At 50.9% G+C, this 57,671-nt stretch carries 46 protein-coding genes (2 of these 46 only partly in view); 16 read left to right on the top strand and 30 right to left on the bottom strand.

Translation table 11 applies throughout. The annotated features are described in order from the left end of the window. From nuoL to tsaE, 14 genes are all read right to left on the bottom strand, one after another. Positions 1-318: the 5' portion of an NADH-quinone oxidoreductase subunit L gene (gene nuoL / locus ACFMKP_RS12865; protein WP_382292395.1), read on the bottom strand. The gene continues 1,893 nt to the left of window position 1, outside the view; 318 of the gene's 2,211 nt are visible here — the first part of the coding sequence; it begins with the start codon at positions 316-318; the stop codon falls past the left edge of the window. Between the two features lie 80 nt (positions 319-398). Next, positions 399-716, bottom strand: a complete 318-nt coding sequence (gene nuoK / locus ACFMKP_RS12870; RefSeq protein WP_054536607.1) for an NADH-quinone oxidoreductase subunit NuoK — start codon at positions 714-716, stop codon at positions 399-401. Positions 717-726: 10 nt separating this feature from the next. Next, positions 727-1,413 (bottom strand): NADH-quinone oxidoreductase subunit J, encoded by a 687-nt coding sequence (locus ACFMKP_RS12875; RefSeq protein WP_382292396.1) that lies wholly within the window; start codon positions 1,411-1,413, stop codon positions 727-729. 59 nt (positions 1,414-1,472) lie between these two features. Then, positions 1,473-2,714: an NADH-quinone oxidoreductase subunit NuoH gene (gene nuoH, locus ACFMKP_RS12880; RefSeq protein ID WP_382292397.1), complete on the bottom strand. Its 1,242-nt coding sequence runs from the start codon at positions 2,712-2,714 to the stop codon at positions 1,473-1,475. A 3-nt stretch (positions 2,715-2,717) separates the two neighbouring features. Continuing rightward, positions 2,718-3,716 carry a 4Fe-4S binding protein gene (locus ACFMKP_RS12885; protein WP_382292398.1) on the bottom strand — a complete coding sequence of 333 codons (999 nt, stop codon included), beginning with the start codon at positions 3,714-3,716 and terminating at the stop codon, positions 2,718-2,720. Continuing rightward, positions 3,713-4,825: an NADH-quinone oxidoreductase subunit D gene (locus tag ACFMKP_RS12890; RefSeq protein ID WP_204753614.1), complete on the bottom strand. Its 1,113-nt coding sequence runs from the start codon at positions 4,823-4,825 to the stop codon at positions 3,713-3,715. Before ACFMKP_RS12890 ends, ACFMKP_RS12885 begins: the two co-directional genes overlap by 4 nt. 3 nt (positions 4,826-4,828) lie before the next feature. Then, on the bottom strand, positions 4,829-5,365 hold the full coding sequence (locus ACFMKP_RS12895; protein WP_382292399.1) for an NADH-quinone oxidoreductase subunit C: 537 nt from the start codon (positions 5,363-5,365) through the stop codon (positions 4,829-4,831). Continuing rightward, complete coding sequence (locus tag ACFMKP_RS12900) at positions 5,349-6,101, bottom strand: NADH-quinone oxidoreductase subunit B (protein WP_204753612.1); 753 nt, start codon at positions 6,099-6,101, stop codon at positions 5,349-5,351. The genes ACFMKP_RS12895 and ACFMKP_RS12900 overlap by 17 nt, the downstream gene beginning before the upstream one ends. An 88-nt stretch (positions 6,102-6,189) precedes the next feature. Then, positions 6,190-6,546 carry an NADH-quinone oxidoreductase subunit A gene (locus ACFMKP_RS12905; RefSeq protein WP_054536600.1) on the bottom strand — a complete coding sequence of 119 codons (357 nt, stop codon included), beginning with the start codon at positions 6,544-6,546 and terminating at the stop codon, positions 6,190-6,192. Between the two features lie 305 nt (positions 6,547-6,851). After that, positions 6,852-7,328 carry an FHA domain-containing protein gene (locus ACFMKP_RS12910; RefSeq protein WP_012192498.1) on the bottom strand — a complete coding sequence of 159 codons (477 nt, stop codon included), beginning with the start codon at positions 7,326-7,328 and terminating at the stop codon, positions 6,852-6,854. Beyond that, positions 7,329-8,057, bottom strand: coding sequence for an FhaA domain-containing protein (locus tag ACFMKP_RS12915; RefSeq protein ID WP_382292400.1), 729 nt, complete (start codon positions 8,055-8,057; stop codon positions 7,329-7,331). It abuts the gene before it with no gap. Positions 8,058-8,084: 27 nt separating this feature from the next. Then, positions 8,085-8,603 (bottom strand): AAA family ATPase, encoded by a 519-nt coding sequence (locus ACFMKP_RS12920; RefSeq protein WP_382292469.1) that lies wholly within the window; start codon positions 8,601-8,603, stop codon positions 8,085-8,087. Positions 8,604-8,608: 5 nt separating this feature from the next. Then, positions 8,609-9,280 carry a tRNA (adenosine(37)-N6)-threonylcarbamoyltransferase complex dimerization subunit type 1 TsaB gene (gene tsaB / locus ACFMKP_RS12925; RefSeq protein ID WP_382292401.1) on the bottom strand — a complete coding sequence of 224 codons (672 nt, stop codon included), beginning with the start codon at positions 9,278-9,280 and terminating at the stop codon, positions 8,609-8,611. Between the two features lie 40 nt (positions 9,281-9,320). Continuing rightward, positions 9,321-9,905 (bottom strand): tRNA (adenosine(37)-N6)-threonylcarbamoyltransferase complex ATPase subunit type 1 TsaE, encoded by a 585-nt coding sequence (gene tsaE / locus ACFMKP_RS12930; protein WP_382292402.1) that lies wholly within the window; start codon positions 9,903-9,905, stop codon positions 9,321-9,323. 184 nt (positions 9,906-10,089) lie between these two features. Here tsaE and clpB point away from each other — a divergent pair, with 184 nt between their 5' ends. Together clpB and ACFMKP_RS12940 are read left to right on the top strand one after the other, a co-directional pair. Beyond that, positions 10,090-12,669 carry an ATP-dependent chaperone ClpB gene (clpB, locus tag ACFMKP_RS12935; RefSeq protein ID WP_204753607.1) on the top strand — a complete coding sequence of 860 codons (2,580 nt, stop codon included), beginning with the start codon at positions 10,090-10,092 and terminating at the stop codon, positions 12,667-12,669. 174 nt (positions 12,670-12,843) lie between these two features. After that, positions 12,844-13,221, top strand: a complete 378-nt coding sequence (locus tag ACFMKP_RS12940) for a nuclease A inhibitor family protein (protein WP_382292403.1) — start codon at positions 12,844-12,846, stop codon at positions 13,219-13,221. Here the strand turns inward: ACFMKP_RS12940 and ACFMKP_RS12945 are convergent. Next, on the bottom strand, positions 13,218-13,946 hold the full coding sequence (locus ACFMKP_RS12945; RefSeq protein ID WP_382292404.1) for a hypothetical protein: 729 nt from the start codon (positions 13,944-13,946) through the stop codon (positions 13,218-13,220). The genes ACFMKP_RS12940 and ACFMKP_RS12945 overlap by 4 nt on opposite strands. A 569-nt stretch (positions 13,947-14,515) precedes the next feature. Between ACFMKP_RS12945 and ACFMKP_RS12950 the strand changes: the two genes are divergently transcribed. Beyond that, complete coding sequence (locus ACFMKP_RS12950; protein WP_382292405.1) at positions 14,516-15,811, top strand: sensor histidine kinase; 1,296 nt, start codon at positions 14,516-14,518, stop codon at positions 15,809-15,811. On the opposite strand, the gene ACFMKP_RS12955 is transcribed toward ACFMKP_RS12950, so the two are convergent. From ACFMKP_RS12955 to ACFMKP_RS12965, 3 genes are all read right to left on the bottom strand, one after another. Further along, on the bottom strand, positions 15,786-16,682 hold the full coding sequence (locus tag ACFMKP_RS12955) for a phosphatase PAP2 family protein (protein ID WP_382292406.1): 897 nt from the start codon (positions 16,680-16,682) through the stop codon (positions 15,786-15,788). The two genes, ACFMKP_RS12950 and ACFMKP_RS12955, sit on opposite strands and share 26 nt — an antisense overlap. A gap of 98 nt (positions 16,683-16,780) precedes the next feature. Then, positions 16,781-18,526, bottom strand: a complete 1,746-nt coding sequence (locus ACFMKP_RS12960) for a DEAD/DEAH box helicase (protein WP_382292407.1) — start codon at positions 18,524-18,526, stop codon at positions 16,781-16,783. A 246-nt stretch (positions 18,527-18,772) separates the two neighbouring features. Further along, positions 18,773-20,167 carry a tetratricopeptide repeat protein gene (locus tag ACFMKP_RS12965; protein WP_382292408.1) on the bottom strand — a complete coding sequence of 465 codons (1,395 nt, stop codon included), beginning with the start codon at positions 20,165-20,167 and terminating at the stop codon, positions 18,773-18,775. 780 nt (positions 20,168-20,947) lie between these two features. Here ACFMKP_RS12965 and uvrB point away from each other — a divergent pair. Next, the gene (gene uvrB / locus ACFMKP_RS12970; RefSeq protein ID WP_382292409.1) at positions 20,948-23,044 is read left to right on the top strand and encodes an excinuclease ABC subunit UvrB; all 2,097 of its coding nucleotides are present in this window, start codon (positions 20,948-20,950) and stop codon (positions 23,042-23,044) included. 33 nt (positions 23,045-23,077) lie between these two features. Here uvrB and ACFMKP_RS12975 read toward each other — a convergent pair whose 3' ends face one another. From ACFMKP_RS12975 to rpsF, 5 genes are all read right to left on the bottom strand, one after another. Next, a complete protein-coding gene (locus ACFMKP_RS12975) occupies positions 23,078-23,992 on the bottom strand; it encodes a PH domain-containing protein (protein ID WP_382292410.1) in 915 nt (304 codons plus the stop codon). Between the two features lie 69 nt (positions 23,993-24,061). After that, positions 24,062-25,480 (bottom strand): SurA N-terminal domain-containing protein, encoded by a 1,419-nt coding sequence (locus ACFMKP_RS12980; RefSeq protein WP_382292411.1) that lies wholly within the window; start codon positions 25,478-25,480, stop codon positions 24,062-24,064. Positions 25,481-25,577: 97 nt separating this feature from the next. Next, positions 25,578-25,838: a 30S ribosomal protein S18 gene (gene rpsR, locus ACFMKP_RS12985; RefSeq protein WP_012192483.1), complete on the bottom strand. Its 261-nt coding sequence runs from the start codon at positions 25,836-25,838 to the stop codon at positions 25,578-25,580. Positions 25,839-25,878: 40 nt separating this feature from the next. Then, positions 25,879-26,376: a single-stranded DNA-binding protein gene (locus ACFMKP_RS12990; RefSeq protein WP_382292412.1), complete on the bottom strand. Its 498-nt coding sequence runs from the start codon at positions 26,374-26,376 to the stop codon at positions 25,879-25,881. A 19-nt stretch (positions 26,377-26,395) separates the two neighbouring features. Next, a complete protein-coding gene (gene rpsF / locus ACFMKP_RS12995) occupies positions 26,396-26,701 on the bottom strand; it encodes a 30S ribosomal protein S6 (protein WP_164689323.1) in 306 nt (101 codons plus the stop codon). Between the two features lie 882 nt (positions 26,702-27,583). Between rpsF and ACFMKP_RS13000 the strand changes: the two genes are divergently transcribed. The 4 genes from ACFMKP_RS13000 to ACFMKP_RS13015 all read left to right on the top strand — a co-directional run bounded on the left by ACFMKP_RS13000 (position 27,584) and on the right by ACFMKP_RS13015 (position 32,872). Then, a complete protein-coding gene (locus tag ACFMKP_RS13000) occupies positions 27,584-29,005 on the top strand; it encodes an aspartate ammonia-lyase (protein ID WP_382292413.1) in 1,422 nt (473 codons plus the stop codon). Between the two features lie 193 nt (positions 29,006-29,198). Then, entirely contained in the window at positions 29,199-30,443 is a 1,245-nt protein-coding gene (locus ACFMKP_RS13005) for a WGR domain-containing protein (protein ID WP_382292414.1), read from the top strand. A 23-nt stretch (positions 30,444-30,466) separates the two neighbouring features. Then, a complete protein-coding gene (locus tag ACFMKP_RS13010) occupies positions 30,467-31,060 on the top strand; it encodes a hypothetical protein (RefSeq protein ID WP_110514857.1) in 594 nt (197 codons plus the stop codon). Positions 31,061-31,546: 486 nt separating this feature from the next. Beyond that, positions 31,547-32,872, top strand: coding sequence for a glycosyltransferase family 87 protein (locus tag ACFMKP_RS13015; protein ID WP_382292415.1), 1,326 nt, complete (start codon positions 31,547-31,549; stop codon positions 32,870-32,872). A gap of 263 nt (positions 32,873-33,135) precedes the next feature. On the opposite strand, the gene alr is transcribed toward ACFMKP_RS13015, so the two are convergent. Then, positions 33,136-35,691 (bottom strand): alanine racemase, encoded by a 2,556-nt coding sequence (gene alr, locus ACFMKP_RS13020; RefSeq protein WP_382292416.1) that lies wholly within the window; start codon positions 35,689-35,691, stop codon positions 33,136-33,138. Positions 35,692-35,897: 206 nt separating this feature from the next. Between alr and ACFMKP_RS13025 the strand changes: the two genes are divergently transcribed. Further along, the gene (locus ACFMKP_RS13025) at positions 35,898-36,110 is read left to right on the top strand and encodes a helix-turn-helix transcriptional regulator (protein ID WP_110515608.1); all 213 of its coding nucleotides are present in this window, start codon (positions 35,898-35,900) and stop codon (positions 36,108-36,110) included. Between the two features lie 170 nt (positions 36,111-36,280). On the opposite strand, the gene ACFMKP_RS13030 is transcribed toward ACFMKP_RS13025, so the two are convergent. Beyond that, a complete protein-coding gene (locus tag ACFMKP_RS13030) occupies positions 36,281-37,057 on the bottom strand; it encodes a DUF3800 domain-containing protein (protein ID WP_382292417.1) in 777 nt (258 codons plus the stop codon). A gap of 122 nt (positions 37,058-37,179) precedes the next feature. Further along, positions 37,180-39,447 (bottom strand): ATP cone domain-containing protein, encoded by a 2,268-nt coding sequence (locus ACFMKP_RS13035; RefSeq protein ID WP_382292418.1) that lies wholly within the window; start codon positions 39,445-39,447, stop codon positions 37,180-37,182. A gap of 633 nt (positions 39,448-40,080) precedes the next feature. Here ACFMKP_RS13035 and ACFMKP_RS13040 point away from each other — a divergent pair. Next, the gene (locus tag ACFMKP_RS13040) at positions 40,081-42,378 is read left to right on the top strand and encodes an ATP-binding protein (RefSeq protein ID WP_382292419.1); all 2,298 of its coding nucleotides are present in this window, start codon (positions 40,081-40,083) and stop codon (positions 42,376-42,378) included. Here the strand turns inward: ACFMKP_RS13040 and ACFMKP_RS13045 are convergent. Together ACFMKP_RS13045 and ACFMKP_RS13050 are read right to left on the bottom strand one after the other, a co-directional pair. Then, positions 42,375-46,817 carry a GAF domain-containing protein gene (locus ACFMKP_RS13045; RefSeq protein WP_382292420.1) on the bottom strand — a complete coding sequence of 1,481 codons (4,443 nt, stop codon included), beginning with the start codon at positions 46,815-46,817 and terminating at the stop codon, positions 42,375-42,377. The two genes, ACFMKP_RS13040 and ACFMKP_RS13045, sit on opposite strands and share 4 nt — an antisense overlap. Before the next feature lie 128 nt (positions 46,818-46,945). Further along, positions 46,946-47,629, bottom strand: coding sequence for a class II aldolase/adducin family protein (locus tag ACFMKP_RS13050; RefSeq protein WP_382292421.1), 684 nt, complete (start codon positions 47,627-47,629; stop codon positions 46,946-46,948). 194 nt (positions 47,630-47,823) lie between these two features. Here ACFMKP_RS13050 and ACFMKP_RS13055 point away from each other — a divergent pair, with 194 nt between their 5' ends. From ACFMKP_RS13055 to coaBC, 6 genes are all read left to right on the top strand, one after another. Beyond that, positions 47,824-48,387: a hypothetical protein gene (locus ACFMKP_RS13055; protein WP_382292422.1), complete on the top strand. Its 564-nt coding sequence runs from the start codon at positions 47,824-47,826 to the stop codon at positions 48,385-48,387. Positions 48,388-48,392: 5 nt separating this feature from the next. Further along, a complete protein-coding gene (locus ACFMKP_RS13060) occupies positions 48,393-49,088 on the top strand; it encodes an STAS domain-containing protein (protein WP_382292423.1) in 696 nt (231 codons plus the stop codon). Between the two features lie 177 nt (positions 49,089-49,265). Further along, complete coding sequence (locus ACFMKP_RS13065) at positions 49,266-50,717, top strand: FAD-binding protein (RefSeq protein WP_382292424.1); 1,452 nt, start codon at positions 49,266-49,268, stop codon at positions 50,715-50,717. Between the two features lie 523 nt (positions 50,718-51,240). Beyond that, positions 51,241-51,402 (top strand): hypothetical protein, encoded by a 162-nt coding sequence (locus tag ACFMKP_RS13070; protein ID WP_160319538.1) that lies wholly within the window; start codon positions 51,241-51,243, stop codon positions 51,400-51,402. A 12-nt stretch (positions 51,403-51,414) separates the two neighbouring features. Then, positions 51,415-53,166, top strand: a complete 1,752-nt coding sequence (locus ACFMKP_RS13075; RefSeq protein WP_382292425.1) for a M61 family metallopeptidase — start codon at positions 51,415-51,417, stop codon at positions 53,164-53,166. Between the two features lie 73 nt (positions 53,167-53,239). After that, positions 53,240-54,442 (top strand): bifunctional phosphopantothenoylcysteine decarboxylase/phosphopantothenate--cysteine ligase CoaBC, encoded by a 1,203-nt coding sequence (coaBC, locus tag ACFMKP_RS13080; protein WP_382292426.1) that lies wholly within the window; start codon positions 53,240-53,242, stop codon positions 54,440-54,442. A gap of 92 nt (positions 54,443-54,534) precedes the next feature. Here the strand turns inward: coaBC and ACFMKP_RS13085 are convergent, their stop codons facing one another. Both ACFMKP_RS13085 and ACFMKP_RS13090 read right to left on the bottom strand, forming a co-directional pair. Continuing rightward, positions 54,535-56,247 (bottom strand): proline--tRNA ligase, encoded by a 1,713-nt coding sequence (locus ACFMKP_RS13085; protein ID WP_382292427.1) that lies wholly within the window; start codon positions 56,245-56,247, stop codon positions 54,535-54,537. Between the two features lie 119 nt (positions 56,248-56,366). Further along, on the bottom strand, positions 56,367-57,671 hold the 3' portion of the coding sequence (locus ACFMKP_RS13090) for a DUF4153 domain-containing protein (RefSeq protein ID WP_382292428.1). The gene runs 186 nt beyond the window's last position; the window shows 1,305 of its 1,491 coding nt (coding positions 187-1,491); its start codon lies beyond the right edge, outside the window — the gene reads right to left on this strand; its stop codon occupies positions 56,367-56,369.

Below are 57,671 nucleotides of genomic sequence, written 5' to 3' on the forward strand. Positions count from 1 at the left end.
GCCATCTGGTGCCCATGCAAACGATTTATGATAGAAATTCCCAAATGTTGGAATTGCGGTTTCCTCATGGCCGCCTTCACTCGCTGGTTCTTGACCAGCTTCAGCAGCAACACTCGTAACCAACGGAGCACTAGGGAATCCTTCGCTGATCGATTGTGCCAAAACACCCCAGGCAATCACCGTAGCCAGCCCAAGCAACACTAACGCCGTGGTATACGACGCTTTGCGCGAGCGCCCAATCGGTGGCACGAGGGTGATCAACACAAATGCTGCCAATGGCAGCAGCGGAATCAACCACGCAAGATCAAAAAACGGCATTGATCAGTCCCCTACTTCGGGACGAATTGCAAAGGGTGGTCAAAGTGGTTCACACTCTCGCCGGCCTTTGCAATCCGTCACTATCCTTTAAGTGTATCTATTTCGTCAGCGTTAATCGTCAGGCGAGCGCGATAGATTGCAATCACCATTGCCAAACCAACCGCCACTTCAGCAGCGGCAACTGCGATGGTAAAAATTGCAAAGATCAAGCCAGCCGTGCCAGTTGGTTGTAGGTAGCGCCAGAAAGCAACTAAGTTAATGTTGACTGAATTCAACATCAACTCAATCCCCATCAGCATCCCCACGATGTTGCGCCGCGAGAGCGCCCCAAACAGGCCGATGCAGAACAATCCGGCAGCGAGGGTAAGCACCCACACTAATGGGACAGAACCAACCATCGTTTTCTCCTTATGCCTGTTCGGAATCGAGCAGAATAACCTTGCCTTCAGCTTCGCGAGGCACAACCGCGCCTTCAGCATCCCGTGGCTCGACAATTCCGCGTTTTTTCAACGCTAGTTCTTCGGCCAAGGTCAGCACCCGGCGGCGACGGGTTCGTTCTTCATAGGCAATGACCACTGCCCCAATCAAAGCCATCAGCAACAAGACTGACACAACTTCGAATGGCAAGAGATATTCGCCCATAAACGAGCGCCCAATTTCGGTCGCGGTCGCAACTTGCAGGCTATTGGCGGCTCCATCAACTGGAGCTGGGCCAACTTGGGCCAGTTTTGCTGCTTCTTCCCAGGTAGCGCCGTGCTTCCAGAGGGTTGGCACAATCACTCCAAATAGCCCCAAAGCAATTAAGAGGGCTACCCACCAGCGCTCAAACACCACGCGCACACCTTCACCAGTAACTTGGCGTGTGAGCATGATAGCAAATAATACGAGGATTGAAACAGCCCCCGCATAGACCAAAATCTGAACAACTGCTAAAAATTCAGCTTCCATCAGCAAATAGAGCGCTGCCACCCCGATAAACGAGGCAATCAGCCATAATGCTGAGTGGATGATGTTTCTCACTGTCACGACCATAATGCCCGAACCGAGCGTCAGCAGTGCGATGACAATAAAAACACCTATCGCAATCGGGTTCATCAAGCTAGTCCTTCCGTATGAAGGATGGAGCAATCGCCCCATCCTTCACGCTTGCGCTTTTACGATAATCCAAGAGCAAGTTCTTCGTCGGTTGTGTATAAGTGTTTCTGAACGTTGCGGTTGGTCAGGCGCATAATCAGCGCCACAGCTCCCGCGTTGATCAACAAGGTCAGCCCGACCGCAATTGCCAAACGACCCCAGTTGGTCGCGTCAGCAGTGCTTGGCGCGCCAAACCATTGGGTCAATTGTGGCCATTGTTGGTCCCAGCGCAGCAATGCTACCCAGAACGAGGCGCTCAGAATGTTGACCAAAACCAAGGGCAGCAAGAACTTCCAAGCAAAGCTCATCAGTTGGTCAACCCGCAAGCGTGGTACAGTCGCACGGATCAACACCATCACAAAGAACAGCGCGAAGGACTTGAGCAGGAAGTAGACGAGTGAGAGCAAGCCGCCAGCAATGCCACCAAGCGCATCAACGCCCGGCCCATTGCCGCCACCAAGGTATAAGGTTGCGGTGACAAAACATACGGCCAAGTTGCTCATGTAGTTTGAAAGATAGAAGACCGCAAACTTCATGCCGCTATATTCGGTCATATAGCCTGCAATAATTTCCGAGTCTGCTTCGGGAATGTCGAAGGGTGTCCGTTCGCCTTCGGCCAAACTAGCCGTGAAGAACAAGGCAAAACCCAACAAGCCCACTGGCGAGAAGACATACCAGCCCAAGCCAGCAAAATCGTTTTGGGCTTCGACAATCTTTTGCAGCGACATCGAGCCGGTCATCAAAACCACCGGGATAATTGCCATAACTTGGGGAATTTCATAGCTGATCAATTGCGCAACCCCGCGCATCCCACCAAGTAAGGCAAATTTATTGTTGGAACCCCAACCGGCCATCATCATGCCAATGCTGTGCAAACCGCCAGTAGCGATCACAAACAACACCGCTGCGTTCAAATCGACGGGGAACATGCGTCCCCACGGAATGACCGCAAATGATAGCACGGTGGCTCCCAGCATCACAACTGGAGCCAAAAAGTGCACAATTTTATCAGCATCGCGTGGAGTTGCATCTTCCTTGGTCATCGTTTTGATGGCTTCGGAAATTGGCTGCAACAACCCTTGCGGGCCGACGCGGTTGGGGCCACGGCGGTCTTGCATATACGAAATCGAGCGGCGTTCATACCAGGTCAGGAACATCATGCCAACTGAACCGCCCACGAGAATGAGGGTTACTTTAATGATGCTGGCAATCAGAACACTCAGCCATGATGCAAAGCCTAGTTGTGTTAGTGCATCAGCCATCGATTATTCTCCTCGTTGGGCACGTTTCGCAGCGCGAATTGCCTCAAGTTTGGCACGTTTGTCTTCTGACATGTTTTGGCCAATCGCCGCGACTGGGCCAGTTGGCGCAGCGCTTGCTGCTGCTGGCACATCGGCCACGGTTTCAACCACTGGCGCAGCTTGAGCGACTGGCGCAGCATCTGCCGCACCGCCACCACGTTTGGCTGCATTGGCGGCCCGAATTGCCAGCAACTTGGCGGTTTTGTCTTCCGACATGTTTTTGCCAATTGCGGCCACAGGACCACGTGGCTTGGCTGCGCCTGCTGCTGGTGCTGCACCTGCTGCTGGTGTTGCAGCGGCGGCGACTGGTGCCCCACCCTTGATCTTTTGACCATGGTCGCGACCAATATCGCCTGGGCGACGTTTGATATTGTTTTGCAACTTCTTCATTGCTTGTTCTTTGACATCTGACCACATGGTTGGCGCAATCGTTTCGTAATAGGAAACGGGGCGCAACAAGCGGTTGTAGTCTACGTCAAGCTCTGGGTGGTTGGCAGTTGATAATTCAAAATCGTGATCCATTTTGATTGCATCAAATGGACAGACTTCAGCACAGTAGCCACACGACATACAGGTGTCGTATTCCAAGACAAATTTGGCGGCTGCTGGCACTGGCTTGCCGGTAGCAGGATCTTTAGCTTGGGTAATGTGAATCACCTGAGGAGGGCAGATCCGCTCGCATTGGAAACACGAAGTACACAATTCATGGCCAGTTGCATCATCGTAGAGCAAAATTGGCATATTCCGATAGGCTTCTGGCATTGCCAAGCGCTCTTCGGGATACTGCACGTTGAATTGGCCTTCGGTATCGGCGCGGTCGCTGTTGGGCTTGCCAAACAAGGCTTTACGGAATTTGCGAAACACAATTCCCAAGCCTTTGGTCATGCCCTGACCAGCCCGAAAATCCGCGTCATTGCGTTCAACAACAAACACGTCTTCAGTTGCTAAATGGCTCAACGTCATCGGTCCACCTCGCCCATCACGATATCGATACTACCCAAGATAACCACAACGTCGGCAATCGTGTAGCCCTTGCACATATCGGCCAAAGCCGAGAGGTTGATGAATGATGGGGCGCGGACTTTATAGCGATAGGCGCTGCCCGTGCCATCACTCACCACATAGAAACCTAGCTCGCCCTTGGGTGATTCGACCCGGGCATAGGCTTCGCCAGCAGGAGCTTTGAGGCTTTGTTGCTTCACTTTAGGATTGATAAAGCCGCCAGTTGCATCGGGCAATTGTTCGAGCGCTTGCTCCAAAATTTTGTACGATTCGCGCATTTCGGCGATCCGCACCAAGAAGCGGTCGTAAACATCGCCCACCGTGCCAACTGGCACTTTGAACTTGAAGCGATCATAGACGGCGTATGGCTCGGCTTTGCGAATATCATAGGCAACGCCTGAACCACGTAGCACTGGGCCAGTCACGCTATAGGCCAGCGCCAAATCTTTGGGCAACACGCCGATATTGCGCGCACGCGCCAAAAGAATTTCACTATTGAGCAGCAAGCCTTCGAAATCGTCGAAGTAGTGTGGCAGACCCTGCATCAACTTCTTCAATTCGGTGATGAACCAATCGTCGATGTCGCGTACCACGCCACCAAAGCGGCAATAGTTACACATCATGCGAGCACCCGACACATATTCAAACATGTCGAGAATCTTTTCACGTTCGCGCATACCCCAGAGCAATGCAGTTTGCCACGCGCCCATGTCGCCGAGCATAAAGCCCATTGCGGTAGCGTGGTTCAAAATTCGCGAAAGCTCATCCATAATCACGCGAATATATTGGGCACGTTCAGGCACTTCAACGCCGGCAAGCGTCTCAATCGTCCGGGCGTAGGCATGGTTGTTGACCATCGAGTTGAAGTAATCGAGGCGGTCGGTGAAGGGCATATTTTGCAAATAAGTATTTACTTCACCAAGCTGCTCGTGATTACGGTGCAAATAGCCAAACACTGGTTTAAGGTCAACCAAGGTTTCGCCATCGACGGTAACAAGCATGCGGAACACACCGTGAGTTGAAGGGTGCTGAGGACCAATATTAATTTGCAGTTCTTCAGTCTTTAGCATTGACTATTCTCCCGTGACGTGGGTATATTTATCGCCAGTCTTGGGGAAGTCTTTCCGCATTGGAAAGCCCTTAAACTCATCCCACATATAAATCCGTGCCAGATTTGGATGGCCAGGAAACACCACGCCATACATATCGTAGGCTTCGCGTTCTTGCAAATCGGCACCAGGCCATGTAGGCGTTAGCGATGGAACAATGCACTCTTCTGGGCTACGACCAATCCGCACGCGCACCCGTAGGTCGGGGCCTGCCTCAGCAGCGTTATAGAATTGATACACCAATTCAATGATGCCATGCTTGAGGTAATCAACCGCTGTGATGTTGGAAAGCAAATCATAGCCAAATTTATCACGGACGAAATGGGCAACCTCGATAATCGCCTCAGCCTTAACCACTGCGTCGAAATCGAGCAGCACGGTTTGGCCTTCGCCATGGGCTTCTGCTTGGTCGGTTGCTTGGGTATCCCAACGGCCATCGAGCACATTGGGCAATTCGGTTTGCAGGATCGAGCGCAGTTCGCCTCTAGCCAGCAATGCCATGGCCTACCTCCTCGATCGTTACCGTGCCTGAACGTAACATTGGCTTGGGCTGATTGCCTTCCAAGGCCTTGGTTGAGGCATCGCGTTCGCCTTTGCCACCCAACGCGGGGCTAACGAACGGTGCCATTCTGGGCGTGCCACCAACCGGGTCGGCAGTGCCAGGGATGCCCGCAACTTCCAAGCCTTCAGCGCCAAAGACCGGAATTGGAAACTCGTTAACCACGCCTTCGTCATCGCCATACCAGCGCACTTGTTGCAGCGCTTGGACATCGATTTGAGCTTGCAAAGTCATCAACGAGTGCAATAAAGCTTCTGGGCGTGGTGGGCAGCCTGGAATATAGACATCAACAGGCACATATAAATCAACCCCACGCACCACGTTATAGCCATCGCGGAAGGGGCCACCAGAGGTCGCACACGCTCCCATCGAAATCACATAGCGCGGTTCGGGCATTTGGTTAAACAAACGAACAACCTGTGGCACCATTTTTTTGGTCACAGTTCCAGCAACGATCATCACGTCAGCTTGGCGGGGTGAGGCGCGAAAGAGTTCCGAGCCAAAGCGCGAAATATCATAGCGCGAAGCTGCTGCAGCAATCATCTCAATCGCGCAGCAAGCTAACCCGAACTGCATCGGCCACACCGAAGAGCGGCGACCCCAGTTGTACAGCTTATTGATGGTCGTAAACAGCACCCCCTGCTGCTCAAGATCCATTTGCGTTTGTAGATCAGACATACGCCCTCCGGGCAAATTGGTGAATTGAAGTAGGCCAAGGCCTAGCGCAGCCGCGCCGCCTCCGCGCCGTCACGCCCCTATTCGTCGTTTAGATCCACTCAAGTGCGCCTTTTTTCCAGGCATACACCAAACCGATGGTCAGAATTGCTAAAAAAACCACCATTTCAAAGAGGGCGAATAAGCCCAGTTGCCCATAAGCCACTGCCCATGGATACAAAAAGACTGTTTCGATATCGAAGATCACAAAGGCCAAAGCATACAAGTAGTATTGAACTTTGAACTGGACCCAGATGTCGCCAATCGCCTCCAAACCACACTCGTAGGTCGAAAGTTTAACCTGTGTTGGGCGGTTTGGCCGTAAAAAGGACGACAGCACCAGAGGCAAAAGCGGAAAGGTAATCGCGGCAACCGCGAAGATTCCGATAAACGCATAGTTTGTAAGCATAGGTCGGTCTCCTAGTGATGCCCGTTACAAACACACAAAGAGCGAGACGGGTAGCCCCAGTACTCGCTGTACACAATTGCACTAACACCGTGCAGCCATTGCGAAGTATATCACAGGCAGATTAAACTGACAAATAACTTTCACCCCTCAAGAGGTCGTTTTTAGCCCTTTATAATCAGCTATTTTTGAAAAATTAAATTATGTCAAGTTCTCATCTGAGGCGTTAGCAAGCAGCCAGCAATGGGGATTTTCGGGCTAAAAAAGAGGCAGCAGCATCAAGCCAAGTTCAATGCTGCTGAAGACACTTAACGGGAGAGTTTAAGCTCAATCCGCCCAATCCGAATGATGTCGCCATAGACAATTGGGGTCGGGTCGGCTACTTCAATGTCGTTGATAAAGGTGCCGTTGGTCGAACGCTGGTCTTCCAGCCACCAACTATCGCCGCGCCATTCCAACAGCGCATGTTCCGAGGATAAAAATGAGTCGTTCAGGGCCACGTCGCTATCAGGCCGCCGCCCAATCATGTTGACTGCGCCAAGCTCAAAGGCATAGCCACGCTGCAAGCCAGTATCGCCGCTCGACATGACAATTAACTTGCCATACAAATTTTGCGCTGCGCCCGCCAGCACGCCCGCACCACCAGTTCCTGTGCCAACTACCTGCAATTCGCGCCGAATAACCCGTACTACCTGATATAAAAAGAAGTACAAGAAAAAGATCACGCTAATTCGTAACAGCAAGATCACAAAATCAAGCGTAGCACTGGTGATGCTCTGACCCATTTAGGCCTCCTCAAAACGCAATTCCAAACCACCAAGCGACACAATGTCGCCGTTGCGCAGTTCCCGTTCTTGCACCGGATCACCATTGACAAACGTACCATTGGTCGAACGCACATCGCTAATCCAGAAGCGCCGCGCCCGATAGCGCAGCTGAGCATGCTCACGCGAAACCCGACTATCTTCAAGAATCAGATCGTTGTTCAAGCCGCGACCCAAATTTGTCACCGATTTTTTAATCGGAATCCGGTGTTCGCCTTGGTCAGTATACAAGATTAAGTTGGCTTTCGGCGGGGTTGGTTGGCCGCTAATCGCTGCGCCGGTTGGCCCAATCATCTGGGTGCTGCCGCCAAGATGGGCGGGCGCTTCGCTGATTTGGCCATCGATCATAATCGAGCGTTGCTTGACCGCTGGATCAGCCACCAACTCCACATTCGGATGATGCACCATCGTAAAACCACGCTCACGAGCTAGCTCGGCTAAATAGCGGGCCATTTCATGCTGCAAATTGGTTTTAACCGGCTCAAATGCTTTGTAATCGTCAGGGTGCAAGTGTGCTTTATAGGCATTCGGCACCAAAATCCGATCCATACTAATCGTTTGTTGGCTTTCCATCGCCCGTTCAAGGCGCTTGCCAATTTCGGCTGGTTGAATTGGGCTGCGAAACAAGCGCGCCACGTTGCCTTCAACCATACCTTCCATAAATTGTTCAAAGCGTGATAATGCACTCATCGATAATCCTCCGTGCGCAGGAGACTGCTACGCTGACATCTGCGAGAGATCAAGGAGCAATTGCTCAATCGCCGCATCACCACGTAGATGAAAAACCAATTTATTTGTTCTGGCTTCCGCCAAACGCGCCAGCGTCCTTGGCCGCCGAACCCGTGGATACGTCCAAACAAAATCGAAGGCAACCCAATCAAGTTTTTCTGGGCAATCTGCCGCCAAATCAGGGCGCGAACGCCCATGATAGATAATTCGGCGTTTGATTACCCGCCACAAGCAACGCAAGCGTGGCTGATCGATAAAAATCACGGTGTCAGCATACGGCCAGCGTTCATCAAGCGTGCCTGTGTAATTGCCATCCATAATCCATTGTGACGCTTGCACCAATTCGCGTTGTTGCGCTCGGAACGCTTCGCGATCTGGCTCAACCCAGCCTGGCCGCCAAAAATAGCTATCAAGGTGGATGACTGGTAGGTTCAAAACAGCGCCCAGCCGCTTGGCCAGCGTACTTTTGCCTGAACCCATCGAGCCAAAGATCAAGATGCGCTGCATGCTTTTCACTTGGTCGGCTCCTTGACCGCTGCTCCCAAATACGAAGGTTCTAAACTGGTCAAATCGTCGCGTTCGCCTGCTTGCAGCCGGTTCCAAGCCAGCTCGGCAACAAAGCCAGCCCGCCGCAAACCAACTGCTGGCGATGGAATCACCACGCCTGCGCCACGAGCTTCGTTGATAGCCAGGGCCAAGCGTGGGTCGACATCGCCGCAGACCAACGCCAATTCAGGAATCGCCACCAACAGTTCATCGCGCGAAACATTGCGCTCTTGGCCAATGCGCGTCCAAGCGCGGCGCAAGCGAAATTCAGCCATGGCATAGCGATCGCGGCCAAGCTTGATCACCGCCACCACGCTGCGCCCAATCCGTTGATGCGGATAGGCCAAGGTTTCAAGGCTGCTAATGCCGAGCAAGGGCAAATCGTGGGCCAAGGCTAAACCTTTGGCGCTGCTCATACCAACCCGAATGCCGCTCCACGAGCCAGGCCCGACCGAAACAGCAACCCCAGTTAATTCAGCAGGAGTCAGATCCAGGTTGCTGAGCAACTGTTGCGCCATTGGCAAGAGCTGGGTTGAATGACCACGCCCAGCAAACCAATTGGCTTCTGCACGCAATCCATTGGCATCATAAATCGCTACGCCAGCGGTGTCGGTGGCGGTATCAAAGGCAAGTAACATAACGCAATCTCAATCTAGCAACACAGGCAATAAGCCTGCTCTATTTACCACGCAAACGCTGAATTAATTGTTTATAGCGCTCGCCATGCGGTTTGAGCCGCATCATACGCTTGGTTTCGGCCAAGTGATCGATCCGAATTTCCAAATATTCGCTGGGCAACGAATCAGCCACCCGTTCAGCCCATTCGATCACACAAATGGCGCTATCGTCCCATAATTCTTCCAAACCAATCGAATCGAAATCTTTGGCATTGCCCTCAAGTCGATACAGATCGATATGGTGAATCCGGGTGCGGCCATGGGTTTTATCAGCAGTATAGTTATTGACTAAAACAAAAGTTGGGCTGGTAACGTCTGCTTCAGGGATACCAAACGCGCTGGCAATGCCTTTGGTCAAGTGGGTTTTGCCCACACCAAACGTCCCAAACAACAGCACTAAATCGCCAGCATTTAAGGCTGCGCCGATTTGCTGACCAATCCGCACCGTGTGGGCTGGCCCATGGCTCACCACATCGATGCTATCAGGCTCTAAAATGGCAGGAATACGTGCTTTCATAGGCTCAATTGTAGCATATGCTGGCTGAAAACGGGCATCATGCCAATTGCCATGCTGGCGCTGTTGCATGCCACTGCTCAAGCCAATTTATCCCAGCTGAGCATAGCGCAAAAATACCAACCATATACTGATATTTTGCTGAAACCAAACAACGATTATGTTCAGACAATCTTCTAATAGTGGCCTACTATATTTTTAACATCGCTCTGCTATGCTTAGCGCAGTTACAACTGAATAGGGAGGTTTCGCACTCATGAATTTGAATATTTACACCGAAAAATCACGCGCGGCTATCTTTGATGCCCAAAGCATCGCATCTCGCAACGGCCAAAGCGAAATCACACCAGAACATGTGCTCGTGGCCTTGCTCGAACAAGCTGATGGCGTGGTTCCGCAAATTATTACGAAAATGGATCGCGATCCGCAAGCCTTGGTTGCGGCGCTTAATGATGAAATTCGGCGTTTGCCACGCGTTAGTGGCACCCAAATGCAGCCTGGCATTGGCCAACGCTTAGATCAAGTTTCGCAGACAGCCGAAAATGAAGCCAAAGGTATGGGCGATGAGTATGTTTCGACCGAGCACCTGTTGCTTGGGTTGGCTGGCGAACGCGCCAAAGGCCCAGCTCAGCGTTTGCTCACATCATTTGGTATTACCAAAGATGCAATTCTCAAAACCTTAACTGCCATTCGCGGCAATCAACGGGTTACCGACCAAAACCCTGAAGGCAAATATCAGGCGCTCGAAAAATATGGCCGCGACTTAACAACCTTGGCTCAGCGTGGCAAGCTTGACCCAGTAATCGGACGCGATGAAGAAATTCGGCGCACGATTCAGGTGCTATCACGCCGCACCAAAAATAATCCAGTGCTCATTGGCGAGCCAGGCGTTGGCAAAACCGCTATCGTCGAAGGCCTTGCTGCGCGGATTGTGCGCGGCGATGTGCCCGAAGCATTGCGCAACAAACGCTTGATTGCACTCGATTTGGGCGCGTTAGTTGCTGGAGCAAAATTTCGCGGCGAGTTTGAAGAACGGCTCAAAGCAGTGCTCAGCGAAGTTACCAACGCCGAAGGCCGCGTGATTTTGTTTATCGATGAGTTGCATACCGTGGTTGGTGCAGGCGCAGCCGAAGGCTCAATGGATGCTTCGAATATGCTCAAGCCAGCCTTGGCCCGTGGCGAGTTGCACACCATCGGCGCTACGACGCTTGATGAATATCGCAAATATATTGAAAAAGATCCAGCCTTGGAGCGCCGCTTCCAGCCAGTGTTGGTCGGCGAACCAACCGTCGAAGATACAATCTCGATTTTGCGTGGTTTGAAAGAGCGCTACGAAACGCATCACAACGTGCGGATTACCGATGCAGCGATTGTGGCCGCCGCAACCTTATCCAACCGCTATATTGCTGATCGTTTCTTGCCCGACAAAGCAATTGACTTAATCGACGAAGCGGCAGCTAAGTTGCGCATGGAAATTACCAGCGATCCGGTTGAACTTGACGAGATCAAGCGCAAACGCATGCAATGGGAAATTGAACGCGAAGCTTTGAAACGCGAAAAAGACCCAGCTTCCAAGGAGCGCTTGGAGCGGCTCGAACGCGATTTGGCCAACTTGCGCGAACAACAAGCAGTGCTGGATACCAAGCTTTCGAGCGAGCGCGGCGCAATTAACGCCATCGCTCAATTAAAAGAAAAAATCGACCAAACTAAGGTCCAAATTGAGCAAGCCCAACGCCAATACGATTACAATCGCGCCGCCGAGTTGCAATATGGTACGCTCAACACCTTAGAGCAACAATTGGGCGAAGCTGAAGCCAAAGTTCGCGATATGCAAGAACATGGCATGCTGCTCAACGAAGAAGTATCCGAAGAAGATATTGCCCAAGTTGTCGCTAAATGGACGGGCATTCCGGTTTCCAAGCTTTTGGAAGGCGAGCTGCAAAAGCTGGTCAAGATGGAAGAACGGTTGCATGCCCGCATTATCGGCCAGCACGAAGCGGTCAAAGCAGTTTCCGATGCGGTGCGCCGTTCGCGGGCAGGTTTGCAAGATCCCAATCGGCCACTTGGCTCGTTCTTGTTCCTTGGGCCAACTGGGGTTGGTAAAACCGAATTAGCCCGAGCCTTGGCTGAATTTTTGTTCGATGACGAAGCAGCTATGGTCCGAATTGACATGTCGGAATACATGGAACGTCACGCCGTGGCCCGCCTGATCGGTGCACCTCCAGGCTATGTTGGCTATGAAGAAGGCGGCCAATTGACCGAGGCCGTGCGCCGTCGCCCATATAGCGTGGTGCTGTTCGATGAAATTGAAAAAGCGCATCCCGACGTGTTCAACACGCTCTTGCAATTGCTCGATGATGGTCGCTTAACCGATGGCCAAGGCCGCTTGGTCGATTTCACCAATTCGGTGGTGATTATGACCTCGAACATTGGCAGTAGTCGCATTCAAAGCTTGGTTGATGATGAAGAAGCCATGCGCGAAGCAGTGATGGAAGAACTGCGCGACGAATTACGCCCAGAATTCCTCAACCGGATTGATGATTTGATTATCTTCAAGCCATTGACCCAAGCGGAAATCAAGCATATTGTTGATATTCAGGTTGATCGGCTGAGCAAGCGTTTGAGCGAACGTAAGCTCAAATTGGTCTTGAGTGAAGCGGCTCGTCAGCACCTAGCTCAAGTTGGCTATGATCCAGTCTTTGGGGCACGGCCACTCAAACGGGCTGTTCAAAGCGAGCTGCTTAACCCGCTCGCCTTGGAAGTGCTCAAAGGTCGCTTTCCAGCAGGCACAACCGTCAGCGTCGATGTTGATGCAGGCAAATTGATTTTCAACTAACTCAATTAATCGATTCGGCTAAGCCCCCATCAAGCTCATGATGGGGGCTTTTGTTGGCGCGAAAAATGCCCTATACTAGCCGCATTCAGCCAATTGTCGCTGGAGCAGTCTATGCCCTTTCGTCGTCCGCGTCGAGGGCGAATTGGCCCTCTTCGACGTAAACAAGGAGTTCCTGTGGCCGAAACAAGTCTAGATAACATTACTGCCGCAGCCGATGGCTTGCAGATGATGAGCGAAACCGATGCGCCCTTCACGTCCTATACCTGGGATGCGGCGACCCCATTCAGCCCCGAAGCACTCGCTAATGGTCAGCCGATCCAAACCGTTAGCCTTGAGCAATTCTTTAAAAATGCTACTACTCCCCAAGACGGGGATGGTGAGGCTGAAAAAGCCACAGTCAGCCAATTTCAGAAGTTGGTCGAAGTGCTCAAGGCCGAATTAACCGACATTCAGGTCTATCGGGTGGGCGAAATTAATATCGATGCCTATATTTTGGGCAAGGATAGCGCAGGTAAGCTGGTTGGCTTAAAAACCCAGTTGGTTGAAACTTAGGCTAAAAACCACTGCACCAAAAATGGTTTACAACGTCGCCGCAGCCGATCGCGCAAATTGTACAGTTCGTTGGCTTGTAACCCAAGCTGTTTGGCCAAGGCAGTGATGTTGTTATCCTCGCACAACAAGGCATACCAATACTGCTGGGCAATCAGATACAGCGGATCATCGACCATCGCGTGAACTTCAGCAGCCATATGCCGTTGAAGTTCACAGCGCTCCACGTGTTCATGCGGTAAAAGGTCTGGTGAAGCAATTGTATCGCCCAACTCACGTTGACAGTCTCGGCCATTAGTTTGGCTCAGGTAGTAGGTTTGATCTTGCGGTTTTGGCGTATACACATTGGGGCTTTCGTGAATTCTGCGGCCACCAGATCCACCCAGTTTTTTGGCGTTTTTGGCCCGCCACCAGTGAATAATTGCCCGCTCGGCAATGGTGTGGATATAGCTACGTAAGCGGGCTTCAAAACGAAACTGTGGCAACGAACGCTTCACATTCTCGTAGGCTACCAAATCGGGCGAATGCTCGCATAATTGTGAGCCATTGCCCAACGAGAAGCGTTTGCAGCGATACCAGCTGAGGATTTCATCCATAATTGAAACCCAAATTAACTCGTGATGGGGATGTTGTGAATCGCATGCCGCAGCAACCGTGGCATAATCGTGATAGACATTGGTAACAATATCAGGATATTTGGCTGGATTTGAGGCGGGGTTGCGTTGCAAAATTTCACAACTGCGCTGGCAAAGAAGCTGACATCCTGCCCCATCTAATTGCCAACCATGGTGTCGATTCAATTGGCTTACTATATCTCCAATAGCATCAGTGTACATACTCATATACTGCTCCCGTCTTAGTCATTAAGACTAACGGATTCAATAACTAGAAACAGCTGTACTGCATAACAAAAGGTAGTGCAAGGATGCATTGCAGAACAAGGCGGTAGAGCGTGAAGAATCCTGCGGCGATACTGCATAGTTGGGATAATCTAGCTCCTTATTTCAATGATTTTAATAAGCCAAAAGACAATTGGTGAACAAAATGACGGTAACAATTGATAACAGTTGTTATGAATAAAGCTATTAAATCATGATCTCTTTAGTTGCCACAAGTAGCCATAAGGACTTATTTTGGATAGGACTAAGTGCTAGGTATTGAGTAGTCACAACAAGCTTTCTAGGCACTTCAAAAGGAACTAGAACAAGATAGGCTTAATAAACTATTAAAAAGTGTTAGAGTTAATCATTAATAAAACCTTTAGCCGCACTCACCCTGATTGTAAGAAAGCAACGCTATGCCCAAGCAAGCACCCCTCAGCTGGAAAGCCCGTGGATGGCGCTGGATTAAGCAGTGGTGGCAGGATATTGTCCATGGCGCTGATCCATTTGCGACCTTAACGGCAATTTTGGCCTTGTTTACTGGGCTAATTGGCATTATAGGCGCGTTCAATCTGGATTATGGCGGCGCACCAACAGGCGTTATCTTGCTCGATTTTGGGGTGGCGCTCTGTTTGGGTGGCTTGGCGTGGTGGATGTTTCGCCAACCGAGCGCAATGTGGCCGCGCTGGATTGTGGTGAGCGTGCTAACCTTGGCCTGTTTTTATGTGCTGGCTACAATTCCTTCAGATGCGGCAGTGGTCGTTTTGACTATGTTGCCGATTTTGATGGCAATGTTAGCCACTCGGCGTTGGTGGCCAATCGCCTTTTATCCGCTCTCCGTGACGATTGTGGCCTCGCTGCACACTGGCGGATGGCAGGTGTTTACGCCAGCAATTATTGCATTTAATATTTTGGAGTTTTTGATGCTTTGGGGCGTAACCTCGCAAGCTGTGCAATTTGCCAAAGCGCGGGTCAAAACCGAAGCGCAACTCAGCAAAGAGCAACAAGTTCGCCAATTTATGCGCTTCTTTCAGCACGAATTACGCTCGTATAGCAATAGCCTTGATGTGTTGCTGCCAATGCTCAATCAACAGCTTAACGAACGCCCAGCGCCTGAGCAATCGGCGATTCAACCGCAAGAATTGGTGAGCGTGCTTCAAAGCACTGCCGATTCGATTCGCCAACTAACAACAGAATTGCTGGTGCTGACGCGCGAAGGCCAATTGCTGCCCCAACAACGCATGCCGATTCAACTTTTGCCCTTGCTGCAAAGCGAACAGGCCGAAAGCCAAGCAGAAATGCAGCGCCATGGTCTCAATTCAACAATTCAGATCGCTTGCCCTGCTGAGTGCATTGTGATTGGCGATGCGCTTTTTTTGCGCTTAGCAGTGCATACCATTTTACAAAATGCTATTGAGGCCTTGTTGCGCTACCCAGGCGAAGGCCAAATTTTTATTCAGGTCGAGCAATCTGCGCAACAAACCACGATCGATATTTATGACACAGGCAAGGGCTTTCCTGCCGATTTACTCGAACATCTGAAACAGGCCCAATCGTTAAATCAGGCCTTGGGTTGGACAACCAAAATCGGCGGCAGCGGCTTGGGCATGCCCTTGATTCGCCATGTCGCGATGCTCCACGGTGGCACTGCGCACTTTATGAATCGGCCTGAAGGCGGGGCACAGATTACGCTGCAACTGCCACAGGTTTAGCCAATGTCAGCCGGAAAACCAATGGCGCGCCAAAGGTTGTCCACATCCCAATAATCAAATAGCGCAAGCCATCGGCCAACAGCGTTTCGGGCAACAGGCTTTTGAGCACAGCCCGCAGCACAAACACGACACTAATTCCAATAATGATTTTGATTAATTGTCGCCACCAAACGCTGCGCACTTGAAATTGCGCATAGCGCTGTTGCAAACCCAACGTGCCCAACGAGCCAGCCAAAAAGCCCAGTATTTTGACCCGATCAGCGCCAGAATCGAAGAATAAGCCCAATAAACAAATCGCAGCCAAGCCCAAGGCCAAGCGTTCTTGGGTTTTGCTTGGCAAAGCACTAATCAGCGGCGTGAGATAGATACTGGCAACCACAATCAAGCTGCCAAAAAACCACCCACCAAGCACATCAATTGGCCAATGCACGCCCAGATAGAGCCGTGAAAAGCTCACCAGCACAATCATTAAGCCTGCTAAAGCCCAAACCCAACGCTGGCGCAGCCACAAACCAACAAACGACCAAAAAACCAAGGTATGTTGAGCATGGCCACTGGGAAACGACGGAATCCATGAGCCATCGGGATTAAGCGCGGTTGCTTTGGCAGCTTCGCTTAGCGGGAAGCGCTCAGGATAGGCGGCGGCTGGTCGAACCGTATCAAATAAATCTTTGAGCCAAGCATTGGTATAAAACGAACCAAGCAGCATCAGCAGCAAGCGCACACCCAAGTTGATGCCAACACACCAAAAGATAATCGGCCCCAACAACAGATAAAAATCCTCGCCACCAATGTTAGTTACCCATAAAAACAGCTGATCCAGCACTGGAGTACGCCATTGCTGCAAGCGTTCGAGCAGATCAAGTTGCATTACCAACCTCACTAGCATAATTAGCGCAATTATACGTTAACTAAAACCGGCTCCTTGGCAGCAACCAAGGAGCCGGAGCACTGGACGGATAAACGATTTTAGCGGCGTGGGCGAGCCAAAGTTGGGGTGATTTTCACGCCCCGAATTTGGGTGCGACCAAGTGCAGCCAACACGCGGTTGGCGGCATCGTCTGGCACATCGACAAAAGTGAAGTTATCGAAAATATCGATTGCGCCGATTGCGCGGCCTGGCAAGCCAGATTCGTTGGCAATTGCACCCACAATATCAGCAGGGCGCACGCCTTGTTCGCGGCCAATGTCCACAAACAAGCGGGTCATGCCTTCTTCGCGGAACGAGCGGCCACCGCTGTTGCGATCGCCATTGCGTGGGCCACGGGCTGCACGATCGCCACCGCGATCGCCAGGCCGGTCATTGCCACGTTCGCGGCGGTCGCCACGGCGGCCATTGTCGCGGCTATCGCGGCGGTCGCCACGGCGGGCATCGAAGGTTGATTCATCTTCGACCATTTCCAAAGGATCTTCGGCAGTCAAATCTGGTTCGCCGAGCATCATTTTGAAGGCGGCTGCGGCCAAATCGGTTGGCGAATATTGTTCGGCCAATTCTTCGGCCAAAACCAAGTATTGCTCCAAACCACCATGTTCGTTGTGTTGCTCGATCAACTCGCGCAAGTTATCCTTGAAGGCTTCGCGGCGGCGAGCCACCACGTCGGCAATCGTTGGCAAGCGCAAGCGTTGAATTGGCGAGCCAGTCATACGCTCGATCGTGCGCAATTGGCGGCGTTCGCGCGGCGTTACCAAGGTCACGGCAACCCCTGAACGGCCAGCCCGACCAGTCCGGCCAATGCGGTGCACATAGGCTTCTGGATCAAGCGGAATATCGTAGTTGATCACGTGGCTGACGTGTTCGATGTCCAAACCACGGGCAGCTACGTCGGTTGCAACCAAGATTTCAACTTGTTCTTCGCGGAAGCGTTTCATCACGCGGTCGCGCATTGCTTGGCTCAAATCGCCGTGCAACAATTCAGCGCCATAACCGCGAGCCAACAATTTTTCGCCAAGCTCATCGACCATCGCCTTGGTGCGGCAGAAAATAATCGCCGAGGTTGGCATTTCAAGGTCGAGGATGCGGGTCAAAACTTCAAATTTATCGCGTGCGCCAATTTCGTAATAAACTTGGCGAATTTGTGGCACGGTCAATTGTTCGCGCTCAATCGTCACCATTTGGGGTGATTTCAAGTATTTGCGCGCCAAACGGGCGATTTCATCGGGCATGGTTGCCGAATAGAGTGCAGTTTGGCGATCTTTGGGAGCGCGTTCCAAAATATATTCAATATCGTCAACAAAGCCCATGTTGAGCATTTCGTCTGCTTCGTCGAGCACCACGGTGCGCACGGTTGAAAGATCAAGCGTGCCACGTTCCATGTGATCCATCAAACGGCCAGGCGTGCCAATCACAATATTAACGCCGCGCTTCAAAGCTCGCAATTGGCGATCAATTGGTTGACCACCATAGACTGGCAAGGCGCGAATGTTCAAATATTTGCCATACGCTGAAATAGCATCCGAGACTTGGACGGCTAATTCGCGAGTTGGGGTCAAGATCAAGGCTTGAACACCCATGGCCTTGGTATCAATCCGTTCAATTGTTGGCAACGAAAAAGCTGCTGTTTTGCCGGTGCCTGTTTGAGCTTGGGCGATAATATCGTTGCCACTGAGCATCAAACCAATACTTTGGGCTTGGATTGGGGTTGGTTCTTCATAGCCAAGTTCAGTAATTGCCCGCAACGTCGCTTCGCCGAGCCCAAGTTCCGTAAACGTAGTCATTAAAAAGAATATCCTTTCGGTGAATGTAGGGTTAACAGCCCTTTGCTGTTACCGTCCCGCAGCGTGCGGAGTCGCCCTAACCCCCCGAATTGGCAAGCAAGCGACGCGCACGACACAAAAAACGCGGGGGCTATACCGCCCGCGTTTTCGTTCTCTGCTTAGCGTTAGATCCGATTATAGCATGCTTTTTGGATTATGCCAAAACGTAGATAGCTGCATCTTATTAATTTTTTATCTGATTGAGCTTCATTTTATGTAAAACTCAAGCTGGCCCAGCCATGGGGTTTGAATCGCCTGATCTGCTGCTTGTTCCAGCAATAGTTGGCTATCGGGCTTGGCTTGTTGCCAACGCGCAAGCGCATACAGATAGGCCAATTGTGGCTCGGCTGGCGTTGCCTGATAGAGTGGAGCAATGATTTGCTCGGCTTCTGCAGGCAGCGAACATTGCAAAGCGACACTAGCCACTACCCGCCGCGCTAAATCATCAACCGCACTCTTCAAGGCTTGGCGCGCATACTCCAGGCCACTGCTACAGCGGCGCAACGGCGTGTTGATATAAAAATTAGCAGCTTCTAAGGCCAAGGTACCACTCATTGGCCCCGTGGCAATTGCTTGATCGTAGGCGGCGGCAGTGCCATTAAAATCAGCTTGGCTTAGGCTAAGCGTTGCCGCAACAAGGTAATTTTCGCTGCTGCCTGGCTCCAAATTAACTGCCTGCTGCAAGGCGGCAACGGCCAAATCGGGCTGGCCACTACTGGCGGCAATTGTGGCTTGGGTGCGGGGCAAGGTCGCCACATTGGGCCATTGGGTTTGGGCAGCCTCAATCAACGCCAACGCGGTTGCACTATCGCCAGCGCTCCAATGGAGTAAGGCCCGTTGATTGGCCGCAAAACTCGCCATGGAATCGTTGGCAGGAATTTGGCTCAGCAAGATGTCGGCAGCCTGCCAGAGACCTTGTTCGCTCCATAAACTGGCAACACCAAGCATGCGTTGGGTGGAATCTTGGGGCACAAGTTGCTTCAATCGATCAAAGCGTTGCTGTAATTGCCATGGATTTGCCAATTGCAGGCCGTTGGCTTGGGGCTGAATTTGGGCAACGAGGCTTTGGGCAAGCTGCGGATCATTGGACAATGCCAGTTCAGCGCTCCGTAACCAAGCCCAATTCTGCCATGGCTGCTGCAAAGCTTGGGCTTGATTCAATTGGTTGGTTGCGCTAATGAGATCGCCGCTACGTAAGGCTATTTCCGCCTGTAGCAGGTGGCTCCATGGCATGGCTGCCAAGGTTTTAAGGGTTGATTGAACTGACGCTTGATCGCCGCGTTGCAAGCCAGCCCACCCGTAGAATTGCCAGGCTTGTTGATGTTGTTCGAGGCTCAATGGCTGGCGAAACACGGCGATCAGTTGATCGTGCGCTGCTTGCCACTCGCCACGGGTCAAATAGAGTTCAGCAAGTAGCAGTTGGTTGGGAATGCTCGGTTGGATTTGGTTTAATTGCTGATACAAGCTGGTTGCTTGGTGCCATTTGCCAGCTAAACGTGCTTGAGCCGCTTGGCGCGCCAAACTTGGCGGTTGTTGTCCCAACCATGCTAGCGCAAAAATCATAATTAAACTTGGCCCAAGCCAACGCCAAATCCGTGCCACACCGACCTCCACAACAAGACTTAGCGTTATTATCCACGATTTTGTTTATCAGGGATCAGGGGTCAGTGAACGAGCAACCGCGAAGAGCACGAAGAACGCAAAGGGAGTTTTAATGCAGAGGAACAGAGAGGATAAGGCTATAGGCTATGGGCTTTTGGCTAGCGGACATCGGGGAAAGAGACAACGCAGAAACAATCTACAAAACAAATATTTGGGGGTGCTGGGGGATGAAAACCCCCGGCGTTTCCCTCCAGCGGAGGGACGGAAGGGTGGCGAAACGAATTTAAAGCAATCAGCGATTAATAAAAATGAAACCACGAAGAGCACGAAGAACGCGAAGGGAGTTTTAACGCAGAGGCGTAGAGGATAAGGCTATAGGCTGTGGGCTTTTGGCTGCTGGAACAATTTATTGGTTGGAGCATGGGCAGTGGGTTTGTATCAATACCCGATCCCCAGCCCCTGACAACTGATCCCTCGGCTATGTGCTTTTGGCTGCTGGAACATCGGGGGAATAGACAATACAGAAACAATCTACAAAACAAATATTTGGGGGTGCTGGGGGATGAAAACCCCCGGCGTTTCCCTCCAGCGAAGGGACGGAAGGGTGGCGAATCAAACGTATCAATAAATCATTGACAAAGCCAAAAAACGCCAATCCCGATATACTCGATCAATGCTAAAAAATCGTTATAATAACACAATTGTTCGATAATCAGTCGCAAGAACGACCATAAATAGCAGGAAGCGCAGTATAATTAACGATGTGATTTAGGAGGTCGTATGCCACCATTAAAAGTCCATGCACCCTACGAACCGCGTGGCGATCAACCACAAGCCATCGCCCAATTAGTCAATGGCTTGAACAGCGGGCTTGTCCACCAAACACTCTTGGGGGCAACAGGGACTGGCAAAACCCATACAATTGCACGGGTCATCGAACAGGTTCAACGGCCTACCTTGGTAATGGCCCACAACAAAACCCTTGCCGCTCAATTGTATGCAGAGTTTAAAGAATTTTTTCCTGATAATGCCGTCGGCTACTTCGTTTCGTACTACGATGCCTACACTCCCGAAGCCTACGTGCCATCGAAGGATTTATATATTGAAAAAGAAGCCCAAATCAACGAAGAAATTGATCGCTTGCGCCACGAAGCAACCCAAGCGCTGTTTACCCGCACCGATGTCATTATCGTCGCTTCAGTTTCGGCAATCTATGGGCTTGGCTCACCAACCGATTACGGCCAAGTCGCATTAAAGCTCAAACGAGGCGAGGTTCGTAACCGCGATAAAGTGCTGCGCACGCTGATCGATCTGCAATTTGAGCGCAACGATATTGATTTTCACCGTGGCACCTTCCGCGTGCGTGGCGATACGCTCGAAATCTTCCCAGCCAATGCAGAAACCGCCTTTCGAATTGAAATGTGGGGCGATGAAATTGAGCGCATGGTCGAGGTTGATCCATTAACTGGCGAGATTTTGACCCAAAAAGAGCAAATCGAAGTTTTTCCGGCCAAGCACTTTATTCCCAATGCAGAAAAAATGCAGGCCGCCTTGAATGATATTCGGCTTGAGCTAGAACATCAAGTTGCGCATCTCGAAGGCGAAGGCAAAATTCTTGAAGCTGCGCGGCTCAAGCAACGCACGCTCTACGATTTGGAAATTATGGAAGAATTGGGCTATTGCTCGGGGATTGAAAACTACAGCCGGCATATGGATCGACGCGGCGAAGGTCAAACCCCGTGGACATTGCTTGATTACTTTCCCGACGACTTTCTCTTGGTCGTCGACGAATCGCACATTTCGGTGCCACAAATTCGCGGTATGTTCAATGGCGACCGTTCGCGCAAGCAAACCTTGGTCGATTTCGGCTTTCGCTTGCCCTCGGCACTCGATAATCGTCCATTGATGTTTGATGAATTTTCCAAGCATGTGCATCAAGCAATTTATGTTTCAGCTACGCCTGGCGTGTATGAATATCAACATCATGAACAAGTGGTTGAGCAAATTATTCGGCCAACTGGCTTGCTTGATCCGATGGTTGAAGTGCGCCGCACCCGTGGCCAAATCGATGATTTGCTTGGTGAGATCAAACAGCGGGTTGATACTGGCTCGCGGGTGTTGGTAACAACCCTGACCAAGCGCATGGCCGAAGATCTGACCGATTATCTCAAAGAAATGGGCGTGCGCACCCAATATTTGCACTCCGATGTAGATACAATTGAGCGGATCGATATTCTGCGTGATTTGCGCTTGGGTGTGTACGATGTGTTGGTTGGCATCAACCTGCTGCGCGAAGGTTTGGACTTGCCCGAGGTTTCTTTGGTGGCGATTCTTGATGCAGATAAAGCTGGCTTTTTGCGCTCAGAATCATCGTTGGTACAAATTATTGGGCGGGCAGCCCGTCACATCGATGGCACAGTGCTGATGTACGCCGATAATATTACGCCAGCGATGGATTATGCAATTAGTGAAACCCGCCGCCGTCGCCAAATTCAAGAGCGCTACAATCAACAACATGGCATCGAGCCAAAAGGGATTGTCAAAGCGGTACGCGATTTGACCCAAGGCATGAAGAAGGTTGCTGAAAAATCAGCCGAATACAAAACCAGCGAAAATCCCGATAGCATGACCAAAGAAGAGCTGTTCAAACTGATCAGCGAGCTGGAAAAGCAGATGAAACAAGCTGCCAAAGACCTAGAATTTGAAAAAGCGGCCTTGTTGCGCGACCAACTTACCCAAATGCGCCAAACATTGGCCCTGATCGATAACACGGCCTTGCTGGAAAGCGTGAGCCACAAACCACGTGGCGCAGCGCCAGTTGCGGCAGAAGATTCGGGCAAACGCAAAGTTAAAGGTCGCTCGCGCGGCAAACTTTAATCATTCAAAGCACTGCGCGGCTGGTTAAAGCAGCTAGCCGCGCACTACCACCCACACTGCAACCCCCAAAAAGAGTTGAATTACCGCGCTGCCAATCAATAAAGCAAATGCTCCAGCGCGTGAAGAACGATAGACCAACGCACCAAATCCCGCATTGATCAGCCATGCCAACAAGCCGACGAGTGGCAAGGCCAATAATTGTTCGCGAGCCTCAACCCCGCTCACCGCGCCAGTTGCGTCGATGCGAATTGGCACTTCTAAAGGCAATTGGTTATAGCGCCATGCAATTAAGCCCCAAACCGCAAAATTGAGCAACAGCCCAACAACTAATGTCCAGCGGACTGCGTTATTCAGCCAAAAATCGTAGGCGATGCGACTTGAGCGCACCACACCTTCGCTTTGAACCTGCACAACCCCCAAGTTGAGCCGACTTTCAAGCTCTTGGATAAAGCTCTCGCGTTGGGCTGGGGTAATCACATAGCTGCCGCCAGTTGTGCGCAAGAGCAGGGCTTGGGCAGCGGGCTGAGTGCTGAAGAAATTCAACACCTGCTCATCGGCAGCTTGACCAACCCCGGTTGTATAGGCAAAACGAGTCAAAAGGCCAGGCTTTTGTTGCACACTAACACTTGGCTCAACCGCCGTAATCAAGTTCATCGGCACAACGGCGGTATTGCCAAGCCAGTGAATCGTTAAGGCATTGCGGTCGACCCGATAATGCAAGGTTAAAGCGCTACCAACCCGATAGAGCATAATTAAGCTAATTAAAAAGCCCGAAACTGCACTCGCAAACCAAGCAAAGGTTGTTAAATCGATGCGCCATGACGTTGCAGCACCGCTGATATCGGCGAGTAGTTGCGTGGTTGCCCAAATTGTTGCCGCAATTACCAGCAGCGTAATAACTAGCGCAACCCAGACCCGCAAAGTTCGTTTGGCCCACCATCGATTCATGGGAACTCCTCAGATTAAACAACAAGTGGCGGGTCGGCATTGACCCGCCACTATTCTACCTGTTTTTGCTTATGGTGTTGGCGTTACGACAGGAGTTGAGGTCGTTGCGCTGGCAGGGGTTGCCGTTGGCGCAGCCGAATCGGTAGTTGGCGTAGCTTCGCTTGCTGGCGTTGCCGTTGCCGCCGGATCGGTCGTTGGTTGCGGAATTGTGGTTGGAATTGGCTCAATTGTTGGTGGAACGGTGGTTGCGGTTGGTTCTGGGAACTGCTGCACATTCGATGTAGCTCGTTTCTCCTCGACCCACTTCGTCACCGCTTCATCACGCTTGGTTGCCAAATCGCTTTGGCTTGGGCGCAATTCGCGTTGATGTACCAACACAATGTGCCACCCTTGAGCTGATTGGTATGGCTCACCAATCACCCCAACTTCTTGGGTTGAAATTGGCTCGGTGATCCCCAAGGCTGCATATTGGGTCAATGGTTGCATACCAGTAGTTGGGTTATCGGTTGCATTATCGGTAGTATTCAACACCTGCACATCGGTAAAGACCTCAGCGCTGGTTAATTGAGCAGCAACATCATCGATTTTAGTTTTGGCTTGCGCCCACTTGGTCACGGTCAAGGGGTCGGTTGGATCGGTGATATTGGCGGTTACGAAAATTTGCTGGGCATCAGCATAAATTTCCTTGGTTGCCTGATCTTCGGTTACCAACTTTTCGCCTAGCTTTTTGCGGAGCAATTGCAAGCGTTCTTGATGCAACACAAAATCTTTGAAAGCAGCGCGATCAAATGGCAAGGTAGCCAAGCCATAGCTTGAAGTTTCTTCAATAAATTCGCGCAACGTGCCAAAGTAGGTCGTAATGGCTGAGTCAACCCGCGCGCTTGCTTCGCTCAAGGTTGGAGTTGGCGTTTGGGTTGGGGTCAACGAAGCGGTATCAGTCAAGCCATTCGTTGAGGTAACTGGGGCAACTGGGTTCATCACTTCGTTGGCGGGTGCAAACTTGGCAGCCAAACTTTGTTGCAATTCTTCGTCGCTTACGGTGATACCTTCAGCGGTAGCACTGTTTTCAAGCACCTTATCGTTGATTAACTGATCGAGTACAGCATAATCAAGCGGGGCATTTTTATCTTTCAAGCCAGCAATATAATTGGTCACATCAGTTGCAAACTGCTCGGTGCCTTGCAATTGATATTGGGCATATTGCTGAATTTGCTGCGCCAAGTTAACTGCTTGTTGGGCTTGCATAATTTGGCGATATTGTTGATATTCAGCGTTGCTAACTTCAACCCCAGCGACGCTCGCCACGGTTTTGTTGGGCACAATCACCTTTTGGATGACCAAGCCAATCCCAATTAACAACACAGCCAAGCCAACTGCGGCTGCGGCAATTAGCAATACCTGTGAGCTTTGCTTACGTTCTTGATCCCAGCGCGCTCGTTGCCGTTTGGTCATGGGCTTTGCGGGCTGCACGTTATCGTTCTTTGCCATAATCCTTGCCTACTCCAATGGGGGGTAATCTAAAGTAAAGCAGGCACAGCGCGGATCTCGCGACTGTGCCTGAGCTTCGTTAACCAACGACGCAGAATTAACCGCGGGTATTTTCTGAAACGAATGGCAACAGCGCTAAGTGACGGGCGCGTTTGATTGCAACATTCAATTTGCGTTGATATTTAGCACATGTGCCAGTGCGGCGGCGGGGCAAAATCTTGCCACGATCGGAGACCATGCGTTGCAAGCGTTTGATATCTTTGTAATCTGGCACAATACCTTCAGCCGTGAAGACACACACTTTGCGACGTGGTGTGTATTTGCGGCGACCTGCCGACTTACGGCGTTGATCTGACATGCGAACGGCTCCTTGTATGCTCTAGTAAGTGAATTTCAAATTAGAATGGGATATCGTCATCGCCGATATCTGGCTCGTTGGTGTAGCCACCGCCATAGGTACCGCCACGATTATAATCATTGGCGGAGTTATCGCGTGGCGGGCGGGCATTACCGCCAGCTTGGTAGCCACCGCTGCGCGCTTGGCCTTGGCCCTGTTGCTGGTCGCTGCGATCAAGGATGATCATATCGCTAGCAACCACTTCGGTGCGAAAGCGCTTTTGGCCGCTATCGTCATCCCACGAGCGGGTTTGCAGCCGACCCTCGATATAGACGCGGCTGCCTTTGGTCAGATACTGATTACAGATCTCGGCCAATTTGTTCCAGACCACGACCGAAAACCATTCGGTTTCATCGCGGGTCTCGCCATTGGGGTCTTTCCACTGACGACCAGCGGCGACAGTGAAGTTGGTCACGGGTGTTCCTTGGGGCGTAAAGCGCATTTCAGGATCTTTGCCCAAGCGACCAATAATCATCACTTTATTTAAATCTTTCGCCACGGTTTCCTCCCCGTTGGTTTTAGCGCTTGGTTTCGTCGCGGATCAACAAATAGCGCAAGATTTGTGGAGCCAATTTCAAGTGGCGTTCCACTTCGGTCACGCGATCAGCGTTCAAGGTGAAGTGGGTCAAGAAGTAAAAGCCTTCGGTGTAGTCGTCGATTGGGTAAGCCAATTTGCGACGGCCCCAAGGAGCGCCTTGTTCGGTGCTGGCTACTTCGCCGCCTTGGGCTTTGATGTAGCTTTGGATGGTCTCGATGGTCGTGTTGAGTTCTTCCTCGCCACCCAAATCAGGGCGCAGGACGGTCATCATTTCGTATGCACGCACGATGTTTTCACCTACATGAAACATTAAATGCCACCGTTTCATGGCACGGGGCCGCCAATATCCAATTGAGTTATATGCATGGAGTCAAGGTGTTGCCAAGGCAACAAGCACCCAAGGGTGCGGGGAGGGTTCGCATGGAACCACTCGAAGACTCCTTCCTTCGGGTTTGCCCCGTTTTGGCGTTGGGTTTGGTGGCCGCAAGCCTACGGAGCAGAAAGGCCGCCGCAGTATAGCATAAAAGTTGGTATAGAGCAACGATGAGATAGAGCATAGATGTATTGATACATTGGATTGGCAATCATGTTCCCTCACCCCCCAACCCCCTCTCCCACTGAACGCGGGCGAGGGGGAGCCGTCGTTTTATATCACGCATCGCGACAGAACCGCACGATTAAAGCCCCTCGCTCGCGCACGGGAGAGGGGTTGGGGTGAGGGGATCAGGCAGTGGTTAACGTGATGAACCATTACACATAGAGCATAGAGGTTAGGGATCGGGGGTCGGGGATTGGGGATTAGGCGATGGACTATTAAAAAATCGTCCTTCGCGATCTTCGCGTGCTTCGCGGTTCCCATCCTTCGTGTCCTTCGTGTCCTTCGTGGATCAAAATGTTAACGCAGAGAATGAATTGCTATCGGCTGTGAGCGAACAGAAAAATAATCTGGGCAATCTGTGGCGAAAAATGTGCTTCGCGATCTTCGCGTGCTTCGCGGTTCCCATCCTTCGTGCCCTTCGTGTCCTTCGTGGATTAAAACTCGCTCCCTGATCCCCAACAGCTATGTGGTTAAACCCGCCACTTTTACTTGGCAACTAGCGACCAGCATTGTGAAAAGCATCGCGTATAATAGGCACACTATTGATTCGACCTTTCACGTGGAGGTTTTATGTCGGCTGAGTTTCGTGTGGAGAAAGATTCGCTCGGTGAGGTACAGGTGCCAGCGTGGGCATTGTATGGAGCACAGACTCAACGAGCAGTGCAGAATTTCCCAATCAGCGGCCTGAAACAGTATCCTGCTTTCATTTGGTCAATGGCGACAATCAAAAAAGCTGCCGCCCTTGTCCACCAAGATTTGGGTTTGCTCGATGCCAAAATGGCCGCAGCGATTGTGCAAGCAGCAGATGAAGTGATCGCTGGCAAATTGAACGATCACTTTGTGGTAGACCCATTCCAAGCTGGCGCTGGCACATCGCACAACATGAATATCAACGAAGTGATCTCAAATCGGGCCAACCAAATTTTGGGCTTCGCCATCGACGATCCCAAAAAACCAGTCAACCCCAACGATCACGTTAATATGGCGCAAAGCACCAATGACACCATCCCAACTGCCTTGCGTTTGGGTGCATTGTGGCGCTTAGATGAGTTGGTCAATACGGTTTTGGGCTTGGCCGATGTTTTGGCCGCCAAAGGCCAAGAATTCGACCACGTGGTTAAATCGGGCCGCACCCACTTGCAAGATGCAGTGCCAGTGCGCTTGGGCCAAGAATTCAATGCCTATGCCAAAGCTGTGCGCCTTGATGCCAAACGCATCCAAGTTGCTGGCGATCGCTTGCGCGAACTCGGCATCGGCGGTACGGCCACTGGTTCGGGCTTGAACGCTCACCCAGAGTATCACGCACGCATGGTCACCAAATTGATTGGCCTGACCGGCATTGAATTGCAAACCTCAGACGATTTGTTTGAACGTATGCAAAGCATGGGCGACCAAGCTGATTTCTCAGGCTCAATGCGCGCCTTGTGTGTCAGCCTGATTCGGATTGCCAACGACCTACGCTTGTTGGCCTCTGGCCCAGCTACGGGCTTGGATGAAATTCGCTTGCCAGCGGTGCAGCCAGGTTCATCGATTATGCCTGGTAAGGTCAACCCAGTGTTGGCCGAAATGCTCAACCAAGCCTGTTTCCATGTGATGGGCAATGATCACGCTGTGACCTTGGCTGCCCAAGCTGGCCAATTGGAACTCAACGTGATGATGCCAATCATCGGCTATAACATCTTCCAAATGATGGATGTGCTGATCGGCGCAGTTAAAGCCTTTACCGAAAAGTGTGTCTTGGGCATTCAAGCCAACGAAGAAAAAGCCACTGGCTGGCTGGCCAAGAACGCCATTTTGGTGACGGCACTCAACCCAACGATTGGCTATCTCAAAGGTGCTGAAGTGGCCAAAGAAGCCATGGCCACCAATCGCACCATCCGCGAAGTGGTGGTTGAAAAAGGCTACCTAAGCGCAGAAGAAGCCGACACCTTGCTCGATGTGCGAGCTATGACCGAAGGCGGCATCTTTGGTGGCGGCGGCGCTGGCGGCTAAACCGCAGCCCAAAATCAAATAGCGTTGAACCCTTGCTTGAATTGAGCAAGGGTTTTTTTATTGCTGGCCGCAAACATAAAACTGTGACTTTGTTTGACACAGCAGCTTGCTAAAGTAAGGCCAGCAAAACCAAGTGGCACAATGCACAGGTTTGAGCGTTAGACGATGGTTTGAGTATATGCGAGGTGCAATTGTGGGTACTGCAATCGGTGCTCCCCAAGGCGAACCAACCCAGCGCCGTAAATTCCAGCTGACCAACCTAGATGGCAACAATAACAAATACTATCTGGTTGAAATCTGGCAGCTTGCAGCGAATGATGTTTTTTTTCGCGCCACCTATGGCCGCGTTGGCTCCGCCGCCCAAGTGGATGAGAAAGTTACGAACCGCGAATGGATCGAGCGCAAAATTCGCGAAAAGGTCAAAAAAGGCTATCACGAGGTGGCCTTACACCGCCCAAGCGTTGTGGCAGCAGCACCAGAGCCGGTTGTGACCTTGGCCGAGCCAATTCGCAAGGTGATTGATTATATTTTCGATGAGGCTGGTGAGGGCATTGCTTCGTACTTGGCAGTTGGCCTCGATGCAATTTCTGCTGAGCAAATTGAACATGGTCGCAAGTTGCTCAGCCTCGCCCAATTGCAACATAGCACATGGCAACAAAGCCAAACGCCAGCCAATTTGGCCTTGCTTAGCAGCACAGTTCAACATTTTTATAACACCGTGCCAACCAAATTGCCCAGCAAGATTAAGCGCGAAACCGTGATCGAGAATTTTTGCAACGACTTCGACGAGCAAGAAACGCGCTTGCATCAATTAGAAGCAGCGATTGCCACCATGACCGCCCAACAGCGTAATCCGCAGGTTTCACGCTACGAAACCTTGGGTGCTGAGCTTGATCTACTGGCCCAAAACGATGATCGCTATCGCCAAATTTGCGATTACGTGGATCGCACCAGCGTCCATGGCTACAAAGTGCGGGTCAACAGCATTTTTACGCTCAATATTGGAGCCGAACGCCGTAACTTTGAGCAAAATCAGCTTGGCCGCAGCAATACCCAATTGCTCTTCCACGGCACAGCGGGTCAAAATGTGCGCCACATCTTGCGCAGTGGCTTGGTTTGCCCACGCACGCCATCGAATGGCCGCATGTTTGGCCACGGGATTTATTTTGCCAATAAAGCCACCAAATCAACCAATTATTGCTCGGTGCGGCGGCGCAATCGCCCGCTGTTTCTCTTTTTGGCTGATGTGGCGGTGGGCAAGCCTTTCGTTGCGCCAACTGCCCAAAGCGATTTTCGAGCAGCGCCTAAGGGTTTTGATTCGGTTTGGGGCAAGGCCCAACATACCACTGCTTGGGGCGGCAAATTGCAATACGATGAATTTATTGTCTATCAATCAGCCCAACAAAGTTTGCGCTATTTGGTGCTTTTCGATCGCTAGCTTATTAATTTTTGGAGGCTTATATGCAACTCGGTGATTGGGTTGAATTTGAAATTATTGTCAGCAAACAATCAAAAGGCCCAGGCAGCAGCCCATCAACCCAAAATATGGGTCGGGTACGCCGTGGCATGGTGATTGGCGTGCGCAATGTGTATGATGTGGTTGGTGGCAATCCGCCCCAATTAGCCAACCCCCAGCCTGTTTTGATTGTGGCGGTTTCGTTGCATCGCGCCTATCGCGTTTTCCCCCATGATGCTACGCCAACCAGCCCACCAACGCCACGTCGTAGCCGTCAACGGAGGGTTGCCTCGCCCCCAAACCAGCCTGTGGCGATGGGCAACGATGACGACGATTGGCACGCGGTCGATGATCAACAATTAAGTTTATTGATTGCCGAGCAAATTGGCACATGGATCACCGCAGGCCAAATGTTTACAGCCTATGACATTACGATGGCGCTGCGTACGGCCAACCCACGCTTGATCATCAAGCATGATCGGGTACGGCCACTGGTGCATAGCGTCATGAATTCGGCGGTAGTCAGTGGCTTGTACGAACGCGAAAGTGCCTCATTCAACACCAACCAAGCCACACGCTACTTGCCAATCGAAGCCTAAGCAAAAGGATGAAGGATGAGGGATGAAAGCCAGAACATAGAACAAAGAGCATAGAACATAAAATCTATTTTTAACGCAGAGGCGCAGAATTACGGGATTAAAGCTGAAGCCTGATGCTCTCGCATTCATCTGCGTTCAGTATGCCAATCGAAATCTCGCCGAACCCGAAGCATCCAAAGGCTTTAATGTTTTGGATGTTTCGGGTTTGCTGTGTTAATCGACCCTCCCAAGCGCGTAATGCCCTTGCCAGCAGCGCATGTCAAATCGTCGAAAATAGCGCCAAAGTACTAGACTGAACTAACCACATATGTGATAATATCGGCGATTAAATAGACACATATTATTAACTACCTATATTAAATCATCCATAGTCATTACTGCTCGCGTCCCAGCCAGATAGATCTTCTAATTGATTAGTAGGTCTCTTTTGAATGCCATTTTTACGTTTATTCAAGTTGATTGTTATGTGTGGTGATGGAGAAAGTAATGCTAATAACACGCAACCTGCTTAAAACCATGGGTACTCGGGTATCGCTAATCGTGATGCTACTTGGGATCGGCACATTCTGCTTAGCCGTTTTAGGTTTATTAACTGCCTTCCCTGCCTTTATCAACAGTGTGCACCAATATGATTTTACCTGCTACTATATGGGTGCTTACGTACTTAACCATCATGAACCACTGTATCGCGAGTTATACCCAGCCATTGAGCCACGGATAGATGGATTACCATATTCGCCCTATATTTACCCACCTTTTTTTGCAGCGTTGCTTCGACCACTTGCAACCTTTGCAGTCAGACCAGCTCAAACGCTGTGGTTATGGATTAATCTTGGGCTGTTAATTGTAGGTTGGCGTTGGTTGCTGCGCTTAATCAAGCTTTCCCGCGGCCAAGCATATCTATTATTGGGATTTATTATTTTACTGCCACCCTTATACGAAACCTTGATTTTAGGCCAAGTAAATCTGATTTTATTGGGCTTAGTGCTTGGTTGTTTATTGTTATTGCGGCGACCATCAGCCTCAGCATGGGCCGATATTTTAGCGGGCAGCTTAATTGGAATTGCTGGGGTTATTAAAATTTACCCGCTTGCATTTGGTTTGATTTTTATCATCCATCGACGCTATCGGGCAATTATAGGAGTCATTGCGGGAATTGTAGCCGCAATCGGGCTTGGAATATGGCTTGGAGGAGGCTGGTCAAATACCATCATCTTCTTTAGCGAGATTATGCCAAACTTGCGGCATTTATCAAATATTATTGATCAATCGATCTGGCCATTTAGCAAACGACTCTTCCAAGAACACAACTATATTTATCAATATCACAATCAGGTTGTATATTTAACGCTTAAGCCATTAATCAATGCTCCATTGCTTGCGCCAATCGTCGCAGTTATGCTTGGAAGCGTGATTGCAATCCCATCAATTAAATATTTGCTCGCACGCTGGCGCGGTGATTCAAATGCCGATCTGCTGTGTTTTGACCTGGGCCTGATTATTAGCTTAACGCTCTTATTTTTTCCGGTCGTTCATAATCATTATCTCTTTTTATTAGTTATCCCCATCTGTTGGCTGATTAATCATGCTCGAAGTCTAGTTGCCGAGCAACGCCAATGGCTTTGGCTAGGTTTACTTATGAGCCTCCTACCATTAGTAATTGAACGCTTTTGGCGCTTTTTGCTTGACCAAGCGCCTACGCCAATCTTCCTGAGCTTCGGCTTTATCTCAAATATTATCCTGTGGGCATTATTAATCCATTATCGTCCAATCAAGCCTCTATCAGCTCAAACCGCGCACCAAGAAGCCTAAATACTGAAGGTTAACCGCCGCCTGATCCCCTCACCCCCGCCCCTCTCCCACGTGGCGGGCGAGGGGCTTTAATCCCGTGGTTCTGTCGCACTACGTTGGTAAAGACCGCTGCGCCCCTCGCCCTCGTTCAATGGGCGAGGGGCGGGGGTGAGGGTATGTCCTTGGTTGCCAATCTAATGAACCAATAGCCCATAGCCTTATCTTCGTGCTCTTCGTGTCCTTCGTGTTTATCAACTCCTAGCCCTCGATCCCTGACCCCTCATTTAGCGCTCAGCAAAATGCTCAACTGGCTCACGCGGCACGCGCGGCAAGATCGCCGAAACCACTTCATAGGCATTTGTGCCCAACCACTCAGCCACTTCTTCGGCGCGAATCCGATCAGCACCCTGTTGACCAATCAGCACCACCTGATCGCCACGTTGCACATGATCAAGCTCAGTTACATCGATCATAGCGTAATCCATACAAACCCGACCAACGACTGGCGCTCGTTGGCCATGAATCAGCACTTCGCGCCATGGCTGAGGCGCACGCCGAAAGCCATCGGCATAGCCCACCGGAATCGTCGCAATCTGCGAGGGGCGCTTGGTAACGAAGGTGCAACCATAAGAGATTGGGCTGCCAGCCGCCAATTGGCGCACTTGAGCGACTTCGGTCTGAAACTCCAAAACTGGTTGTAAGCCCAAACGCACATCGCTGCTTGGGTCGATGCCATACAAGCCAATGCCTGCCCGCACCATATCGTAGCGTGCACTAGGACGAACCATCGCTGCGGCACTATTGGCGGCGTGCACTACTGGCGGGCGTAATCCGCGCTCAGTTAATTGATCAAGCACATGCTGAAAGCGCTGTTGTTGCAATTCAAAAAAGCTGGCATCAGCTTCATCGGCATTGGCAAAATGGGTAAAAATACCCACAACTTCAATGCCCGCCAAGCCATTTAGCCATTCGATAAAATGTACAGCGTGCTCGATCGCCAAACCAAGCCGCGCCATGCCAGTATCAATTTTGATATGAACTTGGGCTTTGATCCCCAAGGCTAGGGCTTGCTCGTGCAACGATTGAGCAACATGGCGATCAAACAGGGCCACGCTAATCCGATTAAGCAACACTTCGCGCATTTGCCAGGCTGGCGTATAGCCCAAAATCAAAATCGGCGCAGCAATATCTGCTTGGCGCAAATGCAAGGCTTCGCCCAAAGTTGCCACTGCCAATTCGCTTGCGCCATGCAACAGCACCGTGCGCGCCGAACGAATTGCACCATGTCCGTAGGCATCGGCTTTAAGCACTGCCATCAGCGGCACACCAGCAGCTTTCCGAATTGCTTGCACGTTCGCGGCCAAGGCATCAAGATCAATTCGCACGGTTGTTGGCCGATCAGGCATGCCAATCCGCACATTGCGCCAGACATGTTCTTGCCGCACTAAGACTTGGCGAGGATCGCTTGCTGCGGACAATAATCCAGCCACTACATGTTCCATACGAGCTTCAGCAGCACCCTTGACCAAAACCAAATCGCCTGCACCAAGATCGCTTGGCACTGCGGCAAGCGCTGCCGCCGCACTATGCACGCTAATGGTGTTAATTTGATAACCGTTGGTTAAGCTTAGTTCACGTGCCCGATTGGCCGCGAGCGCAGCTTGATCGCCTTTGGTAATTAACAGATCAACATGCGCGGCAGCGATTTGGCCCACTTGTTGATGAAAATGAGGACTGGCAACGCCCAATTCAGCCATATCGCCCAGAATTGCAATCCGGCGGCGGGCTGGCAACGAGCCAAGGGTTTGCAGCGCAGCATAGACCGATTCAGGGGCTGCATTAAACGTGTCGTCAATAATTGTTGCGCCATTGCGCCCCGCCACTGGGTTGAAACGGCCATGAGCTGGCGCTAAATCGGCCAAGGCGGCTTGCATCTCGGCCAAACTCAAGCCCGCAACATAGCCAACTGCAAGCGCAAACGCCGCTGCCTGCACACTTGGCACGCCACTTGCTGAAAGTTGAATGCGTTCAGGGGCATGTTCAGGTATATGGATAGTAAAATGGGTTGTCTGAACGGTGCTGGTCACATCGCTCCAACGAATTTCACACGCTGCATTCTGCCCAACCCGCAGAAGGCGAGCGTGCGTTTGTTCAGCCATCGCAGCCACAAGGGGATCATCGCCATTCAAGATTGCGTAACCGTGGGCGGGTAACTGTTGAATAATAGCGGCCTTTTCGTGGGCAATCGCGGCTTGCGAGCCAAAGGCCCCAATATGTGCCGAACCAACATTGGTGACAATGCCAATCTCGGGGGGAAACAGCTGACAGAGCTGGCGAATCTCGCCTGGATGATCGGCCCCAAACTCCAAAACTGCCCATTGCTGAGCCTCAAGCTCGGCCATCGTTACCGACAAACCTAAATCGGCATTGAACGAGCGCGGGCTGCGTAGCACTGCGTAACGGCTCGCTAAAACTTGGGCAATCGCCCGTTTGGTCGAAGTTTTGCCCACGCTGCCGGTAATCGCCACTGTGCGCGGCGCATGTTTGGCAAACTGAGCTTTGGCCCAACGCCGCAACAAGGCTAAGGGATCGTCACAGGTCAAGACGCTGATTGATGCAGGAACAACGCTTGGTGCATATTGACAGACCACGCCGCTCGCACCAGCGGCAATTGCATCGCGAATAAATCCATGGCCATCAGCCCGCGCTGTTTGCAGCGCAATAAATAAATCACCAGTTCGGGCGAGACGCGAGTCATAGGCCCAACCTGACCATTGTATTTGGTCGCCAGCCTGCGCTAGGTGTGCTCCGGCGGCGATTAAATCACTTATATCAATCATGAAATTCCTACTCAACATACAACCCAACCTGTGTGGTTGGGCAAGCAAGCAACAGCCGCGTATCCCACATGGCTTCCCTACTTATGGGGATGCATTATAGCCAAAATTGGCGACCTTCGTCCTATCAGGATATGTGCATAGCGCCAAGTAGAACGGTTGTATAATCGCAGTGTGTGTTGGTATTTTATCTCGTGGAGGGATGTTTTATGCAACGGATTCGAGTAGTGCTACGCGAAGTGGCGCAACAAAAGGGTTTCAACATCACATCACTAGCCGACGCAGCCAAAGTCAACCCCGAAACGGTTCGCAAACTGTGGCACGATGAATCGAAGCGCATCGACCGCGAGAACCTTGAGAAAATCGCGAACGCGCTCCAAGTTAGCCCGCTGATGCTTCTCTCAGTCGGCGGTAAAGACTAAGAAACAATGAAGGTCGGGATACCCCGACCTTCATTGTTTCTAGTAGTAGAATATTCAGCCCATTTCATTGACAGCGAGGGGTAGCCATGCTATGATCGCAGTATCTAAAAAAATTGCTCCATTATATGCGAAAGTCGGCTCCATGCCGTGCGCTCGGTAAACGAGCCTAGCTATAATGGAGCAATTTTATTTAACTCAAAACTATTTTTTCGATCATAAAATTTTTCACGTTCTCTTGCTTTTGTATCGTATAAATCGAAAATGAGGCTAATTTTTGAACGAACCATATCAATATAACGAATTTCACGATAGATAAATGCACGCTGCACAGCCCAATTCATATAATCAATGATTGAGAGACATGGTTCAGCACTAGGCGTTTGGGCATAGATCTGGCGTTGATTCTGCATAATTCGATTATTTTTTTGCTCAAACCTTGTAACAGCTTCGTTAATGGCACTATTGAGTGGTTCTTGGCGGGTACTGGAACCGCGCTGAGCAAAATAAATATGATTTTTATGATGCAAATGCAAATTATTCTGAAATAAGACACTAATAAGGTGATGATAGAATTGCGTTTCTTGGGCTTGAAAATTATTCCTAAAAACTTTTTCTACCTTCCGCGCAACTACAAATTGGGCACTAAATTCCATCGTCGCAATTTCTTCAAAAAAACTATCACGAATTTGAGCAACATCATTCTTTGCATGCAGTGCCTTCTTGGTTTTAGCTAATGATGGAATCTGTTGATATTCAGGCTTATTCACAACAAACTGCTGAAATTGTTGAACATGGCTGCGCAAGCGTGCTGGATCATCGGTTTTGATGAAACCAAGCAGCAATATTTTAGAACATCCCTGTTCACCAACAATTAAGTTACCGCGTTTATCGTAAAAAGTCGGATCGCCAGATTCATCCACGAAAAAATAACAATCATTTGCTTTCATTTCGTCAATCCTCGTTAATTTGATCGTTTACCATCATAGCTAAAGTTGCGGGCTGAACAAGCTATAGTTGTAACCCATAGTCATTCAGCCCGCAAAAAATTCAATTCAGTAGAATATTCAGTTTACAGGAAATCGATTTCGCACGCACCTGACATACAGGCCAATTCTTGCGCCGCCGTGGTCAAATCTTCTTCTTCGTAGCGATAGACTTTCGAGAAGTCGATTGGCGGGAATTCTGCCGCGAGTTTTTCGTATTCTTCGCGGCCAATTTCCACATATGGCATTTGGGCATAATTGGCATCAAACGATGGCAAGAAGGCCATCCCACCAATTACCTCGCGATTTTCCCAAATCCACTTCATCACTTCCATCACTTCATCGGGCTTATAGGTAATCGTCACCGATGGATTGTGCTCAGTCCAATTGAGTTTGTTTTGCAACCAATAGTTACATTGCTCAATTGCGCCACGGCTGTTGCGGGTAATCGCATTTTCTGGCGCTTTGACTGGGAAGTGCACAACCCAAGTTGTTGCATCATCACGGGTTTGGCCATTTTCAGGGTCCATCGGCACACCAGCATCGCGCAACACTTTGTAAATTGGCGAGTGAGTGCTAACCCGCACGTTGCGAATGTAATATGGTGCCCAGCGTGAGTGCAAACCTGAAGCACAATCCAGCAGTTGGCTACTGTTGCCGCTTGGCTTAACACAGGTAATCGACACCGATTGATTGATGCCCAGCTTTTCTGCATACTCGCGATTGACTTCAATTGCAATTTCCAGCAAACGGCGTTGCACTTCCGGATCTTGCGCCACTTTGCTATCCATTTGGCCGGTGATGTCCACACCGAGCAAGCGTTCTTCTTGGCAGTTTTCCGACCACTGAGGCCGCAAACCTGGGAAGTGAGTCGCCATCGATTGGATCGTACCGATAATCGTGGCAACTTCGACTTTTTCGCGCAGAGTTTCAAAGGTATCATCGGCGCGAGCAACCGCTGCCGTCAAATTACAAAACTGGTAAGGCCGCAGAATAATTTCGCCACATGGATTCGTGCCATATTCGGCGGGCTTACGACGAGCTGGGCGCATATCGATCGCGCTTTGGCGATTGAAAATGCCCGGTTCGCCGCGACCAGATTTAACCATTGTCAAAACTTGCTCAATAATTTCGAGTTGGGTCAAGCCACGAGCTGGCCAAACTGCTGAGTTGTTGGCGTTCCAGCGTTGGCTATTTTCGCGGTCGAAATCACCATCTTTGGCGGTCAGCATATCGTGATCATCATAATCGAACAGACTGATCATTGCTGTCCTTCTCACGCCACCACTGACCGCTGCATTACCAACCGAGCACATAATGTCGTGGGCATCGATTGAGCGTAGAAACGAGCCTTGGCGCGCCAAAACCCGCGAGCGCGCAAAATCGAGCATTTGACGGAACGGCTCCGGCCCTGAAGCACGGCCACCTTTGATTCGCAACGGTGCGCCAGCAGGCCGCAATTGCGAAAGATCAAAACTGACATCATTGCCATCAAACCAGGTTTGCAAGCCAAAGCGCAGCGCGTCGGCCCAGCCCTCAGCCGAATCTTCAACGACATATTGGGTGGCAGGCGCGCCAGATTGGCGCTTGACCCGTGGGAATTGCTCGATGTATTTGTGTTCGACCGAGAAGCCAACACCACAACCGCTCATCGAAATAATCAACGCTTCGACAAATGAATCGATGCTATCGACTGGCAAATACGAGCAGTTGTAAATTGCAATATTGTTGCGGCGAGCAGCAGGCCCAGCCATCGCCAACAAACGCATCGATGGCATAGCGCGCATTTCGAGAATCGCTTGGCGCACGCGGTTGTAGGTTGCATCATCAAGCTTATTATCGGAAATTTCGCGCAAGAAATTCACCGAGCGATCGACGGTTTCGATCCAAGTTTCGCGGCGGCCCAAATCGTAATCGAAGCGCGAATATTTATCGAAGAATTGGAATTTTTGCAATGGCGAGGGAAAATATTGGTCTGATTCGGCAAAGGCATGGCGAATCGCTTCAGGCACAGGTCGTTGCTCACGCTTTTTGGCATGCTCGGCGCGATAGAGAATATAGCTCTTGGCGGCATCAAACTCGCCAGCAGCCTGCAACATCACCTCAACCGTATCTTGCACAGCTTCGACAGTTGGGGTAGTGGTATATTTAGCAGCCAAAATATTGACCACCCGTTGGGCCAATTCGCCAACGGTGATATGTGGTTGACGGCCTAAACCAGCAAAACAGCGAGTTAAGGCTCGTTCAATGCGGGCTACATCAAAAGCCACTTCACGACCATCACGCTTGATAATCGTGGTTGGCGGCGCTACTTGGCGGTCATCGAGCGGGGTCAAGGTGACCTGTTCCGTCATAACCAAGTCCTTTCAAACATCCAAAAAATGAGAACAAAAAACTAAGCGTGCAATCAATCGGCGATTACAAGCGCAATTACAAGATTTTTTCGATTGGGTGCGTGTGCATTTAACGCAGAGGCGCAGAGCAATCCATTAATAGTGGCTGCATTAATTCGCAACCATGAATACCTAGCGATTGAGCCTTCCCATTAAAAAACAGCAAGCAAAATATGAATACTCTTGCTTACTGTAGAAACTCAAAAAAAGATGCGTTACGCAATGTAACGCATGGGTAAAGCTCAATTGTAAAGGGTGCTTCGTTGAAATCCTAGAAGGTTCTGAATCCAATATATAGTATGTCTTTTTAGCTGTCAACACTACATCTAGTAATTTTTATGGAAAGTGGCCCAAAAAAACGAGTTGCAATCGTTGGCCATTTAGCAGATTCTAACGGTGCAAAACTTGCTTATCCACAAGCTATAAACAGCAGGCTAACGCATTTTAATGAAGATTAGAAAATCCTAAATTGGTCAAAATCACCCCTAAACGTTAAACCAAAGGCGTGATTTAAACGATCATCATGCAACTGTAATGTACGTTCTATCGGGTTTGGCTCTATAATGAGCTAGCGACTTTAGACAAGGTATTTTTATGGCGCACGCAAGCAAGCCAAAACCAACCATTGCATGGAGCTTGATCATCGGGCTGCTGCTTGGTCCAGCCTTATTGATTATCCTGCGCCTATTTCCTGCGCTCGATCTACGGGTACAATCGCCAGCTGGCCATTTTTGGATTGTCACGATTGCCCTGCTAATCGGTTTAGTCATGATTGGCTTGATGATTCGGGCCGCCTTGGTGCGTCGCGATGGCCGGGCATTAATGCTTGGCCTAGGCTTTTTGGCCATGTCGCTGATGTTTTTGGTGCATGCGATCGCCACGCCTGGCGTGATGTTTAGCAATACATCGGTCGCAACCCAATGGTCAACGCCCTTGGCGCTCTTCGTGGCCTCGATTATTTTTGCCTTGAGCATGAGCCAACGCCTTGCAGAAGGCCTAATTCGCTCGTGGCAACGCTGGATGCTGCTTGGCTTTGGGCTGTGGATCGCGTATGCGCTCTTGATGATGGCCTATATTCCGAGCACCATCATTGCCACTGCGCCCGCGCCAACCAGCCAGCCAACTCAGCTTAGCGCCAATCCAGAGCCTGTGCCAGTTACCACGCCCCAACCAATCACCGTCGCTAGCCCCCATTCGTTGCATAACGAAATGCGTAGCCTTGCGCCAAACGTTTTTCCGTTTATCGTTTGGCTTACCGTGGCCTTGTTTGGCTGGACAGCTTGGTTTTATGGCAAGCAATGGCGAGCCAACCCAACCTTGCCCTTAGCAACGTTTATCATTGCGGCAATTCTCTTGGCCGAAACTGCCTTGGCTGCCTTATATGGCGAGCTGTGGCAATTATCGTTTTGGAGCTATCACGTGCTGCTGCTAGCAGCAATTGGCACCATTACCTATGGCGTGATTCGCGGCGTGGAGCGCACTGGCTCGTTGACCAGCGCCGTCGAGGGCCTATTGCTCAAAAGCACGCTCCAACGCCAACAAGCAGGCTTTCAGAACGCCATGAGCCAATTGCTGAACGCCTTTGAAGCAGGCGACCGCAGCACCAGCCCAAGTTTGCGTCGCGAACTCAGCCAACAATTTGCCTTGGCCGAAGATCAACTCGACCTTTTGCAGCAGGCAGTCGGCTTGGTAGCCCAAGATCGCGAGCAAAGCCGCCGCTTGCAAGCCTTGGTCGATATTAGTTATACTGTGACGCTCGAATTAGAAGCCGATGCCTTGATCAGCCGCGTGGTTGCCAGTTTGGCCAGTATGCTGCAACCAGCCTTGGCCGCAGTTGGCTTGCTTGATGCAGAGCATTTGCAGATTCAAGCCCAACATTATTTGATCAAAGGCGAGCCATCGCACCAAGCCTTGAGCCTGCCGCTCAGCGCCTTCCCGATGGAATGGCTGACCGTTACCGATTTACCCTATATCAGCGCGCTTACCGGCCCACTCAAGCCCTTAGCAGTCAATCAACAACAAGCCTACTTGATTCCATTACAACACCGCACCCAGTTGATTGGAATTTTGTTCTTGCAACTCAATGCTGATCAACAGATTGATGCTCGTAGCGAAGGCGTGTTGCAATCGGTCGCGGCGCACCTTGCCAACGGCATTATCAATAGCCGTTTATATAGCGCCTTGCAAACCGAGCACCAACAATTGCAACGCAGCGAGCAATTGCGCGAACAAATGAATCAGATGGTTGTCCACGATCTCAAAAATCCGCTGACGGTAATCATCAATTATCTTGATTTGTTGCGTCGCCAAAACTTACCTGAGAGCCAACGCGAGTTGGTCGAGGGGGCACGCCGCTCGTCGCGCACGTTGGTGGGCTTGGTTTCCGATTTATTGGATACAGCGCGCTTGCAAGAAGGCCACATGAGCATCAACCGCGAACATGTGCCAATCGCCCCGCTCTTGAATAATGTGGCCAACGAGTTGCGTTCGTGGGCTGAACAAGAAGCCAAAGTTATTTCAATTCAGGCCGAGCCAGAGCTTTACGCCACAATCGATGGCGATTTGATGCGGCGGGTGTTGAGCAATCTGCTTTCAAACGCAATCAAACATACGCCAATGCAGACTGAAATTAAATTAATTGCCTATCAAACAGCTGGAACCATTAATTTCCAAGTGATTGATAATGGGCCTGGCATTCCTGAGGCCTTGCAAGACTCGCTGTTTGATCGTTTTACGACGCTAAGCGAGCAGCAATATGCTCGCCAACGTAGCACCGGCTTAGGCTTGTATTTCTGCAAATTGGCGGTCGAAGCTCACGAGGGGACAATTGGAGTGGTCAGTAATTCAGAATCAGGCACGACGTTTACAATCACCATGCCCGACCATAATTAAGCGCCAGCAACTTTAAGCGCCACCAGCGTAATATCGTCGTGTTGGGGATGATCGCCGATAAATTGGTTGATTTCGTTAATCACCAAATCAACCCATTCAGCGCTGGTTAGGCTATGCTCGTGTTGGCGCAACAAGGCCTCGAAGCGCTCAAAGCCCCACATATCACCTGTGTTATTCTTCGATTCAACCACGCCATCGGTATAGAACAACACCATATCGTTTGGCTCAAGCTGATAGCTGGCGGTTTCGTAGGGCGTGTTGGCCAGAATGCCGAGGGGAAAGTGCGGGCCGGGCGCGGTTGCATAGACCAAATCACCATTCGCGCGCCGAATAATCGGATCAAGCTGGCCTGCATTCGCCAACGCCAACTTTTTATCGCCTATATCAAAGGTCGCATAGGCCAAGGCCACAAAGGTATGGCGAGGAATATCCATCGTGACCCAGCGATTGGTTTCTTGCATGACGATTTGCGGCGTTTCGTGATCCCACGCTTCCGAGCGCACAATCGAACGCGCCACCGCCATCAACATCGCGCCTGGAATGCTCTTGCCCGAAGCATCGCCGACCATCAAGGCCCAACGGCCATCGCGCAACTCGGTCACCTCATAGAAATCGCCGCCAGTTTCGCGGGCTGGCAAACAGACGGCTGCCAACTCCACACCGTGGGCCACCGGCAAGCTCCGCGGAAACAAGTTGCTCTGAATTTGGCGCGCAATCTCTAATTCTTGCTCAACCCGCGTCACCGATTCTTGATACAAGCGCGCATGCTCAAGCGCAGTTGCTGCTTGGTTAGCAAAGGTCATGGCTAATTCGGTATCGCCTTGGGTAAAAGCATTGGGCTGCAACGAATTAATATTCAGCACGCCCAACACAACCCCTTTGCTAATCAAGGGCACGCCAATCCACGAGCGCACGACGCTGGGCATCGGCGAGCGCGTCCATTGCGGATCGCTAACCGTATCGGGAACCACCAACGGCTTACCGCTCAACATCACCCGGCCAGCACCACTGGTCAGATCAAGCGGGAAGGTCAGTTCGCGCCATTCAACCGCCAATTGCTCATCTTGGGCTTGGCGCGCAACAATCCGTAGCAAATTATTCGATGGCAACATCACCGAAGTCGAATCGAAGGTAATAACTTTGCGTAATTCACGCAAAATCAAATCGAGCACTTCATCGGGATTGAACGTGGTGTTGAGCACGCGGGCAATTTCGCGCATGGTTTCGGCGGTGCGGTGGGCAGTTTGTTCAGCAGCATACAAACGGGCGTTGCGCACACTCAAGGCCAGCTGGCGGCCAACATTAAACAGAAATTGCTCGTCGCTTGGCCCAAAGGCCGCTGGTCGCGTTGCCCGCACTGCTAGCACGCCCAAAGGCTGGGCCGAAGCAATCAGCGGCACGCTTAGCCACGAGTGCATAAAACCAGAATTAGTTGGAATCGGCGGCTCAACCAAATCGGGATGCAAGGCCCAATCGCGATAAATATCGTTCATGCGCAGCGGCTTAACATGCAGATACGTCCAGCGCGTTAGCGAGCCATCGGGCAAAGGATGACCGATCACTGCGGTTTGAACTTCGTGGCCTTCTTCGAGCACCACCGCCGTTTCAACCCGATCGGCGCTGCCAATCACCACTTGGAAGGCATCGGCATTGAGGAAACTGCGCAACACCAAATCCAACGAACGCAGCATTTCATACAAATCGAGGGTCGAGGTGACCAATTGCGTGATTCGTTGTTGGGCATCAAGCTCAGCCAATTGGCGCTCGCGTTGAGCAAACGAACGCGCATTTTGAATTGCCAAGCCCAATTGATGGGCCACTTGCAACATAAATTGCTCGTCGCTCTCGCTAAAATGGCTAGCGGTCAGCGATTGGGTGGTGATTGCACCCAAGACCTCGCCACGATGGTTAATCAATGGCGTGCCAAGCCACGACAAGGCCACCTCATTGTTTACCTGTACCGTTTTCAATTCAGGGTAGAGTTGCGGAATATCGGTAACAGTATTGTTGAAGCGTAGCGCTTTGGCATTGCGCAAAATCCAGGCGGTTGGCGTGTTTGGCGGGAGCGATGTACCAACCATCGAGCCATAATCAAGCAACTCACCACGCTCAACCACACACAAATCTTCAATTACATAGGTTTTAGGATTATTTAATAAGATATAAAAGCCATCGATGTTGAGAAACGAAGTCAATAATGGGTTCAGCCCACGGAACATCTCGTGAATATCCATGGTGCGGTTGAGCAATTCACCAACCAATTTAAGTGTATTCAGCTCGTTTAATTGGCGTTCGCGTTGGGCAAACAGGCGGGCATTTTGAATTGCCAAGGTCAGCTGTTGGCCAAGCTGCGCCATAAATTGCTCATCGCGGGTGCTAAACACATTGGCCTGAAAACTCTGGATCGCAATCAAGCCAATCACATTCGTGGTTTGGTCGTTGAGCGGCACGCCGAGCCACGCCTTGGTGCGCTCGGAGGAAATTCGCACATTATTATCTTCAGGCGTAACAGCGGTTGAGGTTTCCTGCGAAATATCGCCAAAGCGCAGCGGCTTGCGGGTATGCAACACTTCCCAGGTTGGCGTGTGCTCTGGCGGAATCAGCCCAATCATCCAACGAAAATCGCCCTCGCCCTCACGATTCAAGGCATAGACCGCCTCGACCATGTGAGTTTTTGGCTGATTCAGCATCACAAAAAAGCCATCGATATGCAAAAACTCAGTTAATACTGCATCGATCGCCCGCAGCATTGCCTCAATTTCCAGCGTCGAGCCAAGCAAACTGCTGATTCGTTGCAAGGCGTTGAGTTCGGCCAATTGGCGTTCGCGCTGCTGATAGAGCTGCACATTCAGCACATGCAAACTGACTTGGCTGGCTACCGATTGCAGAAAAAAGCGGTCGCGGTCGCTGAAAGCATAGGGTTGATAATTTTGAATTGCAATCACGCCCAAAGGCCGACGATTGGCATCGAGCATTGGCACGCCCAGCCAGCTTTCCGACGGCGAGCCTTTGATCGTGCGCCGAATAATCGTCGGATAATGGCGAATATCCCGCGAAACATGGCGCAAAAACAATGGTTCGCATTTGCTCAGCACCCAATCGGTAAACGAGCCTTTACGCGGCATCGCCTCTTCGCTCAGATAGGTCGCTTCGTTATCGTCCTCAATCGCAATGCTATCAGTCAATAATTGGCGTTCGGGATCATAAATCGCCATATAAAACACATCGACTGGCAAAAACGAGCGAATCGCATCATTTAATTGATGCAGCAAGGTCGAGAGATTGAGCGCGCGTACCGTGGCGGCGCTAATTGCGCTCAGCGCCTCTAATTCGGCAATTTGGCGGCGTTGCTGCGCCAGAATATTGCCATGCTCCAAGGCCAAAGCCAATTGATTGCTGACCACTTGCAGCAACTCAACTTCTTCAGTTTTAAAATCCCGTTGCTCAGTTTGGCCAACCAAAAGCACGCCAATCACGGTTTCATGGCGGCGCAATGGGATGGCGAGCGTCGTCGCAAGATGATTGAGTTGCGCCATTTGCCAATATTTAGATTGGCTCTGATGATCGACAATTGCGTTATTGCTGCTAATTGCAATTCCGAAAATCGAATCCAGCGCCACAAACGATTCGGGCAAGCTGCCATTGGGCAAACCACGCTGCACAATTGGCTGTAATTCGTTGGCGTTGAGCGAACAGACCACGCCAGCATCGAGATGCATTAATTCCAGCATAAAATCGAGCGCCAACCCAAACATCTCAGTTAATGGCAGTTGCTGGGTTAGCATCGCCGCAATATCGCTAATCACGAATAAATCGGCGTTACGCAGCTCAATTTGGCGCTCTAACGAGCCAGTTAATTCAGCTTGGCGATGCGAAAGCAGGGCATTTTCCAGCGCCACCGCCATTGAGTTAGCAATCCTCGTCAGCAGATCAAGATCAGCTTCGTCGAATGCACCAACCGTATAGCTTTGCAGCGAAATCACGCCCAGCGCCGAGGTACCAATCACCAAGGGCACGCCCATCCAGCCGCGCGATAGCTTATCGCTGCCAAATTGCAACAGTCGGGGCAGGCCAATCGATTCGCGCTCAATCGTCAGATCGCGAAACAACAACGGCTGGCGTTGGCGAATCAAATAGCCAGTCAGCGGGCCAATCGGGTCGTGTTCGCTAAACTCAATCACCCCTTCATCAACCAACATGGCGATGCGATAAGCGCTATCGTCATATTGGTCGGAAAGGGCGATAAAACAGGCATCAAATTGCCAAACTGTCTGCAATTCTTGGTAGATAGTACGCAACAACTCGAACGAATCCTGTTGCCCACGGCAAGCAAGCCCAATACGATAGAGCGCATCGAGAGCACGTTGAGTTTGATGGCGTTCAGCCTCAAGGGCTTCCACCCGACTTTTGAGCGTGGGTTTACGAGTACGTTGGGTCATAAGCAGAACCGCAGCAGTTTTACCAGCGCAAACATAGCATAAAATAGCATGCAGATCAACCAACTCCAAGAGCAAACATAGTACCAACAGCCTAATCTGCTTGGGGGCACGTGGGCTAGCCCAAGCGGTTAAGCTTCAGGCAACAGCGGCTCAGCCTTGGGGTTACCGCCGCGAGCACGCCGCACTGCCAAGAGATCGGCCACATGTTCAGCAGCTAAGGGTTGCAAGCGACCCATACTGAGGGCAGTGGAGATAATCGTGGCCGCTTGTTCGACTTGCTCCGTCCGATGGAAGGCTTTAGTTAAGCTGCTAGCAACGGTCAGCGAGCCATGATGATCCAACACCAACGCATCGTGATCGCGAATAAAAGGCTTGATCGCCTCGCCCAAGGCTGCCGTGCCAGTTCGGGCATAGGGCACAGTTGGAATCTTGCCCAAGGTCAGAATAATATCTTCTAACAATGGTTGGGTCAGTTCGATGCCAGCAATACTACAGGCAATCGTACGTGGTGGATGCGCGTGGACACAGGCGCGCACATCGGGGCGTTCAGCATACACCGCCAAATGCATCAACAATTCGCTTGAGGGTAAGGGGGTCTGTGGGTCAAGCGGGACACCTTGGCGATCGACGATAATTAAATCGGCTGGTTGGAGCAAGCCCTTGCAATACCCCGTTGGGGTGGTTAAAATCCGTTGTTCATCGAGCAAAACCGAATAATTACCACTATATGAAGGAGTCCAGCCGCGTTCGTAGAGCCAGCGGCCAATTTGCACCATTTCGTCGCGATAGTGCTGTTCTTGATCAAAATTCATCCGAAAAATCCCCTCAAAGGTGGATCAAAGCCTGCTATATCACCTGATATGGCAGCTCAATCCTCACCCGTACTAGCCAAAAAATAGGAAAACATAACTAATAAAAGCCAAAAATTCAGTTCAGGAACTATTGCAAGAACGCGTATAATGGCACTGTTCAGGCTTTGACCTCCATTGCAACTGAAAGGCACCCTATGTATCGTTTTGAACGACATGCACCATTTGACCTGACTGCCTATGCTGACCCTGGTCAAGATCGGAGTGGCCCGCCATTAACGCAAGGTGGTATTTTCTTATTAATTTCGACGATTGCCTCCGAACATTGTACACCGGAGATGCTTGATGTCTTGGACGAGATTGATCCGGATAAATGGTATCATGGGCAACTCCTAGAAACCATGCTCAATAACTTCGAAGATCAAGATCAAGCCTTGGTGATCGATGTTGGCAAGAATATCTATTATTCGATGGAAGCCCAATTTCGCGCGGTTGGCATCGAAAAGCCCGAAGACGTGATCACAACCATTCCGATGATTTGGCTCTACGCAACTCGTGGCAATGGTGGCGAATGGCGCAGCCGAATAACTGGCGACAAAACCGCAATTGTCGAAATGGAACAACCGTATAATTGTATGTTTGAACAAGGGGCCATGAAAGGCGCATTAGAATGCTTCGATGCCCGTGATGTTCAGATTGACCATTCGAAATGTATCCGCAATGGCGCTGCCTTCTGCGAGTTACATCTTTCTTGGAAATAACTTCTATGGACCAACCAGAGCGCCCAGAGCAACCGACAACTCCTGCATCGACCAACCAACCGCGGCTTTCGCGTGAAGATCGGGCGCTGATTCGCACGATTGGGAGTACCTTACGCAAAGTTATTCAAGGCGAGGCCGCTGAACACCTCAACATTGATCGGCTTGACGAACTCGGCATCTTGGCCAATATGGTCAATCGGGTCAGCAAAGAACTAGCCATTTCACGCGAACAAGATCAAAAGCACTTGGCTGAGCTTGAGGCTCGGCTCGAAGAATTGAAGGCGGCCCGCGAAACCGAGGAGCGGCTGCTCTATACAATCGATGAAATTTCAACCCCGATTCTGAATATTTTTAGCAACGTGGTGTTGATGCCCTTAATCGGGGCCATCGATAGCAACCGTGCTCAACGCATGATCTCGCTCTTGTTGGAGCACGTCGTGCGCACCCGATCAACGGTCGTCATTTTAGATATTACGGCAGTTTCATTAATTGATACTCAAGTCGCGAATGTGCTGATTCGAGCAGCGCAATCGTGTAATTTGCTGGGAGCAGGCGTTATTTTATGTGGTATGACCCCTGATGTTGCCCAAGTGGTTGTTAGCCTTGGGATTGATCTTTCTATTTTTCAAACCTCCAGCGATTTACAAGAAGCACTCTCGACAGCCATGCGTACCCTTAAGTACCGTATACAGCCTATGTAAAGCATAGACTATTGGCCTATTGAGCCTAGTACTATTCTCATAATAGAATATTCGCAGTCAGGACAGATGCAAAAGCTGACGCGCAGATTCACACTCCACACCTCATTCCAGCACTTCGTCATAGCTATTAGGTGGTGAATTTGCGGTCAGTTTTTTTTACCGAAAACGAGGGACGTTATGACGCAACTTAGCCGCCGTACATTCTTGAAAAGTCTCGTTGCAGGTGCTGTGGTAGTCGGTTTTGATCGGGCTACCAGTTCGTGGGTCACTTCAGCTCACGCCGCCGAGCAACTCGCGCCAAATTTCCCAACGTTCGATGGTGTGCTCTACACCGATACTGCAACTCGTGCCGAAGCTGCCGAAGATTATGGTCACATCATTCACCGCACGCCAAATGCGGTGTTAAAACCTGGCTCAACCAATGATATTGTGCGGTTGGTACGCTTCGCCAAAAATAACAACATCAAAATCTCAGGCCGTGGTCAAGGGCACTCAACCTATGGTCAACCCCAAATTCAAGGTGGGGTTGTGATTGATATGAGTACCTTAGATACGGTGCATGAAATTGGCCGCGATTATGTCATTGCCGACGCAGGCCTGAAATGGCACCAACTGCTTGATGCGACCTTGGCTCAAGGCCTGACCCCACCAGTCATGACCGACTATATCGAGCTATCAATTGGCGGCACGTTGAGCGTCGGTGGGATTGGCGGGGCCAGTCATCAACATGGCGTGCAAATTGACAACGTGCTTGAATTGACCGTTGTCACTGGCGAAGGCAATTTAGAAACTTGTTCAAAAAACCGCAACAAAGATTTATTCGAATCGGTGCTTGGTGGCTTGGGCCAATTTGCCATTATCGTGCGCGCCAAGCTCAAATTGGTTCGCGCCGAAACCAGCGCGCGCGTCTTCAACCTGTTCTACGATGACATCGAAACCTTCACCGACGATCAAATTCGTTTGATTCGCGATGGTCGCTTTGAATATGTCGAAGGCCAAGTTGTGGCCAAAGCTGGCGGCGGCTGGAACTTTATGCTCGAAGCAGTCAGTTTCTATTCAGCCAATAAGTTGCCCAACAACAATCGTTTACTGCGCAACTTGAACTATACCCAAGGCACGGAAGTTATCAGCGATACCAGCTACTTCGATTTCTTGAATCGCTTGGCTCCAACCGAGGCCTTCTTGCGCCAAATCGGTGCTTGGTTCTTGCCACACCCATGGCTTGATCTCTTCATCAAGAGCCGTCATGTCAACAACTTTGTTGGCAATATCTTGGAAACCTTGACCCTCGAAGATACTGGTCAAGGCCCAATCTTGCTCTATCCCGTAAAAACCAAACATTTCACCAAGCCATTCTTCCGCGTTCCCGATGGCGAAATTGTCTTCTTGTTTGATATTTTGCGCACCGCGCCAAACATCCCTGAAGTGATCAACGCGATGTTGGCCGACAACCGCGAGATGTTTGAAACCAACCGCGATCTCGGTGGCAACCGCTACGCAATTGGCGCAATCGAGTTCAGCCAAAACGATTGGAAACAACATTTTGGCGAAGTTTGGAACGACTTCCGCCGCGCCAAGAACCGCTATGATCCATGCAATATCCTTGGTGGTGGCCAAGGCATCTTCTAAGCAGCGAATTCAATTGATCCAACGCCTATCGAGCATATCGATAGGCGTTTTTGTTTGTTGCGGGCTATGGGCTTTTGGCTTTTGGATTTTGGATTTTGGATTGTCAATCAGGATCATTCCCTCACCCCCAGCCCCTCTCCCACTGAACGCGGGCGAGGGGAGCAGCGGTTTTTACCGACGCAGTGCGCAAGAACCACGGGATTAAAGCCCCTCGCCCGCCACGTGGCGGGCGAGGGGTTGGGGTGAGGGGATCATGCCGTGGTTAACGAAATGAACCAGTACATCTCTGTTCTCTAGTTCTTACGCTTCATCCTTCATCCTTGATTCCAATAGCCTAGAGCCTCCAGCCCATAGCCACATATCCCTCATCCTTCGTCCTTGGTCCTTCATCCCTCATCCTTCGTCCTTGGTCCTTCATCCCTCATCCTTCATCCCTCATCCTTCATCCTTTCGCCTCACCCCTTTGTTGAATAAGTTTTTTAAGCTACACTGATAGCAACTCACTTTTAGAGGAGTGCTGCTCATGCGTCGTGAGGCTTTATTACTTGCACGGATCACATGGTTTGCAGGAGTTTTGGGCTTGGTGATTGCGATTATCACCAAACACGACACCATGCTCACCACCGCTGGTCTCTTGATTGCCGGAAGCACGGTTGGCTATGCCGTTGCTGCTGATAAAGATTAAAGGAGTCTGCCTGTGTCTGTTGTCCTTGATTACACCCTCGCAATTCCTCAACCTGAACGCCATATCATCAACGTCACATTGCGGATTGAGGGTTTAACGGGTTCTGAAACGTCATTGCAATTGCCAGCATGGACACCAGGCTCGTATCTACTCCGTGAATATGCTCGCCATTTGCGCTTTGTTGAGGCACAGGCCGATGGCCAAGCCCTACCAATTAGCAAAACTGATCGCTTAACCTGGCAGATACAAACCAATGGAGCCAGCGCCATCACCGTAACCTACCAAGTTTATGGCTATGAACTAACCGTGCGCACCAATCACATCGATGCAACCCACGCCCACATCGTGCCCGCCGCCACCTTGCTCTATTTGCCTGATTATCAGGATTGCAGCTATCGTGTGCAGCTGGAATTGCCTAGCCATTGGGAAATTGCCACCGGCTTGCCGCAATTGGCCGATGGCCGCTACGCCACCAACGATCTTGATGAATTGATGGATTGCCCATTTGAAGTCGGCGAATTGCGGCGCTATCGCTTTGAGGTGGCCGAAAAAGCTCACGAGGTGGTGGTTTGGGGCCATGGCAACGAGGATATTGAGCAAGTTTTGGCCGATACCAAGCAAATTGTCGAAACTGAACACGCCTTTTGGGGCGAGTTGCCATACGATTATTATTTGTTTATTGTGCTGCTTGCTGGAGCTAATAGCTTCGGCGGCCTAGAGCATCGCAATTCAACCTCGCTGATTGTGCCACGCCATATTTTCAAGCCTAGCAAAACCTATGAACGTGCTCAAGGCCTGATTGCCCATGAATTTTTCCATACGTGGAATGTTAAGCGTTTGCGGGCTGCGCCACTCGGCCCCTTCGATTACACCCGTGAAAATTACACCCGCTTGTTATGGGTCATGGAAGGTGTCACCGAGTACTATACCGATTTGATGTTGGTGCGGGCTGGCTTGATGAAACCACAGCGCTACCTTGAGCGCTTAGCCGACGATATTGCAACCTTGCAAGCCACACCGGGCCGCTTGGTGCATAGCCTCAGCAGTTCATCATTCGACGCATGGATCAAATACTATCGGCCAGATGAAACGACACCCAATAGCACGGTTTCATATTATCTCAAGGGCGCGTTGGCAGCGCTGGTGCTCGATATGCAATTGCGCGAGCGCAGCAACGGTCAGCAATCGCTCGATGATTTAATTCGCTATCTGTATCAAAAATATCCCATCACAGGCCCGGGCATTCCCGAAGCCGATGGTATGCAGCAAGCACTGCAAGCGCTGACTGGCAGCGATTGGAGTGCTTACTTCGCCAATTATATCGATGGATTAAGCGAATTGCCCTATGCAGAAGCCTTCGCCACGGTTGGCATCCAAACCCAATGGAGCTACAAGGATCGCGATGCGCAAGGCAATCCACGGCCCCAACTTGGCATTCGCAGCAAGGCCGTCGATGGTCGAGTGCAAATTACTCATGTGCTCGATGGCGGCGACGCAGATCGGGCTGGTTTGGCGGCAGGCGATGAATTGATTGCGCTTGATGGCTGGCGCATCGACGACGATAGCTTGAACAAACGGCTGGCCGATTATCCGATTGGCGCAACCGTGCAACTCAGTTTCTTCCGCCGCGATGAATTATTGCACTTGCCCGTGAGCTTGAGCAAACCACAGCCCGATCACCTGAGCTTGAGTTTGGTCAGCCAACCAAGCGCAAGCCAACGCCAACAAGCAGCCTCGTGGCTCGGTACTCCTTTGTTCAAATAAGTTTGGCAGATCTTATGGCCATTGTTGCTGTTTAATCGCAGCGCAGTGGCCATTGTTAATTGAGGTATTTGCTATGTCATTGGTTGATCGGCGGATCGTGCTGGGCGTAACTGGCGGGATTGCGGCCTACAAAGTAGTGCAATTGGCGCGTAATCTGAGCTTGGCCGGAGCCTTGGTCGATGTCGTGATGACCGAAGAAGCGACCAAGTTTGTTACGCCCTTGACCTTTGGCGCATTGACCCATCGCCCAGTGTATACCGATATGTGGCAGCTTTCCGAGGGAAGCGATATTGGCCATGTGACGATTGGCGATCGCGCCGATCTCATCATCATTGCCCCAGCCACCGCCAACACGCTTGCTCGCCTCGCCATGGGCATAAGCGATGATATGTTGACTACCACGGTTTTGGCCTCACGTGCGCCGATTTTGCTTGCTCCCGCCATGAATGTCAATATGTGGGCCAATGCCGCTACCCAAGCCAATGTCGCCACCTTGCAAAGCCGTGGCCTACAGATTATCGCGCCAACTGCTGGACGTATGGCCGAGCCAATGGTTGGGGTCGGCAGGCTCGCCGAAATCGACCAGATTGAGGCTGAAATTCGCTTAGCACTTGGTAAAAAATTTGGCGCGTTGGCTGGCAAACGCTTGGTCATTAGCGCTGGCGGAACCCACGAGGCGATCGATCCAGTGCGTTTTATTGGTAATCGCTCATCGGGTGCAATGGGCTTTGGTTTGGCCGCCGCCGCTCGTGATGCTGGCGCAGATGTGCGCTTGATTATCGGCGCAGCCAGCGCCACCCCGCCGCTTGGCACGCAGCACATCTATGCCGAAAGCGCCGCCGCCATGCAAGCTGCAATCGAGCACGAAATTGATCAAGGCTGCGATATGTTAATTATGGCCGCCGCCGTGGCCGATTATCGCCCAGTCAGCGTGGCCGATAATAAAATTAAAAAAACAGAGCAAGGCGATCAATCGCTCACGCTGCAATTAACCCATACCACCGACATTCTGGCCAGCCTCAAAGCGCGTACAGGCTTCGTAAAAATTGGTTTCGCCGCTGAAACCCATGATCTCGAGCAGTATGCCCAAGCCAAGCTGACCCGCAAAGGACTTGATGCAATTGTCGCCAATGATGCGCGCACCGCGCTCGGTGCAAGCGATAACGCCGTCACTGTGTTTAGCCGCGATGGCCAGCGCTGGGATTTTGCGCGCCAAGCCAAAACCGAGTTGGCCCAGCAGTTGATTGCTTTATTTAGTGGTTTTTTGAGAAGATAAGGGTTAGGAGTTATGATCCAAGAAGGACACAAAGAGCACAAAGTAGCGCTAAATAGTGCTTAGTGCTCTTCGTGCTCTTCGTGGATCAAAAATTAACTGAGGCTGGCAAACATTGCTTGGCGCACGCCCAAAACGTGGCTCAGCAGATCGGCCAAAGCAACCATGGTGGTTTCGCCAGTGCTACGAATTTTGACCTCTGCTTGGCCATTTTTCAGGCCACGCGAGCCAATGATGACCTGAATTGGATTGCCAATAAGATCAGCATCGCCAAACTTGTTGCCAGCATTCACATCGCGATCATCCAACAATACCGTCACGCCTTGGGCTTGCAAATCAGTATAGAGCTGATCGGCGACACTCTTGGTTTCGGCGTTGCTTTGATAATCGGTGCCAACCACATGCACTTGATATGGCGCAACGGTGATTGGCAGCATCATGCCGCGGGCATCGTTAAATTTCTCGATCAACGAGGCCAAAATCCGTTGCACGCCGATGCCGTAGCAGCCCATAATTGCTGGCTGCATTTCGCCCTTTTCGTTGGCAAACATACATTTCATTGCTGCTGAATATTTGGTACCAAGCTTGAAGATATTGCCAACTTCAATCGCCCGAGCAATCGTCAATGGCGCACCACAGCGGCTACATGGCTGGCCTTCGAGCACATCGGTTAAATCGACGACCTCGCCAGTAAAATCGCGCTCCCAATTCAAATTGAGATCGTAGTGGCCAGCTTTGCCAGCAGCCCCAACCAAGTTGCGTTCAGTCGTCAAGGCGCTATCAACCAAGATCCGCACCTTGTCGCTGGCCTTCAGGCTGCGTGGTGCAACGCTGGCAAAGCCACTCAAGCCATAGTTGGCAAGTTCGGCTTCGCTGACGTTTTGCAATTCGGCTCCAACCGCATTTTGCAATTTGATATGGTTAATTTCGCGGCCTGCTGGCGCGTAGGTCACAACCAACACCCCGTCGGCGGTTTTATAGAGCTTAATTTGCATGACGCGGCTTGGCGCAACCCCGAAGTGGCCAGCCAAATCTTTGGTGCTAGCTTCGCCTTGGCTCAATGCTTCGAGCGCAGCGGTTGAAGTTGGATTGGCTCCCACAGCCACTTCGCGATTGGCCGAATAGCCACAGCTTGGACACAAGATCAGCGTATCTTCGCCAGCTGGGGTAACTGCCATAAACTCGTGGGCAATCTTGCCGCCCATCATGCCAGGGTCAGATTGCACAATTTCGACTGGCAAGCCACAGCGCTGGTAAATGCGCTTGTAGGCGTTCAACACTTGCTCATAATATTGGTCGAGATCTTCGATTGTGGCGTGGAAGGAATAGGCATCCTTCATCGTAAACTCGCGCAAGCGAATAATCCCGCCACGTGGCCGCGCTTCGTCGCGATATTTGGTCTGAATCTGATAGACCATCACCGGCATTTGGCGATACGATTTGATGTAGCGGCGCATGATGTCGGTGACCACTTCTTCATGGGTCATGTTCAACACCATATCTTTGTTGTTGCGATCTTTGAAGCGCAGCAATTCTTCGGTTACGCCGTCGTAGCGGCCAGTTTCACGCCACAGATCGGCGCTGGTGACGACGGGCATCAACAACTCTTGGCCATCAATTGCATCCATCTCTTCGCGAATAATTTGAGAAATTTTTTGGGTCGAACGCACACACAAGGGCAGCAACGAGTAGATGCCTGCTGATTGTTGCTTGACGTAGCCAGCCCGCACCAACAGCGAGTGACTAATTAATTCGGCATCATTTGGTGCTTCTTTGGTGGTACTCGTTGCCAGTTTCGACATTCGCATACGAATTAGTTCTCCATTTTGGTGCTGCTGGCAACAATTGCCAGAGTGCGCTGATTGCATGGTGCTTCGCGGTTGAGCGAAGCGAGGGCAATTGTACCACTTACCACCAGCACCCACGATCACATTGAGCGATCAATTGGACAACTAATTTGGGTCAAGTTCTGCGCATGTTGGCGCACAAGCTCCCGCGCTTTGTTGCGGCTCAAATTGGTGCTGCGCCAATCAGCATCAGTTTCGTCAGGATTATTCCAGTAGCCTAAAAGTTGGGTCGCAATTTGGCAGCTTTGCTCAGCAGGCAAGCTTGGCAACACATCGATAATGGCGGGCACTGCATCAGCATCATCAGCCAAACTGCCCACATAATAACCATCAAAGCTATCAACGCCGCGATGGCTAGCGTTATAGCGCACAATGTAATTGCTTGGATTCAGCATAAGCAAGCCAATCAGCACAAGCATCGCCGCAACCAACGCGCCATTCGCAAAATATTGGCCGCGCTGACGCAATACAGTTGCCACAAACCACAGCGCCACCAGCACAATCCAAATCATCAGCGCCGTCGCCTGGATGCGCGATTCGGTCAAGCCATAAGCATCGATGTACAAGAGCATGCGCGAAACTGCTGAAGCCAAGACAATCCCAACTTGCACCAACAGCACCAGCGCCAAAACCCGAAACAGCGGTTGCGCTTCAGCTCGTTGTTCGATCAGCCAACTGCCAAGCAGCAGGGTTGGCAAGACCAACAATGCCACCGTTACCAGCTCGAAAAAGCCGCGCCGCGCATAATCGGCATAGGTAATGCCCTCGGCAATTTGCTGCTCGCCACCAAACAGATAGCGAATTTGAATGATTACAAACAAGCCAAACAGCGCATTCAGCAAGCCCAAAATAATCCCAACTTCAACCTTGCCAAGATTGAACAAACTTGGCCGTTCGCTAAACGAAATTTCAGGTTTTGGCGAGGCAAATAAAATCCAGCCACAGCCAAGAATCGCCCACGTGGCAAAAAGCACCATAAACACATGCTCAAACAGCCAATCCAAATTCCAATTAAACAAATCGGCAAAGATATTTTCAAATACTGCGTCAGCAGAGGCAAACAAGCCGCCAAAAATACACAATAACGGCAAGGCCAAGCCCAAGCCAATCAAAATTGGCCGCAATTTGGAACTGGTAACCTTCCCACTCCGCAACGGAATATTCAGCGCTGCGCCAAAGCTGCCAAACGCTGCCCCCAAACCAGCCACAACCCCTGAAACAATCCAACCGCGAATTGAGTCCAATCGCCAATGAGCGCGATAGGGCTGGGTAAAAATCAACATCCACGCCAACACCCAGCACAAGCCCAGCCAAACCAATAGTGCTTCATTATCGCGGACGAAAAAGCCCAAACTAGCCAGATTGGCGATGCCCAGCCAAAGCCA

It is taken from the genome of Herpetosiphon sp. NSE202, assembly GCF_042688385.1.
Lineage (GTDB): Bacteria > Chloroflexota > Chloroflexia > Chloroflexales > Herpetosiphonaceae > Herpetosiphon.

Coding starts and splice junctions, on each gene's coding strand:
- nuoK (WP_054536607.1), bottom strand. CDS start 716: ATGGTTGGTTCTGTCCCATTAGTGTGGGTGCTTACCCTCGCTGCCGGA.
- ACFMKP_RS12875 (WP_382292396.1), bottom strand. CDS start 1,413: ATGAACCCGATTGCGATAGGTGTTTTTATTGTCATCGCACTGCTGACG.
- nuoH (WP_382292397.1), bottom strand. CDS start 2,714: ATGGCTGATGCACTAACACAACTAGGCTTTGCATCATGGCTGAGTGTT.
- ACFMKP_RS12885 (WP_382292398.1), bottom strand. CDS start 3,716: ATGACGTTGAGCCATTTAGCAACTGAAGACGTGTTTGTTGTTGAACGC.
- ACFMKP_RS12890 (WP_204753614.1), bottom strand. CDS start 4,825: ATGCTAAAGACTGAAGAACTGCAAATTAATATTGGTCCTCAGCACCCT.
- ACFMKP_RS12895 (WP_382292399.1), bottom strand. CDS start 5,365: ATGGCATTGCTGGCTAGAGGCGAACTGCGCTCGATCCTGCAAACCGAA.
- ACFMKP_RS12900 (WP_204753612.1), bottom strand. CDS start 6,101: ATGTCTGATCTACAAACGCAAATGGATCTTGAGCAGCAGGGGGTGCTG.
- ACFMKP_RS12905 (WP_054536600.1), bottom strand. CDS start 6,546: ATGCTTACAAACTATGCGTTTATCGGAATCTTCGCGGTTGCCGCGATT.
- ACFMKP_RS12910 (WP_012192498.1), bottom strand. CDS start 7,328: ATGGGTCAGAGCATCACCAGTGCTACGCTTGATTTTGTGATCTTGCTG.
- ACFMKP_RS12915 (WP_382292400.1), bottom strand. CDS start 8,057: ATGAGTGCATTATCACGCTTTGAACAATTTATGGAAGGTATGGTTGAA.
- ACFMKP_RS12920 (WP_382292469.1), bottom strand. CDS start 8,603: ATGCAGCGCATCTTGATCTTTGGCTCGATGGGTTCAGGCAAAAGTACG.
- tsaB (WP_382292401.1), bottom strand. CDS start 9,280: ATGTTACTTGCCTTTGATACCGCCACCGACACCGCTGGCGTAGCGATT.
- tsaE (WP_382292402.1), bottom strand. CDS start 9,905: ATGCAACAGCGCCAGCATGGCAATTGGCATGATGCCCGTTTTCAGCCA.
- clpB (WP_204753607.1), top strand. CDS start 10,090: ATGAATTTGAATATTTACACCGAAAAATCACGCGCGGCTATCTTTGAT.
- ACFMKP_RS12950 (WP_382292405.1), top strand. CDS start 14,516: ATGCCCAAGCAAGCACCCCTCAGCTGGAAAGCCCGTGGATGGCGCTGG.
- ACFMKP_RS12955 (WP_382292406.1), bottom strand. CDS start 16,682: ATGCAACTTGATCTGCTCGAACGCTTGCAGCAATGGCGTACTCCAGTG.
- ACFMKP_RS12960 (WP_382292407.1), bottom strand. CDS start 18,526: ATGACTACGTTTACGGAACTTGGGCTCGGCGAAGCGACGTTGCGGGCA.
- uvrB (WP_382292409.1), top strand. CDS start 20,948: ATGCCACCATTAAAAGTCCATGCACCCTACGAACCGCGTGGCGATCAA.
- ACFMKP_RS12975 (WP_382292410.1), bottom strand. CDS start 23,992: ATGAATCGATGGTGGGCCAAACGAACTTTGCGGGTCTGGGTTGCGCTA.
- ACFMKP_RS12980 (WP_382292411.1), bottom strand. CDS start 25,480: ATGGCAAAGAACGATAACGTGCAGCCCGCAAAGCCCATGACCAAACGG.
- rpsR (WP_012192483.1), bottom strand. CDS start 25,838: ATGTCAGATCAACGCCGTAAGTCGGCAGGTCGCCGCAAATACACACCA.
- ACFMKP_RS13000 (WP_382292413.1), top strand. CDS start 27,584: ATGTCGGCTGAGTTTCGTGTGGAGAAAGATTCGCTCGGTGAGGTACAG.
- ACFMKP_RS13010 (WP_110514857.1), top strand. CDS start 30,467: ATGCAACTCGGTGATTGGGTTGAATTTGAAATTATTGTCAGCAAACAA.
- ACFMKP_RS13015 (WP_382292415.1), top strand. CDS start 31,547: ATGCTAATAACACGCAACCTGCTTAAAACCATGGGTACTCGGGTATCG.
- alr (WP_382292416.1), bottom strand. CDS start 35,691: ATGATTGATATAAGTGATTTAATCGCCGCCGGAGCACACCTAGCGCAG.
- ACFMKP_RS13025 (WP_110515608.1), top strand. CDS start 35,898: ATGCAACGGATTCGAGTAGTGCTACGCGAAGTGGCGCAACAAAAGGGT.
- ACFMKP_RS13030 (WP_382292417.1), bottom strand. CDS start 37,057: ATGAAAGCAAATGATTGTTATTTTTTCGTGGATGAATCTGGCGATCCG.
- ACFMKP_RS13035 (WP_382292418.1), bottom strand. CDS start 39,447: ATGACGGAACAGGTCACCTTGACCCCGCTCGATGACCGCCAAGTAGCG.
- ACFMKP_RS13040 (WP_382292419.1), top strand. CDS start 40,081: ATGGCGCACGCAAGCAAGCCAAAACCAACCATTGCATGGAGCTTGATC.
- ACFMKP_RS13045 (WP_382292420.1), bottom strand. CDS start 46,817: ATGACCCAACGTACTCGTAAACCCACGCTCAAAAGTCGGGTGGAAGCC.
- ACFMKP_RS13050 (WP_382292421.1), bottom strand. CDS start 47,629: ATGAATTTTGATCAAGAACAGCACTATCGCGACGAAATGGTGCAAATT.
- ACFMKP_RS13055 (WP_382292422.1), top strand. CDS start 47,824: ATGTATCGTTTTGAACGACATGCACCATTTGACCTGACTGCCTATGCT.
- ACFMKP_RS13060 (WP_382292423.1), top strand. CDS start 48,393: ATGGACCAACCAGAGCGCCCAGAGCAACCGACAACTCCTGCATCGACC.
- ACFMKP_RS13065 (WP_382292424.1), top strand. CDS start 49,266: ATGACGCAACTTAGCCGCCGTACATTCTTGAAAAGTCTCGTTGCAGGT.
- ACFMKP_RS13070 (WP_160319538.1), top strand. CDS start 51,241: ATGCGTCGTGAGGCTTTATTACTTGCACGGATCACATGGTTTGCAGGA.
- coaBC (WP_382292426.1), top strand. CDS start 53,240: ATGTCATTGGTTGATCGGCGGATCGTGCTGGGCGTAACTGGCGGGATT.
- ACFMKP_RS13085 (WP_382292427.1), bottom strand. CDS start 56,247: ATGCGAATGTCGAAACTGGCAACGAGTACCACCAAAGAAGCACCAAAT.